Here is a 57,671-nt window from a genome sequence, read left to right on the forward strand (position 1 = left end):
TGCGTTGAAATACAGAACCCCCGATGCGGTACATAGGGGGTTCTGAGTAGAGAAATGCTAGTTGAAAATGTGTAAACCTATTTCAGGACTAGACAGCGAATGGCGGGTTTACTCCACCAGGCTCATGCCGGGGATCTGGCGCCAGTAGCCGTTGCAATCGCGATTCTGCTGCAGAGCGAGGGGCTGATTGCCCTGCCGGTTGGCTTTGAAGCGGGCCAGCATCTCCAGCGTCTCCATCCCTTGCGGTGAAAGTCTGACCACATCCACCAGACCTTCCATACCAGCCAGCTCGTTACCCAGGTTATAGCAGTAACCGGACTGGGTCTGGATCCCGTTGAGATTGAACACCCGCTGACCCTCGCGGCTGTTGGCCAGTCGTCCGGTGGGGTAGTTGATGCAGGCGAGCTCGCAGTTGTCCTTGGGCTTGTCGAGGGATCGGGCGGTGAAGCAGCGCGCCGAGTAGGCGAGCGGCAGATGGCCGTAGGCAAACACCTCCACCTCAAATTGGTCGCGCAGGGAGCCCAGATCCTGATTGAGCTGGATCAGCCAGTCACGGGAGAGCTCCACCGGCATGACCCAGCGTTTCATCCCCTGTTTGAGCAGCATGCGCAGCACATCGGCGTTATAGGCGTTGATGGCGGGGCCACAGACGAAGGGGATCCCTGCCTCCCAGGCGAGTTGCACCGTACCGAGATCGTTGGCTTCGACCATCAGATCGCCATTGTCGACCAGCCGCTTAACCTCCTTGAGTTCGGAGGGGGCGGAGATAAGGGCGAGGGTCGAGAGCACCACCTGCTTGCCGGAGTTGGCGACCTGACGGGCCAGCGCAATCCAGTCATCGACTTTGAGTTCGCGCCGCTTGCTGCAGACGGTCTCCCCCAGATAGATGATGTCGGCCTGACTGTCGGCAGCGGCATGGTAAAAGGCTTCGGTATCGGCTTTGGGCCAGTAGAAGAGCAGAGGCCCGAGAGAAAATTGCATGGGTGGACTCCTTATTGCCACTGACGATGGTAGGCGCCGAGGGTAGTCTGGCTACCTTCGGAGACGCGGGCGAGCTGGGCATCCCACTCAGCTTTGACCTGATAGGCCTCGGGATTGGCCTGATAGGCATCGATGGCTGCACGCCACACCCGGGTCACTTGCTCCACATAGGCGGGGCTGCGTTGGCGCCCTTCAATCTTGACCGACTGGATCCCGGTCTTGAACAGCTCGGGCAACAGGCCCAGGGTATTGAGACTGGTGGGCTCTTCCAGCGCGTGGTAGGTCTGCCCATCCACGTCGAAACGCCCCTTGCACAGGGTCGGGTAACCGGCATTTTCGCCCGGGCCATAGCGGTCGATCAGCACCTCGTTGAGCCGCGACTCGAGACCATTCGGGGTCTCTTCCCAACGGACGAACTTGGCCGGTGAGCAGGCGCCGACGGTGTTGGGACTCTCGCCAGTCATGTAGGAGGAGAGATAGCAGCGCCCCTCGGCCATGATGCAGAGGCTGCCAAAGGCGAATACCTCGAGGCCAACATCGGTCTCGCGGGCCAGCTGCTTGACCTGATGCATGGAGAGCACCCGGGGCAGCACCACCCGTGTGACATTGAATTGCTGCTGATAGAAGCGAATGGCGGCGGCATTGGTGGCGCTGGCCTGCACCGAGACATGGAGTTCCATCTCGGGGTAGTGGCGGTTTGCATATTCCAGCACGGCGAGATCAGCGATGATTAACGCATCGGCGCCGAGGGCCACCCCGCGATCAACCGCCTGTTTCCAACGCACATCGGCCCCGGGATGGGCAAAGGTATTGATGGCAATATGCAGCTTGCGACCATGTTGATGCACATAATCCACCGCCTTCTCCAGTTTGCTGTCGGTAAAGTTGAGACCGGCAAAGTGGCGGGCATTGGTGTCATCCTTGAAACCGATATAAACGGCATCGGCCCCGTTATCCACGGCGGTTTTCAGTGCCGGCAAACTGCCTGCCGGACAGAGTAATTCCATTGGTACGCTCCGAGAGTGCATATGAAGGGCAAACGAGCCCTGATTGTATGCAGCCATGCACTCCCGCTTTTTGACCTGAGGCAGCTTTGTGTGGCTTTACCCTTCTTGAGGTAACCCTGCACAAGTTTGATTTCCAACAGGATCTTGCCACTCTCCCTGTGTTTGAATGCTAAAAAAAGGGAGTCTATCGTGTTTCAACAACTGCAACGTCGCCTGGTCGAACAGGCTCCGCGCTTCTTGCGCCATCCTCTCAAGCTGGTTCCGTTCAATCTGCAAAAGCAGCTGATGGAGAGTTTACTGGCCCGGGTTTTCAAAGAGGCTATCGAAGATGGGGATTTCGAGTTTCTGGCAGACAAGTGGCTGAAAGTAGAAGTCTCTGATCTGGAGCTGTGCTGGTTTATCAGTGAGCAGAATGGCCAGCTGGTGGTAGCTCGCGAGTGTGACAAGGCCGATGTCTGCTTCAGCGGTACCGCCAATGACCTGATCCTGATTGCCGGTCGCAAAGAGGATCCGGATTCGCTTTTTTTCCAGCGCAAGCTGAAGATAGAAGGGGATACCGAACTGGGCCTTGAGGTGAAAAACTTGATGGACAGTCTGGATCTCGATGGCTTGCCGAGCCTGATGAAGTATCCCCTGATGGATCTGGCGACGTTTATCGAACGCGCCCGCACCGAGTCAGCGCAGGCTCCGGTGCAGACGGCGCCGGGCGGGATCCCGTCTTAAGTGGACAATCACCCCATGGGCATGTCGACGATAATGGTGCCGTGCCCAGAGGCAGCGACAGGCCCACAGACAGGGCACCAAGGCGATGAGTGCCGCAGGGGCGGGCAGCTGTGACATGGCCAGCCCCGCAGCCAGCCAGATAAAGGGTTGCGCTTCATACAGCCACTCCGGCTGTAGCCAGCGTTTGCTCGGAAAGATAATCAGATCGGTACGCCGGTAGCTGGAGCGCATCATCCAGGTCACCGCTCCGGCGATAAACAGCAAGGCGCCAGCAAACCAGAGCAGGGGCTGTTCACTCAACGTAATAATGGCAATGGCTGCCAGCAGGTAGAGGCTGGGCAATCTCTCATAGATAAAGGGAGGAAGCATGGCGCGGTGTCTCCTGTGCCGTTTATCGGATATCCATCAAGTTTAGTCCCCCCCTCTCACTTCCCTCATGCTGGTTTGTTATACAAACGGGTGGTTTTGTTCTGAAATGGCTCGGCTTTTACGGTGCCAACATGGCGTTCTCTTATGTTACAATTGCGCGCCATTTTTGACTGAAGATTGACTGGGCATGTTGGATCAGATTCGTATCGTTTTGGTAAACACCTCTCATACCGGCAACATGGGGTCTGCGGCACGAGCCATGAAGACCATGGGGTTGACCCAGCTGGTATTGGTTGATCCGCAAGCCTTGCCGGATGACAATGCCTTCGCCCTGGCTGCTGGTGCCAGCGATGTGCTTGCCAATGCCCGTATCGTCCCGACTCTGGACGACGCGATCGCCGATTGTGGTCTGGTGATTGGCACCAGCGCCCGCTCGCGAACCCTGAGCTGGCCCATGCTCGATCCCCGTGAGGCCGGCGAAAAGTCGGTGGTTGAGGGGATGCAGCACCCGGTTGCGTTGGTGTTTGGTCGCGAGCGCACCGGTCTCACCAACGACGAATTGCAAAAGTGCCACTACCACGTGGCCATTCCGGCCAATCCTGATTACAGCTCCCTCAATCTGGCCATGGCGGTGCAGACTCTCTGTTACGAAGTGCGGATGCGCTGGCTGCAGGGGCAGGCCGCCGAGCCTGAAGATGAGATGGCCTATCCGAGTGCCGCCCAGCTGGAAGGGTTTTATCAGCACCTGGAACAAACCCTGATGAAGACCGGTTTTATTGCCGATGACCATCCGGGTCATGTGATGAGCAAGTTGCGTCGCCTGTTCAATCGGGCTCGGCCGGAAGCAGCTGAGCTCAACATTCTGCGCGGTATTCTGACCTCGGTGCAGAAAGCGCGCGTACCGGATTAATCCGACTGATTTACTCAACCATATACTTGACTGATTTGGTCGGGTATGTGACCATGTGCCCCATTAAATTGCTTCGCAAGACGGTAAGGCACATGAGACTGACTTCAAAAGGACGTTACGCTGTAACCGCCATGCTCGACGTGGCGCTGCATGCAGAGCAGGGGCCCGTCCCCCTTGCCGATATTTCCGAGCGCCAGGGCATCTCGTTGTCCTATCTAGAGCAGCTCTTTGCCCGCCTGCGTAAACATGGTCTGGTGAGCAGCGTGCGTGGCCCGGGTGGTGGTTATCGCCTCGGGTTGGCCCCAGGCGAGATTTCGGTTGGTCAGGTGATCACCGCGGTCGATGAGTCGGTCGATGCAACCAAGTGCCTCGGCAAGGGCGGTTGCCACGGCGGTACCCAGTGCCTGACTCACTCCCTGTGGCGCGACCTGAGTGAGCGGATCTCCAGCTTCCTCGGGGATATCACGCTGGCAGAGCTGGTACGCCAGGCCGATGTGCGCCGCATTGCCGGCAAGCAAGATGAACAAATGAAGACCGTGTTGTCCCTGGTTGATCGGGCAGAACACGGCGATGTGAGCTTGAAAGTCCAACTATAAACGTGCTTTCCACAGCGGGACTCTGTATGACCCTGACTGTGACGGAGAAAAACATGAAACTGCCTATTTACCTTGATTATTCGGCAACCTGTCCGGTGGACCCGCGTGTCGCAGAAAAAATGATGCAGTGTCTCACCATGGATGGCCTGTTCGGCAATCCGGCTTCCCGTTCTCACCGCTTTGGCTGGCAAGCCGAAGAGGCGGTGGATCTGGCCCGTAATCAAGTGGCAGATCTGATCGGTGCCGATCCCCGCGAGATCGTCTTCACTTCCGGTGCGACCGAATCCAATAACCTGGCCATCAAGGGTGTTGCCCACTTCTATGCCAGCAAGGGCAAGCACATCATCACCTCCAAGACCGAACACAAGGCGGTGCTCGATACCTGTCGCCAGCTGGAGCGTGAAGGGTTCGAGGTGACCTATCTTGAGCCGATGCCCAACGGCCTGTTCACTATCGAGATGATCGAGAATGCCATGCGTGATGACACCATCCTGGTCAGCATCATGCATGTGAACAACGAAATCGGTGTGGTTCAGAACATTGCCGCCATTGGCGAGTTGTGCCGTTCCCGCAAGATCCTGCTGCACGTAGATGCCGTTCAGAGTGTGGGCAAGATCCCGGTAGATGTGGAAGCACTGAAAGTGGACCTGCTCTCCGTCTCTGCGCACAAGGTGTATGGTCCGAAAGGGATCGGTGCGCTGTTTGTTCGCCGCAAACCCCGCGTTCGTCTGGAAGCCCAGATGCATGGCGGTGGCCACGAGCGCGGCATGCGTTCCGGTACTCTGCCGACCCACCAGATCGTCGGGATGGGCGAAGCTTTCCGCATCGCCAAAGAAGAGATGGTGAGTGAAGGCGAGCGTATCTTGGCACTGCGCCAGCGTCTGTGGAATGGCATCAAGGATATTGAAGCCGTCTACATCAATGGCGATCTGGATCAGCGTGTTCCGGGCAACCTCAACGTCAGCTTTGCCTATGTGGAAGGGGAATCCCTCATCATGGCGCTGAAAGATTTGGCGGTCTCTTCCGGTTCGGCCTGTACCTCCGCCAGCCTGGAACCTTCCTATGTGCTGCGCGCACTGGGCCTGAACGACGAGCTGGCACACAGCTCCATCCGTTTCAGCATGGGTCGCTTCACCACCGAGGAAGAGATTGACTACGCGGTCAAGCTTATTCGTGACTCCATCGGTCGTCTGCGCGAGATGTCCCCTCTGTGGGAGATGTACAAAGACGGCGTCGATCTGAACACGGTCGAATGGGCTCATCACTGATCTATCTGGTCAGTGAGCAACAGAATTAGCAGGAGTGAGATATGGCTTACAGTGAAAAAGTAATCGACCACTACGAGAATCCTCGCAACGTCGGTGGTTTCGACAAGAATGATCCCAGCGTTGCAACCGGCATGGTCGGTGCGCCCGCTTGTGGCGACGTGATGAAGCTGCAATTGAAGATCAGCGACGAAGGCATCATCGAAGATGCCAAGTTCAAGACCTACGGCTGCGGTTCCGCCATTGCCTCCAGCTCCTTGGTGACCGAATGGGTCAAGGGCAAGACCCTGGACGAAGCGGCTGGCATCAAGAACACAGATATCGCTGAAGAGTTGGCCCTGCCACCGGTGAAGATCCACTGCTCCATTCTGGCTGAGGACGCCATCAAGGCCGCCATCGCCGATTACAAGCAGAAGAAAGGTCTCTAAGCGCCGGAGAGCAGTATGGCTATTACCATGACAGATGCCGCCGCGGCACGGGTTTCCTCTTTTCTGGCTAACCGGGGCAAGGGCATTGGCCTGCGCCTCGGCGTCAAAACCACCGGCTGCTCCGGTCTGGCCTACGTGCTTGAGTTCGTTGATGAACTGACCGATGAGGATCAGGTGTTCGAGCAGCAGGGCGTCAAGATTATTGTCGATGCCAAGAGCCTGATCCATCTGGATGGCACCGAGCTGGATTTCGTCAAGGAGGGCCTCAACGAGGGCTTCCAGTTCAACAATCCCAACGCCAAAGGCGAGTGTGGTTGCGGCGAAAGCTTCAGTGTCTGAGATGTTTGACGTCAATGATCCTTCGTCTGTGGTTGAGCGGGTCGCCGATGACCCGTTCAACCACATCTCATTTGCCAGGGGCGAGTGAGTTAGTGGCGAACGTTTCCAAGAGGTTTGCATGAATCATTTCGAGCTGTTTGGGCTGGTTGAAGGCTTCGAGCTCGATACCCGTCAGTTGGCTGATACCTACCGCCAGCTGCAAACCCAATTCCATCCTGATCGTTTTGCCACCGCCCCCGAACGGGAGCAGCTGATTGCGGTGCAACGTGCCGCCCAGATCAACGAAGCATTCACCACCCTCAAGGCGCCGCTGCGCCGTGCCGAGTATCTGCTCTCCCTGCGTGGCACCGATATCCGCGGTGAACAGCAGACTCTGCAAGATACCGCGTTTCTGATGCAGCAGCTGGAGTGGCGCGAGCGTCTGGCCGAGCTGAAAGATGACGCCGACCCTGAGCGCGCCATCAAGGATTTTCGCAGCGAGATCAGGCATGATCACCAGATGTTGATGCAGCAGCTGACCGAGTCTCTTGCCGCCGGCAGAGATCTCGTTGCCGCTGATTGCGTTCGCAAACTCAAGTTTGTCGACAAGCTCCTCGAAGAGCTGGAACGATTCGAAGACTCGCTTCTCGAGTCTTGATCCTTTAACGCTGGAAGTTTCATTACCCATGGCATTACTGCAAATCGCCGAACCCGGCCAGAGCGCTGTTCCTCATCAGCACAAACGTGCCGTCGGCATCGATCTCGGCACCACCAACTCTCTCGTCGCTGCGGTTCGCAGTGGTCACGCCGATACCCTTTGCGATGAGCAAGGGCGCGACCTGCTCCCGTCAGTGGTGCATTATCAAAGCGACGCCATCCGAGTCGGAATTGATGCCAAGCGCGAAGCGGCGCTCGATCCTCACAACACCATCGTCTCGGTCAAACGGATGATGGGCAAGGCGCTGGCCGATATCGATACCCGCCAGCAGCCTTACCAGTTTGTTGCCGCCGACAATGGCATGCCGCAACTGCATACCCGTCAGGGGCTGGTCAATCCGGTGCAGGTCTCGGCCGAAATTCTCAAAAAGCTGGCCGAGCGTGGCGCCCAGACCCTGGGTGGCGATCTCGACGGCGTGGTCATTACCGTGCCCGCCTATTTCGATGATGCCCAGCGTCAGGGCACCAAGGATGCGGCCCGTCTGGCAGGTCTGCACGTATTGCGCTTGCTCAACGAGCCGACCGCGGCCGCGATTGCCTATGGCCTTGACTCTGGTCAGGAAGGGGTGATTGCGGTTTACGATCTGGGGGGCGGCACCTTCGATATCTCCATCCTGCGGCTGCATCGCGGTGTGTTCGAAGTGATGGCGACCGGCGGTGATTCGGCCCTCGGCGGCGATGATTTCGATCACCTGCTGGCGGACTGGATCAAGGAGCAAGCCGGTTTGACCGGCGAGCTGGATGCCCATCTGCAGCGCGAGCTGCTGGATGTGGCCGCGGCCGTCAAACACGGCTTGACCGATGCCGAGCAGGTGGCGTGCACCGTTGCTGGCTGGCAGGGTTCGGTGAGCCGTAGCCAGTTTGATGAACTCATCACCCCGCTGGTGAAACGGACCTTGCTGGCTTGTCGCCGCGCCCTGCGCGATGCCGGTCTCGAGCAGGTGGAAGTGCTGGAAGTGGTGATGGTCGGTGGCTCCACCCGGGTGCCGCTGGTGCGTGAACTGGTGGGCGAGTTCTTCCAGCGTACGCCGCTGACCAGCATCGATCCGGACAAGGTGGTCGCCATTGGCGCCGCCATCCAGGCCGATATTCTGGTGGGCAACAAGCCCGATGCCGAGATGCTGCTGCTGGACGTTATCCCGCTATCGCTGGGTCTGGAGACCATGGGGGGCCTCGCTGAGAAGGTGATCCCGCGCAACACTACCATTCCGGTTGCCCGTGCCCAGGAGTTCACCACCTTCAAGGATGGTCAGACCGCCATGGCCATTCACGTGGTACAGGGTGAGCGCGAGCTGGTGGCCGATTGCCGCTCCCTGGCCCGCTTTACCCTGACCGGTATTCCGCCGATGGCAGCCGGCGCCGCCCATATTCGCGTCACCTTCCAGGTGGATGCGGATGGTCTGCTCTCGGTCAGCGCCATGGAGAAATCCTCCGGCGTGCAGGCCGAGATCCAGGTCAAGCCCTCTTACGGGCTAGCGGAGCAGGATATCCTCAACATGCTGAGTGCCTCCATCGAGAATGCCCAGCAGGATATGGATGCCCGCATGCTGGCCGAGCAGCAGGTTGAAGCCGACCGGGTGGTCGAGAGTCTCAATGCCGCGCTGGCCGCTGATGGCGATGCCCTGCTCAATGCTGCCGAGCGTGCCGAGATTGATGCCGCCATCGCCCATCTGCTGACCATGCGCAACAGCGGCGCAACCCATCAAATCAAAGAAGCCATTGAGGCAGCCGATGCTGTCAGTGGCGAGTTTGCAGCCCGCCGGATGGACGCCTCCATCCGCAAGGTGCTGACCGGACAAAACGTCAACAAGGTGTAATATGCCAAAACTGATCATTCTTCCTCATCCCGTACTCTGTCCGGATGGCGCCGCCCTCGAGGGGCAAAGCGGCGAGACCATTCTGGATGTGGCGCTGCGCAACGGCATCGAGATTGAGCATGCCTGCGAGAAGTCCTGTGCCTGCACCACCTGCCACTGTGTGGTGCGTGAAGGCTTTGACTCGCTCGAGCCAAGTGACGAGCTGGAAGACGACATGCTGGACAAGGCGTGGGGGTTGGAGCCGGAATCGCGCCTCAGCTGCCAGGCAAAACTGGCGGACGAGGATCTGGTGGTGGAACTGCCCAAGTACACCCTGAACCTTGCCTCTGAACGCCATTAATTACACATGAGTGAATTGCACGTGCAGCATCCTGTGGTGCTTCAGTGATATGGTGGAAGGCCGTGACCCTCGGGGGCACGGCCTTTTTTGTATTCGTTATTCTCTCTTTGCCAATAAGCTCTTTCCCATAAAGAGTGCTTATACATAGTGCCAGTAAAAAGGAAGCAAACACGATGGCTGACATGATGAAGGTAGCGTTATCCACCCAGGCTGCGGCCGCCTATTGGGGCGAGGGCGCCCAGCTCAGTTTCAATGGCGACGAGGCACTGATCCATCTTGGTGCCGCCGGTCAGGAGAAGGATGTTCTGCGCACCGTTCAGCGCGCCGCCCGTCGCCTCGAATCGAGCGGGATCAAGCGGGTGACGCTGGTCGGTGAAGGCTGGGATCTGGAGCGTCGCTACGCGTTCGCCCAAGGGTTCTACGCCGCCAAGGGGGCGCGTGAGCTGGATTTCGGCCAGCAGAGCGACGCGGAAGCCCGTGAACTGGATGCGCTGCTCAAGGCGGCTCGCTGGGTACGTGAGATCACCAATGGCTGTCCGGAAGAGATCTACCCCATGAGTCTGGCGGAATCGGCCCTGTTACTCATTCGTGGTCTGGCCGGGGATCAGGTTACTGCCCGCATCACCGCCGGTGAAGCGCTGCGCGAGTCCGGTCATATCGGGATCTGGTCGGTTGGCCGTGGCAGCGAGCGCGAGCCTGTGCTGCTGGAGCTCGACTACAACCCGACCGGGGATCGCAATGCGCCCGTGGTGGCGGCGCTGGTGGGCAAGGGGATCACTTTTGATTCCGGTGGCTACTCCATGAAGTCCTCTGACAACATGCTGCCGATGAAGTCCGACATGGGCGGCGCGGCCATGGTGACCGGTGCGCTGGCGCTGGCTATCAGCCGCGGTCTGAACCAGCGGGTGAAGCTCATTCTCTGCTGCGCCGAGAACCTGGTCTCCGGCCACGCCTTCAAGCTGGGCGACATCCTCACTTACAAGAATGGGGTTTCGGTCGAGATCCAGAACACCGATGCGGAAGGTCGTCTGGTGCTGGCCGATGGCCTGATGGCGGCCTCCGACAGCGGTGCGGCTTATATCCTTGACGCAGCCACCCTGACCGGCGCCGCCAAGATGGCGCTGGGGCGCGACTACAATGCGGTGTTTGCCCTCGATGAGACCGAGCAGCAGCGCGCGCTGGCCGCCGCCAAGGTGGAAAACGAGCAGGCGTGGGCACTGCCGCTGGAGCCCTGGCATGCCAGCCAGCTCACCTCGGCCTTTGCCGATCTGGGCAACGTCGCCTCGGCAGAGGGCACGGCCGGTGCCACCACAGCTGCTGCGTTTCTCTCCCGCTTCGTGCGCGATGAGGGCAAGGGCTGGGTGCACCTGGATCTGGCAGCCTCTTATCAGAAATCGGGCAATGATCTCTGGGCGACCGGCGCCAAGGGGCACGGTCTGCGTACCATCGCCCGCTGGCTGCAGGAGGTGACCGCATGAATGTCTGGCTGAGTCGTGAATTTGCACCGGCCGAGTGGGGGGAGGGGGCGCTGCTCTCTCACCGCGCCGACGGCATGGTGATCCATCTGGTGACGGCCAATCCGCTGCTCGATATCCAGCAGGCGGCCCGTCGCCTCTGCCAGCAGGGGATCCAGAAAGTGATCCTGGCTGGTCACTGGGAGCGTGAACAGCAGTGGGCTTTTGCCCAAGGGCTGCAAACCCCCAAGGCGGAGGTGCAACTGCAGTGGGCCATGTCCTCGGAAGAGGACAGAGAGGAGCTGGAAGCGCGTTGGCTCTGCGGCCGCTGGGTGCGCGAGATGACCAATGCCACCCCGGAGCAGTTGGGCCCGCTGGAGCTGGCGGTGGAAGCAGCCTCCTTTATTACCGAGCTGGCGCCGGACAAGGTGAGTCATCGCATTTTGAAAGGCGAAGCGCTGCAACAGGCGGGCTGGGTCGGCCTCTATCAGGTGGGCCGCGGCAGTGCGCGCGAACCGGTATTGCTGGAGCTCGACTTCAACCCGGGGCGTGACCCCAAGGCGCCGGTAGCGGCAGCGCTGGTGGGCAAGGGGATCACCTTTGACTCCGGCGGCTACTCCATGAAGAGCTCCGAGGGGATGCTCACCATGAAGTGCGACATGGGTGGTGCGGCGATTGTCACCGGTGCGCTGGCGCTGGCTATGCTGCGCGGGCTCGACAAGCGGGTGAAGCTGATCCTCTGTTGCGCCGAGAACCTGGTCTCCGGCCACGCCTACAAGCTGGGCGACATCCTCACCTACAAGAACGGCACCACGGTCGAGATTGTGAATACCGATGCCGAGGGGCGGTTGGTGCTGGCCGACGGCCTGCAACTGGCGAGCGAGTCCGGCGCACCGCTGATCATCGATGCCGCGACCCTGACCGGCGCAGCCGTGATGGCGCTGGGTGGGCGCTACAATGCTCTGTTCGGCCTCGACAAAGGGTTGGTAAGCCGGGCCATGACCTATGCCGATGCCGAGCATGAGCCTGCCTGGCCGCTGCCGCTGGAGCCCTGGCACCGCCAGCAGTGCCCCTCCCATTACGCCGACACGGCCAACAGCCGTCCAGTGAAGGGGGGCGGGCCGGGTGGCGCCTCCAACGCGGCGGGTTTTCTCTCCCGTTTCGTTGCCAACGAAGGGATGGGGTGGCTGCATATCGATCTGGCAGCTTGCTTCAGTGACAACGGCGATGCCCTCTGGGCGCCGGGGGCCAATACCCTGGGGATGCGCACCATAGCGCGGGCCTTGCTGGCGGAAGCCAAATAGGCGAGACAAGGCACCTTCGGGTGCCTTTTTCATGCTGTTCGAATTGTGAACAAAAGATGGGGTTTTGGCGGCTTAAGGTAACTATCGTGCGCAAGCGCACATATTTTCCGGCTCTGCTCGGTCAAGATGAGTGTGGATGTTGATTGCAAGGGAGTGATGTTTAATAAAAAGTTGCTCGTTTGTGTGTTTTTCCGGTTTTTGTTTACGTATAATCGCCAGCGAACATGGATTCTAACAATAAAACTCTGTAGTTAAGGAAAGATATCAATGGCCATCGAACGTACCTTCTCTATCGTTAAACCGGATGCTGTCAGCAAGAACCTGATCGGTGCCATCTATAGCCGTTTCGAAAGCGCAGGCTTGAAAGTGGTGGCATCCAAAATGCTGCACATGAGCAGTGAACAGGCTGCCGGTTTCTATGCCGAGCATCAGGGCAAGCCTTTTTATGACAATCTGGTCAGCTTCATGACCTCTGGTCCTGTCATGGTGCAGGTGCTGGAAGGGGAAGACGCCATCCGTCGCAATCGCGAGATCATGGGGGCTACCAACCCGAAAGAGGCGCTGGCTGGTACCTTGCGTGCCTGTTATGCCGAGAGCATCGATCGCAACGCAGTGCATGGCTCCGATGCACCGGCATCCGCAGCCCGCGAAATTGCCTACTTCTTCTCTGACAACGAGATCTGCCCGCGCGGCTGATTTACGTGGATGATGACCCAAGGGAGCCTAGGCTCCCTTTGTTGTTTTCGCCGTTTACGCAATATCCCTCTATTCTCCAGGTGGAAAGCCAGACCCATTATTTGTACAATGCCGCCCCCTGACGTCGTCAGCCAATAATTGATGAAGTGTTTGAACTGAGGCCATTGATGAGCGAAACAAAAATCAACCTGCTGGATCTTGATCGGGATGCCATGCGTGCCTTTTTCGTCGAACTGGGCGAGAAGCCATTCCGGGCAGATCAGGTCATGAAGTGGATCTATCACTTTGGGTGTGATGATTTCGATCAGATGACCAACGTCAACAAGGTGCTCAAAGAGCGCCTCAAGGCGATCGCCGAGATCAAGGCGCCCGAGATCAGCCGCGAGCAGCGCTCTGCCGATGGCACCATCAAGTGGGCTCTGCAGGTGGGCGATCAGGAGGTAGAGACCGTCTACATCCCGGAAGATGACCGCGCGACCCTCTGCGTCTCCTCTCAAGTTGGCTGTGCGCTGGAGTGCAAGTTCTGCTCTACCGCCCAACAAGGCTTCAACCGCAACCTGAAAGTCTCCGAGATCATCGGTCAGGTGTGGCGTGCGGCCCGCGTGGTCGGTGGCAAGCGTCCCATCACCAACGTGGTGATGATGGGGATGGGCGAGCCGCTGCTCAACCTCGCCAACGTGGTGCCCGCCATGCGTCTGATGATGGATGACTACGGCTTTGGCATCTCCAAGCGCCGGGTGACCATCTCCACCTCTGGCGTGGTACCTGCGCTGGACAAGCTGGGTGACCAGATCGACGTGGCGCTGGCTATCTCCCTGCACGCCCCGAACGACAAGTTGCGTTCAGAGATCATGCCGATCAACGACAAGTACAACATCGAGGAGTTCCTCGCCGGTGTCCGTCGTTACCTGGCCAAATCCAATGCCAACGGTGGTCGGGTGACCGTCGAGTATGTGCTGCTCGATCATATCAATGACGATATGCAGCATGCTCACGAGCTGGCCAAGGTGCTCAAGGACACTCCGAGCAAGATCAACCTGATCCCGTTCAACCCCTTCCCGGGCAACCCTTACGGCAAGCCGAGCAACAGCCGTATCGATCGCTTCTCCAAGGTGCTGATGGAGTACGGTTTCACCGTGATCGTTCGCAAGACCCGTGGTGATGACATCGATGCCGCCTGTGGTCAGCTGGTGGGTGACGTGATTGACCGTACCAAGCGAACTATCAAAAATCGGATGCAACAGGATGGGATTTCCGTCAAAATGGTTTAAATGCTAAGCCATTGTATAGACAGGGAATGGATACACGTACATTGATCGTAGTGGCAGCGCTCTGCGCGCTGCCAGGCTGTGTGACCGAGACCACTTACGCTGGCCAGAACTCGACCCAGCGTGAAGTGGGTCCTGACCTCAAGGCGGCTGCCCAAACCCGCCTCGACCTGGGTATCCAGTACCTGCGTCAGGGCAATGCCGAGCAGGCCAAGTTCAATCTTGACCGCGCCCTCCAGTATGACCCCTCCAACCCCCAGATCCAGATCGGTTTTGCCTACTTTTACCAGAAGGTAGGAGATTTCAAGGCAGCCGAGACCCATTACAAGAACGCCCTTGCCATGGATCCGTCCAATGCTGACGCAATGAACAACTATGGTGCCTTCCTCTGTGATCGCGGCAGGTATGTAGAGGCAGATCAGGCGTTCAACCAGGCTGTAATTCAGCCAGGCTACGTAAAAATTGCCGATACCTATGAAAATGCGGCACTTTGTGCGCTGCAAAATCGCAGAAATGATAAAGCAGGCGAGTACTATCGCCTGGCCTTGGGGTATAATCCCCGCAATCCAGGGTTATTGCTGGACTTGGCCGAGCTTTCCATGAAAGATGGCAAGCTGCCTGATGTGCAATCCTACCTCGCCCGTTTTGCCGATGTGTCAGACGAGAACGAGGAGAGTCTCTGGTTGAGACTTCGGCTGGCACAGGCGATGGACAAGCCGGCATTACTTCACCAATTCGGGACTGAGCTGGTAAGGCAATATCCCACTTCGCAACAAGCCAAGCGTTATTTAGCCAATGACTATTGAACAGCCACACGATTTCCAAGACGACTCCCAGGCAGTAGGCCCAGGCCAATTGCTGCGCAACGCCCGTGAACAGCTTGGCTGGACACGAGAACAGGTTGCGTCCCGCATTCACCTTCGTCTGACCCTGATCGCCGCTATCGAATCGGATACCTACGACAAGCACACCTCCCATACCTTTATTCGGGGCTATCTGCGTACCTATGCCAAGCTGGTCGGGATCCCCGACGAGACCATTCTGGCTGCTTACGACAAGCTGGGTCTTACTCCTCCCGACAATATCGACATGCAGAGCTTCTCCCGTCGCTCCCGCCAGCAAGCCAACGACAGTCGGCTCAAGGTGGTGACCTGGCTGGTGATCCTGGTGTTGATTGCGCTCTCGGTCGCCTGGTGGTGGCAGAGTACTTCCCGTCGCTCCGCCGGTGATGAAGCGCTGGCAGCCACCGAGATGAGTGCAACCGGTTCGACTCCGGCTGAACCTGCCATCACGCCGCCCGATGCGATCAACACCGCTCCGGTGGAAGGCGCTGCCATCGCACCGGCCGCCACGGACGTGGCTGCCCCTGCGGTGGTCTCCGATGCGACTGCTACCCTGGCGCCTGCTTCTGCGGCTGTTGCCCCGAGCGATGTCAGCGCGGCTGTCGGCACTGCGACCGATGCAGCGGTATCTGGCGCCAATGGCACTGAATCTGAAGAGGCTGTCGTTGATCCGGCGACGGCGCCGCAACTGAAGATGAGCTTCACCGCCGATTGCTGGCTGGATGTGAAGGATGCCAACGGCAAGACCCTGTTCAGTGGTCTGAAGAAGGCCAACGACGAGCTGGTGCTGGAAGGCGCCGAGCCCCTGAAGTTCATCATTGGCGCGCCCATGGCCGTCAAGCTTGACTACAAGGGTCAGTCGTTTGATATGAGCCGTTACAACAACGGTCGTACAGCCCGCTTCTCACTGCCGCAGGAGTAATCTGTTTCCCATGTCTTCTCACGAATCTCCCATCATTCGTCGTAAATCCAGACAGATCATGGTTGGTAATGTACCGGTTGGGGGCGATGCCCCCATTACCGTGCAGACCATGACCAACACCAAGACCACAGATGTTGCTGCGACCATCGAGCAGATCCAGCGGATCGAACGGGTCGGTGCCGATATCGTCCGTGTCTCCGTGCCCACCATGGAAGCGGCGGAAGCCTTCCGGCTGATCAAACAGCAGACCCGCATCCCCATCGTGGCCGATATCCACTTCGACTATCGCATCGCCCTGAAAGTGGCCGAGTACGGTGCCGATTGCCTGCGTATCAACCCGGGCAACATCGGCAACGAGCAGCGGGTGCGCTCGGTGGTCGATTGCGCGCGCGACCTCAATATCCCGATCCGTATCGGGGTCAATGGCGGGTCGCTGGAGAAAGATATTCAGGAGAAGTACGGCGAGCCGACCCCCGAAGCGCTGGTGGAGTCCGCCATGCGTCACGTGGACTACCTCGATCGCCTCGATTTCCAGGACTTCAAGGTGAGCGTCAAGGCCTCTGATGTGTTCCTGGCAGTCGGTGCCTATCGCCTGCTGGCCAAGCAGATCGAGCAGCCGCTGCACCTTGGCATCACCGAAGCGGGCGGTTTCCGTGCCGGCGCGGTGAAGTCTGCCATCGGTCTGGGCATGCTGCTTACCGACGGCATCGGCGATACCCTGCGTATCTCGCTGGCGGCGGATCCGGTGGAGGAGGTAAAGGTCGGTTTCGATATCCTCAAATCCCTGCGTATTCGCTCCCGTGGCATTAACTTTATCGCTTGCCCATCCTGCTCACGGCAGGAGTTCGATGTGATCGCTACCGTCAATGCACTGGAAGAGCGGCTCGAAGACATCATCACCCCGATGGATGTTTCCATCATCGGCTGTGTGGTGAATGGCCCGGGTGAAGCGCTGGTCTCCGACCTTGGTCTGGCGGGGGCCGCCAACAAGAGTGCCTTCTATGAAGGGGGCCAGCGGGTCGATCGGCTCGACAACAAGGATCTCATTCCAACTCTGGAGCGCCGCATTCGCGCCCGCGCCGCCATGCTGGATCCCGCCAACCGGATCCCGATGGACAAGGAGTGAGCGAAACAGGGCCACATTGGGTGGCCCTTTTTCCAGGTGACTGATTTTAAATCCCGCATCCGGATTCCCTGATTTTACCTTGGGGGGAAAAATCCCTATAATGCGGCCAAATTTTACCTCTTTTTCTCGAGTATCAACGTGGCAAAACAGATCCAAGCTATTCGCGGTATGAATGATTGCCTGCCGGAGCAGAGCCCGGTATGGCAGAAGGTTGAACAGATCCTGCGCCAGGTCGTTGCCAGCTATGGCTACAGCGAAGTGCGCATGCCGATTGTCGAGCAGACTCATCTGTTCAAGCGCGCCATCGGTGAAGTGACCGACGTGGTCGAAAAAGAGATGTACACCTTTGAAGATCGCAATGGCGACAGCCTGAGCCTGCGTCCGGAAGGGACCGCCAGCTGCGTCCGTGCCGGTATTGAACACGGTCTGCTCTACAACCAGGAACGCCGGATGTGGTACATGGGCCCCATGTTCCGTCACGAGCGTCCCCAGAAGGGCCGTTACCGCCAGTTCCACCAGTTTGGTGTCGAGCTCTTTGGCATCAACGGGCCGGACATTGACGCTGAACTGATCATGCTGACCCACCGTCTGTGGCGTCTGTTTGGCATCAGCGAGCATGTCACCCTGCAGCTCAATACTCTGGGTCAGAGCGCCGAGCGTGCCGCTTACCGCGATGCGCTGGTGGCCTATCTGGAGCAGTACAAGGATCAGCTGGACGAAGAGAGCCAGCGCCGCATGTACAGCAACCCGCTGCGGGTACTCGACTCCAAGGATGAAAAGGTGCAGGCCATTCTGGCAGATGCCCCGCGTCTGTTCGACCATCTGGGCGAAGAGAGCCTGGCCCACTTCGAGGGACTCAAGCGCCTGCTCGAGTCTGCCGGTATCAAATACGAAGTGAACGAGCGTCTGGTGCGTGGTCTTGACTACTACAACCTGACCGTGTTCGAGTGGGTCACCAGCAGTCTGGGTGCCCAGGGCACCGTCTGTGCCGGTGGCCGCTACGATGGTCTGGTGGAGCAGCTGGGCGGTCAACCGACCCCGGCCGTAGGCTTTGCCATGGGCATGGAGCGTCTGGTGCTGATGCTGGAGACCCTCGAGCTCAACGCCGATATCCGCCCGGCGGTGGATGTCTATCTGGCGATGGTGGGCGAGGGGACCGAACAGGCTGGCTTCCAGCTGGCCGAGCGTCTGCGCGATGCCCTGCCGGACCTGCGCCTGATGAGCCACTGCGGTGGTGGCAACTTCAAGAAACAACTCAAACGTGCCGACAAGAGCGGCGCGGCAATCGCCCTGATCCTTGGTGAGACCGAGGTGCAAAACGGGGAGATCACTATCAAATATCTGCGTGGTCAGGCCGAGCAACAGACCGTCAAGGTTGACGCCGCCATTGCCCTGCTGGCAGCCAAAGGAGAGTAAGCTGTGGAAGTCTATACCACCGAAGAACAACAGGTTGAGGTTATCAAGGAGTGGTGGAAAGAGAACGGAACCTCGGTGATTGCCGGGACCGTGATCGGTCTGGTCGGTCTGTTCGGCTGGCGCTATTACAACCAGCACCAGCAAGAGACCATGGAGGCATCCTCCCACTCTTACAACCAGGTGATTGAGCAGCTGGCCAAGGGCGATACCGCCGGTTTCGAGCAGGCACAGCAGTTTGTCACTGCCAACAAGGGTGACTCCTACGGTGAACTGGCCGCGTTGCAACTGGCTGCCGCTGCCGTCAAGGCGGGCAAGCTGGATCTGGCTGCCGAGCAGCTGGAGCTGGTGGCGACCACGGGTGACGAGAGCATTCGTCCCATCGCGGCGCTGCGTCTGGCCCGTGTGCTGAATGATCAGGACAAGGCAGATGAAGCGCTGGCCAAGCTGGCGACCATCCAGAATGAGGCCTTCAAGGCGCAGGTAGCCGAAGCCCGTGGTGATGTGCTGCAAAAGCAGGGCAAGACCGAAGAGGCTCGTGATGCCTATCAGGCGGCGGCGGATGCCGGCGGCCTGCAGGGTAGCGCCGAGCTCAAGCTGAAAATGGACGATCTGGCCCTGCCGGCCGTTGCGACTGGTGAGGCACCGGATGCGTAATCTATTCAAGATGGTGGCGCTGGGGGCTGCGGTCTCCTTCGCTCTGCAGGGGTGCTCCCTGTTCAGTTCCGAAGAGGATCTCAACCCGATGGCGCCGCTGCCCAAGGTTGAATCTGCCTTCACTGCCGACACCGCATGGTCATCTACTGTGGGTGATGGTATCGGTGACTTCTACTCCCAGCTCAAGCCGGTGGTGGAAGAGGATCGCATCTACGCGGCGGCCCGCGACGGCGATGTCAGCGCCTTTGACCGTGCCAGTGGCGATCGCCTCTGGAGTGTCGATCTGGCCGACCTGCCGGTCAACGCCGACAAGCGCAGCGCCCGCCTTTCCGGCGGCCTGGTCTCCCGTTACGGCAAGCTGTTCCTCGGCTCCGAGAACGGGGTGGTCTACGCCCTGAACGAAGAGAACGGTGAAGTGCTGTGGCAGACCAATGTGCCCGGTGAAGTGGTGGCAAGCCCCGCGGTGGAAGATGGCCGCGTGGTGGTGTTGACCACCTCCGGTCGCCTGATCGCCCTCGACACTGATGAAGGCAAGATGCAGTGGTCGCTCTCCGAAGAGCAGCCGCCGCTGACCCTGCGCAGTGCCGGTGCACCGGTGATCACCAACGGCGCCGTGATTTACGGTCGTGCCGATGGCAAGGTGGGCATCGCCCTGCTGAGCAATGGCCAGCCGGTGCGTCAGTCCAAGGTGGCTGATCCGCGCGGTGCTACCGAGCTGGACCGCATGGTGGACGTCGATGCCAGCCCGCTGATTGCCGGTGATGAGCTCTACGCCATCGCCTACAACGGTCAGTTGATGGCGCGCAAACTGATGACCGGCGATGAAGTGTGGAAGCGCAAGTATTCCGGCTATCGCGATCTGGCGATGACTGGCAATGCCATCGTGCTGACCGACAGTCGCAGCCACCTGTTTGCCATCGACCGTCGCAACGGTCTGGAGCTGTGGTCAAACACCCAGCTGGAAAATCGTACCGTCACTGCACCTGTCATCTTCGGTGACTATGTGGTGGTGGGTGATGTGGAAGGATACCTGTATTGGCTTGATCGTACCGACGGTACCATCAAGGCGATGCAGCAGCTCGATAGCAGTGGTCTCTACGCCGCCCCGCTGGTGGATGGCGAGACCCTGTATGTGCAGAGCCGTGACGGCAAGTTGTACGCCCTCAAGCGTCCTTGATCGTCCGATAATGTGAATATCCGGCTCCTGGTCTTCGGACCCGGAGCCTTTGTCGTCTTGAGAATGAGGCTTTTATGACTCCTGTAGTAGCCCTGGTGGGCCGCCCCAACGTGGGGAAATCCACCCTGTTTAACCGCTTGACCCGTACTCGGGATGCCCTGGTTGCCGATTTTCCCGGTCTGACCCGGGACCGTAAATACGGTCAGGCGAAGTTGGGCGAGCTGGAATTTATCGTGGTCGATACCGGCGGTATCGATGGCACCGAAGAGGGGATCGAGCTGAAGATGGCCGAGCAATCTCTGCTGGCCATCGAAGAAGCGGACGTCGTGCTGTTCATGGTGGATGCCCGTGCCGGTCTGACCGCGGCGGATCAAGCCATCGCCGAGCACTTGCGCAAGGCCCACAAAAAGGTTTTTCTGGTGGCCAACAAGACCGACGGTATCGACGGTGATTCCGCGGTCTCCGAGTTCTACGGTCTGGCGCTGGGCGAGGTCTACCAGATCGCGGCCGCCCACGGTCGTGGCGTGCTGAGCCTGCTGGAACTGGCCCTGGCTCCTCATCTGGAGACCCTGGTCGACTCTGCTACCGATGAAGATGCGCAGGATGAGGAAGAGGAGGACTTCGACGAAGAAGCCCTGCTGCGCATGGTGGCTGCCGGTGAACTCGATACCAAAGAGGACACCAAGGAGACCCCGTTCGCCGACCTGCCCATCAAGTTCGCCATCGTTGGTCGTCCCAACGTCGGCAAATCGACCCTGACCAACCGCATGCTGGGTGAAGATCGGGTCATTGTCTATGACATGCCCGGCACCACCCGTGACTCCGTTTACATTCCGATGGAGCGTGACGAGCAGAAGTATGTGGTTATCGACACCGCCGGTGTGCGTCGTCGTGGCAAGGTGCACGAGACGGTGGAGAAGTTCTCCGTTATCAAGACCCTGAAAGCCATCGAAGATGCCAACGTCTGCCTGCTGGTGATCGACGCCCAAGAGACCATCACCGATCAGGACTTGAGCATCCTTGGCTATGTGCTCCACGCCGGTCGCTCCGTGGTGCTGGTGGTGAACAAGTGGGATGGTCTGGATCAGAAGGTGAAAGAGGATGTGAAGAACGAGCTGGATCGTCGCTTGGGCTTCATCGACTTCGCTCGTGTCCACTTCATCTCCGCCCTGCACGGCAGCGGCGTCGGCCATCTGTTTGAATCCATTCAGGAGGCTTACCAGTCCGCCACCCGTCGTACCAGCACGGCCATGCTGACCCGCATCATGCAGATGGCGCAGGAAGATCACCAGCCGCCGATGGTCAACGGTCGCCGCGTCAAGCTCAAGTATGCTCACGCTGGTGGCTACAACCCGCCGCGCATCGTGATCCACGGCAACCAGCTGAACGACTTGCCGGACTCCTACAAGCGGTATTTGATCAACTACTTCCGCAAGTCCCTCAAGATTATGGGCTCGCCGATCCGGGTCGAGTTCCAGGAGTCGGTCAACCCGTTTGAAGGGAAGAAGAACACCATGACCCTGAGTCAGGAACGTCAGCGCAAACGCCTGCTGAAAATGAAGAAGAAATAAGTCCTTGCGGCTGCCCTCACCGGCAGCCGCTTTGTTATCCTCGCCATGTTAAGGTGAGGAATAAGGGGAGGGGGATCTGCCATGGAACAAGACCATGGCAGATCCACTTTCGAGGAGTTGATTATGGAAGCCCTGCTTTGTCCATCATGCCAGGCTGAACTGGATACCCGCAGCAAGGAGCAAACCTGTGGCCAGTGCCAGGCCCCTGTTTGCGTTACGGCCATCTGCCCCACCTGCCAGCAGGAGCTGGAGCGTCTCAAGGCGTGCGGCGCGGTGGATTACTTCTGCAACCACTGCAACTCGCTGATCTCCAAGCGGACTGTACAGTTCAAGGCGGCGCTGGTGTAAGACGATATTCAGGTGAGAAAGAAGATAAAAAAACCCGGCGAATGCCGGGTTTATGCTGTGTGCTCTGCAATAAGCAGGGTATAGGATCGATTTCTGCGCCACAGATTGCGCTTGATGTCATTAAGCTTGAGTTTGCGTCTGGGGCTCCAGCTGCACTTCGCTTTTCTGACCAGACTGATTTTTCTACGTTTTTGCATCTTGGTCTCCTCCCAACTCAGGTGGCCATCCAGGCCTTGGGTCATTGATGGAGCCCATCCGAAATTGCTGTTATTTAATCTCTCAACATAATGAAAACAATGCGATTTCGGATAGGCTCCGATGTGAATCGATGGTAACAGAGAAGTTTGCGTGAAAACAGCCGAATAATGGCTGGTTAGCGCATGGTGATCTGATTGACCACTTCGGCGATGGCGGTGGGGCGCTCGGCCAGCTCGGGCTCGCTGTCGTTGTCGAGACTCTCCCGCTGATGTGCCTTCTGTTGCTCGTTGTCGAGCCAGAGCAGACTCTGGTAATACTGGCGCACGTTGTTGACATAGTTGCGCGCCTCGCTGCCACGGGCATAGCCGTAACGTACCTTGCGGTGCCAGCGCGCCTGTTGCAGCAGCGGCAGCACCTCTTTCACGTCGCTCCAGGCGTCGGGATTCTTGCCGAGCTCTTTGGTCAGGCGGCGGGCATCCATCATGTGGCCGTAACCGATGTTGTAGGCGGTGAGGGCAAACCACACCTTCTCGTCATCGGGCACCGAATCCGGCACCTTCTCCATCATCTGTTGCAGATAGAGGGAGCCACCCTTGATGCTCTCTTCCGGATGAAGCCGGTCGTTGACTCCCATCGCCTTGGCGGTGGGCTCGGTCAGCATCATCATGCCGCGCACGCCGGTGTAGGAGCGGGCCTGCGGGTCCCAGTGGGACTCCTGATAGCTGATGGCGGCGAGCAGACGCCAGTCGATATTCTTGGCGTGAGTCTGGAACAGCGGCTGGTACTTGGGCAGCAGGCTCTTGGCGCGCTTGAGGAAGGTGCGGGTATCGACAAAGTCGAAGTTCTGCACATGGCCGAAGTACTTCTCGTCCAGCTTGGCGATGGCACCATCCATAAAGCGCTGACCGAAGAAGTCGATCACGCTGGCATAGAGGCTGTCATCGGGCAGCTTGCTCATGGCCCAGGCAACGGTCTGCTTCTGGGCCAGGGTCAGCCCCTCGGTGAGCTCCGGGTAGTAGCGCTGGGTACGTGCCAGCACGGTATCCTGCACCACCGTGTAGTCAATCTTGCCATCCACCACCTGCTTGAGCAGCTCCTCCACATCGGCGTTGTCGCTGGTGCTCCAGGCTAGTTTCGGATTGTCTTTGCTCATCTCTTTGAGCAGATCTTCCCCGGTGGATCCGGCGGCAACGACCAGCTTGCCCTTGATATCGTTTAACGAGGCCGGCTTGGGTTTGCCGTTGCGGTAGACCAATTTGGGAGAGACCTGGTAGAAGCCCGGGCCGAAGCGAAACAGCTCGCGCCGTTCGGGGGTTACCATGATGGCGGCAGCCGCCAGATCGAGTTTGCCCTTTTTCAGCAGGGTGACCAGCTGGTCAGTGGTGTCGACCGGGATGATGGTGAGTTTCACCCCCAACCAGTCGGCATAATTTTGCGCCAGCTCGTAATCGAACCCCTGGGCGAGGTCGTCACGCTGGTAATAGGAGGTGGGACCATAGATGGTGCCAACCCGGATCTCGCCACGCTGGCGGATCTGCTCCAGCTGGCTGGAGGGGGTATAGAAGTCGCAGCCAACCAGCGTCAGCGTCAACAACAGCCCGATAAACAGTCGAAAAATGCAGCGCAAGTAGGTGAGTACCTTTGTTGAAAAAATCGGCATTTGTCAAAAAAGAGGCACCTTTATACCAGAGAGTGTGCGCAGAGTCACACTGCACGAAGTGAGAAAAACGTTTGTCCGCTGTGAGCCAGATCCCTATAATACGCGCGTCTCAATTCCCCCCCACTTTAAAACTTGGTGAGAAAGGTCATATGGATATCTTGCGTGGTGCCCCAGCACTGTCTGATTTTCGTGTCCAAAAACTGCTGCAACGCTTCGCACAGATGAGAAACGAGAGTGGAGTAGAGAGCGGAGTAGAGATAGAGGATGTCTATGCCGAATACGTGCACTTTGCCGAGCTGACAAGCCCCCTCTCTCCCCCCGAGCGAGCGACCTTGGGCCAGCTCTTGCGCTACGGCCCGACCATCCCCGAACACACCCCCAGCGGTCAGCTGTTTCTTGTTACCCCCCGCCCCGGCACTATCTCCCCCTGGTCTTCCAAAGCAACCGACATCGCCCACAACTGCGGCCTGAAACAGGTCAAGCGGCTGGAGCGGGGTATTGCCTATTACCTGACCATCAAGGGGCAGGGTGAGCTGAGTGCCGCCCAGTGCAGCGCCATTGCCGCCGTGCTCCATGATCGAATGATGGAAGTGGTGTTTGCCGAGATGAGCGAAGCTGCCGCCCTGTTTGCTCACCACGAGCCGCGCCCCTTCACCCAAGTGGATGTGCTGGGCGGTGGTCGCGCAGCCCTGGCCGAAGCCAACGTGGCGCTGGGTCTGGCGCTGGCCGACGACGAAATCGACTATCTGGTGGAGAACTTCACCAAGTTGGGTCGCAACCCCAACGACATCGAGCTCTACATGTTCGCCCAGGCGAACTCCGAACACTGCCGTCACAAGATCTTCAATGCCGACTGGACCATCGATGGTGAGCAGCAGCCCAAGTCGCTGTTCAAGATGATCAAGAACACCTTCGAGCAGACGCCGGATCATGTCCTCTCTGCCTATAAAGACAACGCCGCCGTGATGGAAGGGAGCCAGGGTGGCCGCTTCTTCCCGAGCCCGGCCAACGGCGAATACCAGTATCACCAGGAACAGGTCGACATCCTGATGAAGGTGGAGACCCACAACCACCCGACCGCCATCTCCCCGTTCCCGGGCGCAGCCACCGGCTCCGGCGGCGAAATCCGCGACGAGGGAGCCACCGGTCGCGGTGCCAAGCCCAAGGCGGGTCTGGTCGGTTTCTCCGTCTCCAACCTGCGCATTCCCGGCTTCGAGCAGCCCTGGGAGCAGGATTTCGGCAAGCCGAGCCGTATCGTCAGTGCCTTCGACATCATGCAGGAGGGGCCGCTCGGCGGCGCCGCGTTTAACAACGAGTTCGGCCGTCCGGCCATTCTCGGCTACTTCCGTACCTTCGAAGAGGAGGTGCCGAGCCACAACGGCGTCGAGGTGCGTGGCTACCACAAGCCCATCATGCTGGCAGGCGGCATCGGCAACATCCGCACCGAACATGTCCAGAAAGGGGAGATCCCGGTCGGCGCGGCGCTGATCGTGCTGGGCGGCCCGGCGATGAACATCGGTCTGGGCGGTGGTGCCGCATCCTCCATGGCCTCCGGCCAGTCGGCCGAAGATCTCGACTTTGCCTCGGTGCAGCGTGATAACCCCGAGATGGAGCGCCGTTGCCAGGAGGTGATCGATCGCTGCTGGCAGCTGGGTGACGACAACCCTATCGTCTTTATCCACGATGTGGGGGCGGGTGGTCTCTCCAACGCCATGCCGGAGCTGGTCAACGACGGTGAGCGCGGTGGTCGTTTCGATTTGCGCGCCATCCAGAGCGACGAGCCGGGCATGAGCCCGCTGGAGATCTGGTGCAACGAATCCCAGGAGCGTTACGTGCTGGCGGTAGCGCAGGACAAGCTGCCGCTGTTCAAGGCGCTGTGCGAGCGTGAGCGCGCACCCTATGCCGTCATTGGCACCGCGACCGAAGAGAAGCATCTGACCCTCTCTGACAGCCACTTTGACAATCAGCCCATCGATCTGCCGCTGGATGTGTTGCTCGGCAAGGCGCCCAAGATGCACCGTGACGTGGTGACCCTGCCAGCACAGGGCAAAGCGCTCCAGCTCGATGGCATCACTTTGAGTGACGCGGCCGAGCGGGTACTGCGCCTGCCGACCGTGGCGGAGAAGTCCTTCCTTATCACCATCGGCGATCGTAGCGTAACGGGCCTCGTCAACCGCGACCAGATGGTTGGCCCCTGGCAGATCCCGGTGGCCGATTGCGCCGTCACCGCTGCCACCTACGACAGCTATCACGGCGAAGCCATGTCGATGGGCGAGCGTACCCCGGTGGCGCTGCTCTCCCACGCCGCCTCCGCTCGTATGGCGGTGGCGGAAGCGCTCACCAACCTGGCGCCGGCTCATATCGGGTCGCTGAAGCGGGTCAAGCTATCCGCCAACTGGATGGCCGCTGCCGGTCATCCGGGTGAAGATGCCGGGCTCTATGAGGCGGTCAAGGCGGTGGGTGAGGAGCTCTGCCCGGCCTTGGGTATCACCATTCCGGTGGGCAAGGACTCCATGTCCATGAAGACCCGCTGGCAGCAGGATGGCAAGGAGCACAGCGTCACCTCGCCGCTCTCCCTGCTCATCTCCGCCTTTGCCCGGGTCGAGGATGTGCGCAACACAGTCACGCCACAACTGCGTACCGATCTCGGTGAAACCGACCTTATCCTCATCGATCTTGGCAACGGCAAGCAGCGCCTCGGCGCCTCGGCGCTGGCGCAGGTCTATCGCCAGCTGGGTGACAAGGCGCCGGATCTCGACAATCCGGTCCAGCTCAAGGGCTTCTTCAACGCCATTCAGGCGCTGGTAGCCGATCGCAAACTGATCGCCTACCACGACCGCTCCGACGGCGGCCTGTTCGTCACCCTGACCGAAATGGCGTTTGCCGGCCACTGCGGCCTCGACATCCAGCTCGATCGCATCGGCGGCGAGCTGCTGCCGGCGCTGTTCAACGAAGAGCTGGGCGCCGTCATTCAGGTGCGTCGTGAAGATAAAGAGGCGGTGATGACCCTGCTGGCCGGTCACGGTCTGGCGGCCTGCTCCCATGTGCTCGGTACCGTGCGCGAAGGGGATCTCATCACCTTGCAGCGGGGCGGTCAGGAGGTCTATCGTGCCAGCCGTACCTCTCTTCGCACCATCTGGGGCGAGACCAGCTGGCAGATGCAGCGCCTGCGCGACAACCCGGCGTGCGCCGACAGTGAGCACGCGGCCCGTCAGGACGCCACCGATCCGGGTCTGCATGCCAAGCTGACTTACAACCCGTCCGAGGATGTGGCTGCTCCCTATATCGCCCGTGGGGTCTCCCCCCGTCTGGCGGTGCTGCGCGAGCAGGGAGTCAACTCCCATGTGGAGATGGCGGCGGCGTTCGATCGTGCCGGTTTCGCGGCGGTCGATGTCCATATGAGCGACATTCTCTCCGGTCGCATCAAGCTGGAGGAGTTCCAGACCCTGGTGGCCTGTGGCGGTTTCTCCTACGGTGACGTGCTGGGGGCCGGTGAAGGCTGGGCCAAGTCCATCCTGTTCAATGACAACGCCCGCGAGCAGTTCCAGCGCTTCTTCGAGCGTGGCGATACCCTCTCTCTGGGTGTCTGCAACGGTTGCCAGATGATGTCCAACTTGCGGGATCTCATCCCGGGTGCCGATCTGTGGCCGCGCTTTGTGCGCAACCGCTCCGAGCGCTTCGAAGCGCGCTTCAGCCTGGTGCAGGTGCAGGAGTCCCCGTCGGCCTTCTTCGCAGGCATGGCAGGCTCGGTGATGCCCATTGCCGTCTCCCATGGGGAAGGACGGGTGGAGGTGCGCGATGCCGCTCACCTGAGCGCGTTGCAGGCCAGCGGTCTGGTAGGGCTGCGCTTTGTCGATAACCGCGGCAGCGTGACCGAGCAGTACCCGGCCAACCCGAATGGCTCACCGAACGGTATCACCGCCGTGACCACCACCGATGGCCGCGCCACCATCATGATGCCGCACCCGGAGCGGGTGTTCCGTACCGTGGCCAACTCCTGGCACCCGGACAACTGGGGCGAGGATGGGGCTTGGATGCGGATGTTCCGCAACGCCCGGGTTCGTCTGGGTTAATAGAGAGAGCGCCAGCGCATAAAAACAGAAACCGGCCAATTGGCCGGTTTTTTATGAATAGTTCAGTTAGATGCTGACTTTACATATCAGAGCACCATGGCGGCAATCCAGCCGAAGATCACCAGTGGGATGTTGTAGTGAATGAAGGTGGGCACCACGCTGTCCCAGATATGGTCGTGCTGGCCGTCGGCGTTGAGGCCGGAGGTGGGGCCCAGCGTCGAGTCGGAGGCCGGTGAGCCCGCATCCCCCAGCGCGCCTGCGGTACCGACCAGTGCGATGATCGCCATCGGTGAGAAGCCAAGCTGCAGACAGAGCGGCACATAGATGGTGGCGATGATGGGCACGGTGGAGAAGGAAGAGCCGATCCCCATGGTGATGAGCAGACCCACCAGCAGCATCAGGAAGGCGGCGATGCCTTTGTGCTGACCGATGCCGGAGGCGACCACCTGTACCAGAGAGTCGACCCCGTGAGTCGCCTTCATCACGGCGGCAAAACCGGCAGCGGAGATCATGATGAAGCCGATCAGCGACATCATCCGCACCCCCTGGGTGAAGGCATCCTGGCTTTCGCGAAACTTGATGACGCCGCCGCAGGTGAAGATGACAAAACCGGCCAGTGCACCCAGTACGATGCTGTTGGTCATCAGTTGCAGCCCCAGCGCTACGCCAATGGCCAGCAGAGCCACCCAGATGTGGGTGAGGTTGAGCTCGACCGCTTCGGGCTCGGCATCCAGGATCTTGGCCAGATCGTACTGGCGCGGTTTGCGATAGCTGATGAATACCGCAATCAGCAGGCCCAGTACCATACCGGCGACCGGAATGGCCATCGCCAGCGGGATCTGGCTGGTGGTGATGGGCACGCCGTTATCAATCAGGTTCTTGGCCAGAATGTTGTTCAGGAAGATGCCGCCAAAGCCGACCGGTAGCACCATGTAGGTGGCGGTCAGACCAAAAGTGATGACACAGGCCACCTGACGACGGTCGATCTGCATCTGCGCCATCACATGCAGCAGCGGCGGGATCAGGATGGGAATAAAGGCGATGTGAACCGGGATCAGGTTCTGGGAGGAGATCGCTACGGCCAGTACGGAAGAGAGCAGCAGGGTTTTGACCCACATGATACGGGTCGAGCTGGCATCCTTGCCCAGCTGGTTGATCACCTTGCGGGCCAGCAGGTCGGTGATCCCGGAGCGGGAGATGGCAACCGCAAAGGCGCCCAGCATGGCGTAGGAGAGAGCAATCTCGGCGCCACCGCCCAGGCCACCGCTGAAGGTGGTGAGGGTATCGGTCAACGACAGCCCACCGACCAGGCCGCCAGCAATGGCCCCCAGCGCCAGCGAGACCACCACATTGATCCGCAGCAGACTGAGCACCAGCATCAGCCCGACTGCGATAACAACTGGATTCATTTGATTTCCTTATAGTTTGTTATTGCTGTCTGTCATGTGAAGGGGAGTTAGTTTGCGAAAAATGTGACAAATGTCGAGAAAAAAATCAGTCAAACCCCTCATATCGCAGCAGCATGTGGCACAAGGTTGCTCAACATGAGGGTTTGTGACCTGTTTGTCTCCGTGCATCCCGTGCGCAGCGGTGGATAGTGACGTTGATGGCGATTTCCGGTGCGCCGTGCAATCAATCATTTCCCCAAAAAGCGAAGGCTGCCAGTGGCAGCCTTCATCCGTTTATTCTTGCCCCTCATCATCGGCAGGAGCATCGGTTGTGTCATCATCCGGATGCGCTGGCGGCCACCCCCCCATGCTCTTCCAGCGGTTAACGATATGACAGAACAGCTCTGTGGTGCGTTCGGTGTCATAGAGGGCCGAGTGCGCCTCTTTATTGTCAAACGGGATGCGGGCGCTCTGGCACGCCTTGGCCAGCACGGTCTGACCCAGCGCCAATCCGGAGAGAGCTGCGGTGTCGAAGGTCGCAAACGGGTGGAACGGATTACGCTTGAGGCCAGCACGCTCGGCGGCAGCCATCACGAAGCCGTGATCGAAGGTGGCGTTGTGGGCCACTATGATGGCGCGGCCGCAATCCTGCTCCTTCATCCCCTTGCGGATCCCCTTGAAGATCTCGGTCAGTGCCTCTTTTTCCGAGACAGCGCCACGCAACGGGTTGTAGGGGTCGATGCCGGTGAACTCCAGCGCGGCCTTTTCCAAGTTGGCCCCTTCGAAGGGCTCGACATGAAAGTGGAATACCTGATCGGGAACGAGCCAGCCCTGCTCATCCATTTTCAGGGTGTAAGCCGCGATTTCGAGCAGGGCATCGGTCTTGGCGTTGAACCCGGCAGTTTCAACATCGATGACGACGGGGTAAAAACCACGGAAACGGCCCTTGAGGGTATGAACTGCGTCGGTCATGGGATCTCGGTCGGGATAAAATGAGGCGGCATTATGGCAAAAAAGCACAGGCTTGTCCTCCCATCCCACGCAGTCGGCTGCGGCAAGGTGGCGCTGGATTCAATATCTGTGCAGCCACCAGCGGGCGGCAATCAGCGCCGTGAGCGTGCCCAACAGGGCGCTGGCCAGCACATCCACCGGCCAGTGCATCCCCATTACCATGCGCGACAGACCAACCCCTAACGCCCACAACGGCAGCAGCCAGACGCCCGTGGGGGCGCGGGCCAGCCAGATAAGGCCAAAAAATTGGGCCAGGCTGATGGCGGCGATACTGTGGCCAGAGGGGAAGGCGTAGTTCACCTCGGCCTGCCAGTGGTGGCCGAGCCACTCTGGCAGGGCCAGCAACTGGCTGGCGGCGTGAACCTGTTCGCTGCGCACATCGACGCTACTGGCGTAGAAGTGCTTGATGGCCGGGATCAGCGACTGACTCTCAAGCCAGAGCAGATAGGGTCTGGGCTCTTCGGTCAGGTGCTTGATCAGGCTCTTGAGCACCCAGTCGCTGGAGAGCAGGGCTGCCAGCGCGCATCCCAGCGCAATGAAGGGAGCCAGCTCCAGTTTGAGTTTGTAGCGGGTCAGCAACAGCAAGAGGGCGCCACTGACCCCGATCCCGGGAAGATCGACCATGCGGGTGAGGGCGTATGACCACCATAACCAGCCTGATTGCAGGGAGCCGGTCAGAAAAGGCTGCCAGGGCAGGGTGGCGAGCAGTAACAGGGGCAGGATCAACAGGGTAGTGAAGCCAAGCACCTGGCTGCGGGTGAGTGAGGCGGTTGACGTTGGGAGCGACGAAGCGTGTGGCGGCATGGTGGGTATGGGTGATCGCGAAAAAAGAGGGGCATTGTGCCACCGTGACACGCCCGGACAAAGCCGAGCAGCACGTTTGTTACCTCTGCTTACACATTTGTGGCCACATTCTCTGTTTGAGTGGGCGGATGGAGCGGCTGCCGCGCAATGTGGTCCCCTTTCGCGCCGGATTGCATCACAGGCTGAAATCTCGGGCGGCTTTGCGCTAGAATGGCGCCCCCGTGGCGGTTGTGACCAAAGAGAGCCCGATGAAGATAGTCGTTGATGAGAATATGCCCCATGCCGTGGAGCTGTTTGCCGAATTTGGCGAGGTGATCCCCTTGCCCGGACGGCAGATGCAGGCCCGCGATCTGCTGGATGCCGATGTGCTGCTGGTGCGTTCGGTCACCCGCGTCAACGGCGATTTGCTGGCGACCAGCCCCAAACTCGGGTTTGTCGGCACCGCCACCATAGGCACCGACCATGTGGACAAGGCGTTGCTGGCAAGCCGCAATATTCCCTTCTTCAGCGCCCCCGGTTGCAACAAGTATTCGGTGGGGGATTATGTGCTCTCCGCCCTGCTGGTGCTGGCGGAGCGCTACGAACTCGACCTCTCGGCCATGACGTTGGCGGTGATTGGCGCGGGCAATACCGGCGAGTGCGTGGCTGGCAAGGCCCAAGCGCTCGGCATGCGGGTACTGCGCTGCGATCCACCCAAGGCGCGTAATACCCCCGATGCGGGCTTTGTCGATTATCAGACCGCTCTTGGTGCTGATATCGTCAGCTTCCATGTGCCCATTACCCGCGAAGGGCAGGATGCCACCTACCATCTGCTTGATGCCGAACAGATTGCCGCGCGTCCTGCCGGGCAGATCCTGATCAACGCATCCCGTGGCGAGGTGTGGGATAACCGGGCCCTGCTGGCGCGCCAGTTGGGCGATGCGCCTTTGCGACTGGTGATGGATGTGTGGGAGAACGAGCCCGAGCCACTGGCTGCGTTGGTGCCCCATACCGAGATTGCTACCCCCCATATCGCCGGTTACAGCCTGGAGGGGAAGGCTCGCGGTACCTGGATGCTCTACCAGGCGCTCTGCCAGCAGCTGGGACGCCAGCCTCGTCAGGATTTGAGTAAGCTCCTGCCAGCCCCCGATGTGCAGGCGGTGGTGCCGGGCCGTGCGCCGGATCAGGCGCTGATCAAGCAGCTGGTGCATCTGGTTTATGACGTGCGCCGCGATGATGCCCGTTTCCGTGCCCAACTCGGCTTGCCCGGCAGCTTTGACGAGCAGCGCAAACACTATCCCGAGCGCCGTGAACTATCCTCCCTGCAGGTTGAGGGAGTGTTTGCCGACCAGGCGCTGGGCGAGCTGGGATTTGCGCTGTCACGCCCCTGAATCGGGGGCTAAGAGTTGGAAGATAACCGGAAGGGGTGAGCCGTACTGCCTACCTCGCCCCCATTTTTTTACTGAGCTGGCGCAGATGCTACTGCGCCGGCTCAGCCATATCAGGCTGCGTCATCTCGCCGTGCGGGAGCCTGCCGACCATGGCGCCACCCGGCGCCATTGCAGCATTATCAGAGGAGAACAGAATGAGCCAGCAGTTTAACGTAGCGGTATTGGGTGCCAGCGGCGCCGTGGGTCAGGCGATGATCGAGATCCTGGAAGAGCGCGAATTTCCGGTAGCGACCCTCTATCCGCTGGCTTCCAGCCGCAGCGCCGGTGATACCGTGCGCTTTGGCGGCAAGAACCTCGAGATCCTCGATGTGGAGGAGTTTGACTGGAGCCAGGTACAGATCGCACTCTTCTCCGCCGGTGCCGAGGTCTCGGCCAAGTGGGCGCCAATTGCTGCCGAACACGGCTGCATCGTCATCGACAACACCTCCTGCTTCCGTTACGACGAAGATATCCCGCTGGTGATCCCGGAAGTGAACCCGGATGCGCTGGCCGATTTTCGTAATCGCAACATCATCGCCAACCCCAACTGCTCCACCATCCAGATGCTGGTGGCTTTGAAGCCGCTGCACGACGAAGTGGGCATTGCCCGCATCAACGTGGCCACCTATCAATCCGTGTCAGGCTCCGGTAAAGAGGGGGTCAGCGAGCTGGCGGGACAGACTGCTCATCTGCTCAATGGTCGCCCAGTGGAGCCGACCCTCTATCCGCAACAGATCGCCTTTAACCTGATCCCGCAGATCGACAGCTTCACTGACAACGGCTACACCCGTGAAGAGATGAAGATGGTATGGGAAACCCAGAAGATCCTGGGGGATGCCAGCATTGCCGTGAACCCCACCTGCGTGCGGGTGCCGGTCTTCTACGGCCACGCCGAGGCGGTACACGTTGAGCTGCACCAGCCGCTCGATGCCGAACAGGTCAAGGAGCTGCTCCGCAATGCGCCGGGTGTGACCCTGTTTGATGACGAAGGGGACTATCCGACCCCGGTGCGTGACGCAACCGGCAAGGATGAGGTGCTGGTGGGTCGGGTGCGCCAGGATATTTCTCATCCAAGTGGTATCAATATGTGGATCGTGGCCGATAACGTTCGTAAGGGCGCGGCAACCAACAGTGTACAGATTGCCGAGCTGCTGGTTCGCGACTATCTGTAAGGCCGGTCAGATGCCACAGATGCGCAGCAGGGAGTGCTGCGCATCCGGCCTGTGATCAAACCGGGGTGTGACCCATGCCGCACTCCGTCACTTCAAGATTCTGTTGCGATATCAACTGATTAAGTTTTTTCCTACACTCAGGGTCAAGTTGGGTGCTAAATGTGTCGGACTGCTGGCTTGCCAGGCGAGCCTGATTTATATTGAACCGACTGTTTTGGGGTAACTATCCAGATTTTTCAATGTGATAGGGCCGTCATACGAAGGAACGAATATGGGACATTCCCGCATAACATTGGCAACGCTACTCGCATTGGGTCTGCTGGGCACCGTCCAGGCTGAAGACTCGGCGCGGGAGCCTTTTTTTGTCGAGCTAAAAGGCCCTGACGAACCCGCACCTCCCGCCGTCAATTCCCAGCCGCTGGCGCAGCCGGTCGCCAGACCCGTCGCACAACCGGTGCGTGCAACCGCCCAGCCGGTGACGCCTCAGGTCACTGCCAATGCCGGTAGCTATGGCCCTGTTCGTCCGACCGATACCCTCTGGAGCCTGGCGAGCAAATATCGCCCCTCCAATCGGGTCAGCGTCTACCAGACCATGGTGGCGATTTACGAGAAAAACCCCCGCAGTTTTGCCGATGGCAATATCAACCACATTCTGGTGGGCTCCCGCATTCTGCTGCCGACCGCGGCCGAGGCGAGCGTCATCACTGATGCACAGGCCCGCGCCAAGTTCCGCAGCGACAACGCCAGCTGGAAGGGGTTAAGCCCCAAATATCTGGCTGACAAGCAGGCCCATACCGCCAAGCCGGCTGCCGCCAAACCCGCGAAGGTGGAAGCCGCCAAGACCGAGCCGGTGAAGGCTGCGCCTGCGCCGCTGCCAGTGGCGAAAGCCGCCCCCATTCCCGCCCCGGTGGTGGCACCGCAACCGGCTGCTGAAACCAAAGAAGTGGCCAAGGTGAGCGAGCCTTCGCCGAAAGAGGCGGTAGCACCTGCTCCGAGCGCAGCAGAAGGCACCACACCGGTGCCTCTGCCTTCCGATCTGGATAAACCAGTGGGCAAACCGGCCACCGAGATGGCGCTGGCACTGGAAGATGCCAATGCCCAGCTCGGCCAGGTGACCGAGATGAACCACAGGCTCAAGCTGCGTCTGCAATCCCTGACCGAAGAGGTGGAGACCCTCAAGGCCCAGCTGCAGGATCAGACCGCGCTGCAAAAAGAGATTGCCGAGCTCAAGGCTCAACCGGTCCCGCCGGTGGCAGCCGAGCCTGAGCCTGAGAAAAACTGGTTGATGGATCTGCTCTCCTCACCGCTCAACCTCGCCATGATCATTCTGCTGCCGGTGCTGCTGGTCTTGGCGCTGGTGACCCTGTGGCTGCGTGCCCGGGCCCGCCGCGAACTTGAAGAGCAGGAGAAGAGCCTCTCCGAATCCACCGCCATGATGATGGATCAGGAGCAGAGCGAGTTTGATGATCTGCTGAGCGTCGATGTGACCGACAACGAGCCGGTGCGACCGGTGCCGGATCTCAACACCCCGGATGGCTTTATGCCGATGGAGCCTGACGAGCCGGCCGCCAAGCCGGATGTCGATCTGGTGTTCAGCGACGACGGTGAGATGGAGCTGCAGGGCTTCGAGCCCGAGCGGATGGCGGCCCAGCCAGCCAGTCGTGACCCGGATCTTGTGCCGGATCTCGATCTCTCGCTGGATGAGCCCATCGCGCTTGCCAACGAGCCCGCCATGGATCTGGCCAGCGAGTTCAACCCCAAGCCCAAGGCCGCTGACGAGATCATGAGCGAAGAGGAGCTGCAGGCAGCCCTGTTTGCCGAGCTGGATGCGGATCTCTCAGCCGACCTCGAGCCCGATTTGAGCTCCATCGACGAAGTCGGCGCCGCTGACGACGATCTGGCCAGCTTCGATCTCGGCGATTTCGACAGTGCCCTCGACGAGCCTGCTGCTGGCAAAGATGATAACGCCATTGATCTCAGTGCCGCAGAGGACACCGACGAGAGTGCGGATGCCATGCTGGCCGAGCTCGGTCTTGAGCCTGTCAAAGCGAAGGAAGCCGAGCTGGATCTGGAGTGGGACCCCAACGAGCTGGCGCTCTCCGATTTCGAAGACGCGTTCGCCGAGGTGGAGTCTCATCCGGCAGATCTCCAGCCCCGTGAGCAGGCACAAGAGAGCGGCTACGTCGAGATCGACAAGCTGCTGGCCGAAGCGGATGCCACCGCGCCGGAGCAGGAGCCTTATCAGGGCTTCTCGCTGGATGTAGGGCTCGATGGCTTCCCCGAGGTGCTGCCGGAATCCACCGGGTTTGATGTGGATGCCGACGACGGCGGTGTGGGGGCCAAGCTGGATCTGGCCCGTGCCTACCTCGAGATTGACGACAAGGATAGCGCCCGCGAGCTGCTGCAAGAGGCGGCGGAGCAGGGCAGCGATCACCAGCGTGCCGAAGCCGAGAAGTTGCTCAAGCGGTTGAGCTAAAGCATTTCCCATCACGGGGTCAGCAAAACGGGGGCAGCCAGCAGGCTGCCCCTCATATTTTGGCGATTTGTTATGGGGTGAGCATGGCCGCGCAGGCTGACCATCCAGGCCAATTGCGGCGTGTGGTGGGACTTTTCAGGCTGAGCGCGTATAATCCGCCCCGTTTCTTTCACTGCGTTTTCACAACAAGACAAGTTTATCCATGCGAATTGCCCTAGGTATTGAATATGACGGCAGCCGGTATTTCGGCTGGCAGCGTCAGCGTGAAGTGATCAGCGTGCAGGCTGAACTGGAGACGGCGCTGAGCCGGATTGCCAACCACCCTGTCTCCATCCAGTGTGCCGGGCGCACCGATGCCGGTGTCCATGCGACCGGTCAGGTGATCCACTTCGATACCGAGGCGAACCGTGCCGAAGGGGCCTGGACCCTGGGGCTCAATTCCAACCTGCCGCCGGATATCGCCGTGCGCTGGGTCAAGCAGGTGGACGAGAGCTTCCACGCCCGCTTCAGCGCCACCGCCCGTCGCTACCGCTATGTCATCTACAACCACAACTACCGTCCGGCGATCCTCGGCAGTGGCGTCAGCCACTACCACGAGACCATCGATGCCGAGTTGATGCACCAGGCGGGCCAGAGCCTGCTTGGGGAGCACGACTTCAGCACCTTCCGTGCCGTCGCCTGCCAATCCAACACCCCGTGGCGCAATGTGACCCATCTGTGTGTCAGCCGCTCCGGCCCCTACATCGTGCTCGACATCAAGGCCAACGCCTTCCTGCACCATATGGTGCGCAACATCACCGGCTCCCTGCTGCTGGTGGGGCAGGGGCTCAAACCGGTGGAGTGGATTGCCGAGGTGCTGGCTGCCAAGGATCGCAATCTGGCCGGGCCGACCGCCAAGGCAGGTGGCCTCTATCTGGTCGACGTGGATTACCCGGCCGAGTTTGCTCTGCCGCAGTTGCCGCTAGGCCCGCTGTGGCTGCCAGACTCGGCACCGGGTACGACCAGTTTTTAGTAACTGCGCCCGAAAAATTGTGGTTTAATGACCCGTCATTTGTTGCCATCGAGCTATTAAGTCATTGAACAATCTAGGCTCGATGCGTTTTGTCAGGCACAAAAGCATTAAGGAATTCCATGAGCTGGCTTGAGAAGATTCTTCCCAAGAGCAAGATCACTGCGCCCCGTCGTCACAACATTCCGGAAGGGGTGTGGACCAAGTGCAGTGCTTGTGAACAGGTGCTCTACCGGGCAGAGTTGGAGCGCAACCTCGAAGTGTGCCCCAAGTGTGATCATCATATGCGCATCAGCGCCCGCGCCCGTCTCGAGAGTTTCCTCGATGAGCAGGGTCGTACCGAGATCGGTGCCGAGCTGGAGCCGCAGGATGTACTGAAATTCAAGGATTCCAAGCGCTACAAGGATCGTTTGTCTGCCGCTCAGAAAGAGACGGCGGAGAAAGATGCGCTGGTGGTGATGAAAGGGACCCTCAAAGGGGTACCGGTTGTCGCCTGTTCGTTCGAGTTCTCCTTCATGGGTGGCTCCATGGCCTCCGTGGTCGGTGCCCGCTTCGTGCGCGCCGTCGAGGAGTGCATCAAGGAAGGCCGTGGTCTGGTCTGCTTCTCCGCCTCTGGTGGTGCTCGCATGCAGGAAGCGCTGTTCTCCCTGATGCAGATGGCCAAGACCAGTGCGGCGCTGGACAGACTCACCAAGGCGGGCCTGCCCTATATCTCCGTGCTGACCGACCCAACCATGGGTGGCGTCTCTGCCAGTCTGGCGATGCTGGGCGACATCAACGTGGGCGAGCCCAAGGCGCTGATCGGCTTTGCCGGCCCGCGTGTTATCGAGCAGACCGTGCGCGAGAAACTGCCGGAAGGCTTCCAGCGCTCCGAGTTCCTGCTGGAAAAGGGTGCCATCGATATCATCATCGATCGCCGCGAAATGCGTAACCGTCTGGCCAGCCTGCTCGCCAAAATGCTGAATACTCACGTCATCGAAGAGTGAAGATGAGTTCAAACATGCAACAATCCCAAAGCCGGTCGCTTGTCGACTGGCTTTCTTATTTGGAGCAGCTCCATCCGGTCAATATCGACATGGGGCTGGATCGGGTCGGTGCTGTCGCCCGGCGCATGGGTCTCACCCAGCTGCCGTTCAAGGTGATCACGGTGGCGGGCACCAACGGCAAGGGCTCCAGCTGTGCCATGGCGGCCAGCATTCTGATGGCCGCAGGCTATAAGGTCGGCATCTACTCCTCGCCCCATCTGCTGCGCTTTACCGAGCGGGTGCGGGTCAACGGGCAAGAGCTGCCCGACATCGATCACTGCGCCGCCTTTGCCGAGGTGGAAGCGGCTCGCGGCGAGATTGCCCTTACCTTCTTCGAATTCGCCACCCTGGCCGGCTTGTGGCTCTTCTGCCGCGCCGCACCGGATGTGCTGCTGCTGGAAGTGGGGCTGGGCGGTCGGCTCGACGCCACCAACGTGGTGGAGTCCGATGTGGCGATGATCACCTCCATTGCCCTCGATCACTGCGACTGGCTGGGTGATACCCGCGAAGCTGTGGCGGTGGAGAAGGCTGGGGTCTATCGCGCTGGCAAGCCCGCCATCAGTGGCGAGCCCAATCCGCCTGCGACTATCGCGAGCGAAGCCCAGCGTCTTGGCGCCAACCTGCGTCAGGTCGGTATCGATTTTCGTGGCGATGAGCACGAGAGCGGTTGGGATTATCACGGCCTCAACCAGTGGCGGGATCTGCCAAAACCGGCGCTGCCGCTGATGAACGCGGTGACCGTGCTGGCGGCGCTGGAATCCCTCGGCTTGCCGCTGCCGGAGTCCGCCATTCGTGACGGGCTTGCCAATGCTCGGCTGGCTGGCCGGATGCAGCAGCTGCAAAGTGCGCCGCTGGTGATCGTCGATGTTGCCCATAACCCCCATTCGGCAGCCTATCTGGCAGCGCAATTGCGCAAGATGCCCTGCTCGGGTGTACGCCGCGCCGTGGTCGGCATGCTCAAAGACAAGGACATGGCGGGGTCCCTTGCCGAACTCGATGGTCTGATCGGCGAGTGGTATCTGGCCAGCCTCACCGGCCCGCGCGCCGCCACCGCTGCGCAACTGGCTGCGGCGTTGGGGGAGGGCAAGGGGCCTGCCAGAGAGTTTGATGATGTCAGCGCCGCTTATCAGGCAGCGTTGGCCGCATCGAGTCCGGACGATATGGTCATTGTGTTTGGTTCGTTTTACACTGTCGCCGACATTCTGGCGGGTGTCGCCGTCTAGGCCACACCCCGGCTCCCTGGCCCTCGGGCGGGGAGCCAAATCGCATATTGAGTTACGTAAAGGTAGGATTCAACTTGGCCTCGAAGTTTCAAAACCGTCTGGTGGGCACCGTCATCCTGGTGGCCCTGGTTGTTATTTTCCTGCCGGACTTGCTGGATGGTCACAAGCTGGCACAAAAGGAGGAGGCCTTTGCCAAGATCCCGCTGCGTCCCGAGCTGGAGCCTGCCAAGCCTGCGCTGCAGGTCTCGGCAGCCAGCAGCCTGCCAGCCGATCATCTGGCCAGCCAGCAACAGGCCTCTGCGGCCCAGCAGTGGCAAGTGGAAGAGGTGGCTGACCCCATGACCCTCGCCGGTCAGGGCAACGGTGCGCTGCCGGCGACAACCCCTGCCGCACCGGCACCGGTTCAGCCGCAACAGAATGCCCAACCCAAGCCACAGCCCAAGCCGGAAGTGGTGGCCAAAAAACCGGTCGAACCGCCAAAGCCAGCACCCAAGCCGACGCCAGCCAAACCGGTTGAAGTTGCCAAGGCACCCGCACCGACCAAGCCGCAGGCGGGTCAGATCAAGTCCCTCGACGATCTGATTGAAAGCAAGATGACCCAGCCGACCACTCCCGCGCCTGCTGCGGCACCGGCGCAGGGCAGCTGGATCCTTCAGCTTGGCGCCTTCAAGAACGTCGACAGCGTCAACGCGCTGGTGAGCAAGCTGCGGGCTGCGGGCTACTCTGCCCACACTTCGCCGCGCACACCGGTGCAGGGTCAGCTCAACCGGGTCTTTATCGGGCCGGATGTCTCCAAGGCCAAACTGCAGGGGATGCAGGGGCGGATCTCCCAGATGACCGGCCTCAGTGGCTCGGTGGTCTCTTACAATCCGTGACGGCTTGCCGTTGGCAATGGCCCTCTGAAACAAACACCGCGCCCCGTGCGCGGTGTTTTTTATCTGGCTGTCGTGATTTTTAAGGACGGCGTCGTACAGGTCACCCCCCGGTTGGGATTTTCGGGCAGTTGGGGTAGTCTGAGCCCTTCTGCTACTCAAGGAGTTCAAGATGATCCTCTCGACGACCCCCACGCTGGAAGGCAAAACCATTCGTGAATACCGCGGCATCGTGGTTGGCGAAGCCATTCTCGGCGCCAATATTTTCAAGGATCTCTTTGCCGGGATCCGCGACATCATCGGCGGCCGCTCCGGTGCCTATGAAAAAGAGCTGGCCCGTGCCCGCGAGATCGCCTTCGATGAGCTGAAAGAGCGCGCAGCGGCCCTTGGTGCCAACGCAGTGGTCGGCATCGATATCGACTACGAGGTGGTGGGGCAAAACGGCAGCATGCTGATGGTCAGCATCAGTGGCACCGCCGTGGTGGTCTGATCGGGCACCAGCCTCTGCATGGGCAATGAGCCGATAACCGGGTTATCGGCTTTTTTATTGCCTGTCTGATACGTGGCGGCTGGCAGGGTTATTACTCAACCCATTGATTTTAAATATTTATATTTATTAATAATTCCACTGACCGGTTTTATTTTTTTTAACTGGGTGGCCCGAGAGGGTCAAGCTAGAGTGCCGCCATCAGGAACGACACCGCTCACGGACGAGGTTCTCTTCTCTTGAAGGCGTATCAGTATGAATCAAAAACCTGCTCTGCTGACCCTTGTCATGTTGGCCATGACCGCCCATGCCGGCAGTGCCCTCGCGGCGCTGCCCAACTTCAGCGCCACTTGCCCCACCGATATCCGGGTCAAGTCGCAAGGGGGCAACGTCTTTATCAATGGCAAGAAGGCGACCCTGAAAACGCTGGCGCCCGCCGCCTATTCGGCCACGAGCGGCAAAGTGGTCATCGGGATCACCTTCGATCTGCCCGCCAGCGAACCCACCCTGGATTACGTCATCAAGCATGATCGCCGGGCTCATGGCTTTTGCACCGTGCACGCCTGGTCGGCGGGCAAGGCCGCCGCACTGCCGATGGCCAAGGGAGACTCGCCCTATCAGGGCAAGTGGATCGCCAAGAACCGCGAGACAGGCGCCACGGTGGCCAATATTCAGGTGGATGGCAAGGAGCAGGTGTGGGTCAACGGAGTCAAGGTGAAGGCGAAACGGGCCGATGGCGCGCTGCAGTTTCGTCAGGGCACCATCCTCTATACCTTGCAGGGGGATCCGCGTATTCGCGATGAGAGCGACTGGAATGACAGCGATGTTCAGAACACCGGCCCCATCCGGCTCGAGTAACAGACGCGCCGTGCCACGGCTTGGTCATTGATGCAAAAAGCCGAGAGCGGCATGGCCGTTCTCTGTTTTGTTGTCTCTATTGGATGATAGTCGTGCGGGGTTAGATGCCGTGGATGGCGTTGGCTTCCCCATACCAGTCCAGCTTGTCGGCCAGAGTGACCACGGTGCCGATGATGATGAGGCTCGGGCTCCTCACCTGACGGGCCAGTTCGGCCAGCTGCTGCAGCTCGCCGCGCACCACCCGCTGACTGAGCTGGGTGCCTTGCTCCACCAGCGCCACCGGGGTGTGACCGGGCATGCCGTGGGTTTGCAGCGCATCCTGAATACGGGCGGCGTGGGCCAGCCCCATGTAGAACACCAGGGTCTGGCGTGGGGCGGCCAGCGCCGACCACTCCTGGGCGATATTGCCCTCCTTGTCGTGGCCGGTGATGAACTGCACCCGCTGGGCGTGATCGCGGTGGGTGAGGGGAATGCCGCTGTAGGCAGCGCAGCCTGAGGCTGCCGTAATGCCCGGTACCACCGAGAAGGGGATGCCCGCCTCGGCCAGGGTTTCCAGCTCTTCGCCACCCCGGCCAAAGATAAAGGGATCGCCCCCCTTGAGCCGCACCACCTGTTTGCCCAGCTGTGCTTGTTCCAGCAACAGCTGGTTGATCGCCTGCTGGGGCACGCAGTGGCGGCCCGCCTCCTTGCCAACAAAGATCCGCTCGGCATCCCGGCGAACAAGGGCCAGCACCTCCTGCGAGACCAGCCGGTCATAGACCACCACATCCGCCTGCTGCAACTGCTGCAGACCGCTCAGGGTGAGCAGCCCCGCATCACCGGGGCCCGCTCCCACCAGGGTTACGCTTCCCTTGCTCTGCAGCGGCTCATTCAATAGCTCTGCGACGCTCTGCTCGGCTGCCTGTTGCTGGCCGCGGGCCAGTTGGCGGGCGAGGCGATCGTGGCTAAAGAGCCGCTCCCAGAAGCGGCGGCGGGCCAGCTTGTCCGGTATGGCCTTGACCCGCTCGCGCAGCTTGCCCGCCAGCACCGCGAGCTGGCCGAGGTGTTGCGGCAGCAACGCTTCGAATTTTTCCCGTAGCTGGCGGCTCAGCACCGGTGCCGAACCTGCGCTGGAGATGGCCACCATCAGCGGCGAGCGGTCGATGATGGCGGGCATGATGGCGCTGCAGTGGGCCGGAGAGTCCACCACGTTGCAGAAGATCTGGCGCAGGCTCGCTTCGTTGAAAACCTGCTGGTTGACCTCGGTCTGGTTGGTGGCGGCGATCACCAGCCATTTGCCATCGAGCAGCTCGGGGTGAAAGTCGGCGGCGCAGACGGTCAGCACTCCCTGCTCGGCCCAGCTCATCAGCTGGGGCTCGAGATGGGGGGCATTGATGGTCACCCGGGCTTTGGCATCGAGCAGCAGACGCGCCTTGCGCACCGCGACTTCGCCGCCACCGACGATAAGCACCGGCTTGTGTTGCAGCTGACAGAAGAGAGGGAGAAAGTCCATAACAGGCTCCGGATGCTGGCCCGCTCGCAATGCCGCGCCGGGCGAGATAGCAGGGCGCGCCGTGACGCACCCCGGATGGTCGGGGGAAAGATCCCCCGACGGGAATAAAAAAGGGGAAGGGTGATCTACGCCCGGGCCAACGACAGATCCCCACCGGTGTCGGCCACTTGATCACGCTTCCCCAAACGAGGTTTTTCCTATTGCACCGCTTTGACGTGCATGTTGGCGACGTACTGATCTTCGGCCCAGAAGATACGGTCAGCGACCATGGCTTCCGGATTGAGGGTGACGCCGCGCAGCACCCGCTCCTTGAACTTGTGATAACCGGCCCGGTCGATAAGGTGACCCATGTGCAGGTAGATGGGTTTGCCATCCAGCATCTCGGCCTCGAACTCGAACAGGTTCTTGATCACCGCATGCAGCACCTCTTCGGTCACCCAGTTGAGGAACAGCTTGCCGGTACGAGGCGTCTTCTTGCTGGTGCGTCCCCCCAGCTTGACCATGTAGAGCTGCTTGGGATCCCGCTGCCAGGCCAGGGTCGGGCAGGCCAGCACGCACTCGCCACAGCCGATGCACTTGCTCTCCTCCTTGACCGCCTTGCCATGCTTGATGGCGAGGCAATCGACTGCGTGGTGGCTGCACGCCTTGACGCAGGCGCCGCAGCCGATGCAGCGCTCGGCATTGAAGTGGATCTTGGCGATGCCGAGGATACCGAAGTCGGCCATGTTGGCCTTGGCGCAGTCGTTGGGGCAGCCGGCGATCACCATCTTGAGGTGATAGGGGTTGGGGTAGAGGTGTTTCTCCATCCGCTGGGCCAGCCCGGTGCAGTCGATATTGCCCTTCTGGCAGATGGTATTGCCCTGACAGGCAACGATGTTGCGTCCGCCGATGGTCTGGTAACCGGCTTGGGTATCCTCCACCTCGATGCCGCAGGTCTCCACCTCGATCTCCTTGATAAAGGGTTCGAGGGCGGCGTTGACCTTGTCCATGTCCTGATACTTGATACCGGGCATCGCCAGCTTCTGGCGGGTGGTGAGGTGGATCAGGCCGTTGCCATACTGTTCGGCGATCTGCTGGGCTACCGCCAGCAGGTGGGCGGGCATGATCCCGCCGGGAATGCGTACGCTGATCATCGCTTCGCCACGCACCTTGGAGAGGCGGTATTCGTTCTTGGCGCGGGCTTTGATGATGTCGATATCGAGACTCATGGTGTTCTCCCTCAGTCGATCAGATGCTGGGCCTGGTCAAAACGAAAGACCGGTCCATCCACGCAGATATAGGTGTCGCCCATCCGGCAGTGGCCACACTTGCCCACGGCACAGGCCATGCGGCGTTCGTAGTCGACCCAGATGCGATCCTTGGGGATGCCCCGTTCGAGGAAGGCGAGCACCACGAAGCGGATCATGATGGGGGGGCCGACCACGATCACCTGGATATCCTCCTTGTCAGCGAGATCCAGCTGGTCGATGTAGTCGGTGACCCGGCCGATGCGAAACTGCTCGCTCTCCTTGCCCTCGTCCAGGGTGACGATGAGGTTCTGCTGCTCGGCCCAGAGCGGCATCTCGTGGCGATAGAGCACCGCCTGCTCGTTCTTGAAGCCGAGGATCATGTCGAGGGACTTCACCTCTTCCGGGTGTTTGCTGAAGCGGCGCAGCAGCCCCTTGACCGGGGCGACGCCGGTACCGCCCGCCACCACGATGAGGTGCTGGTTGCGGTAGGTTTCCAGCGGGTAGCCGTTGCCGTGGACGCCGCGCATCCACACCTTGTCGCCCACATCGAGAGCAAACAGCGCATCGGTCACCTTGCCGACCTTGCGGATCAACAGATCCACATAGCCATCGCCATAGTCGGAGACCGAGATGGGCGCTTCGCCGACGGTGGGCAGAGAGATCTCCACAAACTGGCCGTAGTGAACATCAAAGTCGCGTGATACTCGAAAGTTCCACTCAAGCTCGGTGTGGCGCTCGATGGCCAGAATGGTGTAGGCCTTGGGCAGCAGGCGGTTTTCGACTGCTCTCTGCTGCGGTTCTGCTGTTGCGGTTTGCTGGCACTGGCACATATCAGTTCGCCCCCTGCGCGTTGTCGGCTGCGATGGTCTGTTCGACCACATCGGTCATCTTGTTGATGATGTTGCTAAAGGAGATGTAGTGAGGGCAGCGATCGTCGCAGCGGCCACAGCCGACGCACATGTGCTCCTCTCCCTGACGGGCCTTGTAGTCGTTGACCTTGTGCAGGGCGCGATAACGCAGGCGCTCGCCATGTTTGGCGCGAAAACCGTGGCCACCGGCCATGTCGCTGAAGCCATCCACCATACAGCTGGCCCATTGGCGACGGCGCTCGCCCTGCTTGGGGTTCTCCGCATAGGTGAGGTCATGCACGCTGTAGCAGCTGCAGGTCGGGCAGGAGGTGGTACAGCGGCCGCAACCGATGCAGCGGCTGTCGTACTCGGCCCAGACCGGATGGGCGGTGAGGATCTGGCGGATCCGCTGGGGGTCGTCACAGACGCTGTCCGGGGTGCGTACCTTGACCGGGTTGCTCTGGACAAATTCCGGGGTGAAGTCGTCGGATTCACCCAGTTCGGCAAAGTAGCCGAGCAGCTCGGGATCCTTCACCTCAATACGGGCACCCTCATCGCTCAGACGAATGGCGGCGGCGTAGTCCTGGGTCTTGTTGCTGCCCATGGAGACGCAGAAGCAGTTCTCGAAGCTCTCGCGGCACTCCAGCAGTACCAGCTTGAGCTTGCTGCGCAGCCGGGCGTAGTAGACGTCGCTGTTCTGGCCGTTTTTCAGGTAGACCTGATCCAGCCTGCGCAGAGCGTGGATATCACAGCTGCGCAAGAACAGCAGGGTGGGCTTGGCCTCCACCTTTGATTCGCGCAGCTCCAGATTGTCGAAGTGGAACAGGGTCTGGGTGATGGGGAGCACCACCTCTTTCGGGGAGAAGTGGGACTTCTCCTGCCACACCAGATCGGCCGGATGGCGGATGCTGTGGTAGGTGACGTTGTCGGTGTCGGAGAAGCGGCCGCCCCGATATTCGGCCGCGGGCGCCATGATCCGGTAATCGGGCAGCAGCCGCTCGAACAGCTGCGCCAGCGCGGGATGGGTGAGAAGAAACGACATAAATAAACACCTTGTATGAGGGTGAGATGCCCTGGCATAGGGATGAGGAGCTGGCTAGTCAGGGGGTCTGGCACCGGTTCTGGCCGCGCTTGCCTCGCCACGGTCTGTTTTTATGACTCATGTTGCTCAACTGACCCGATTGTTATTGTGTTGGCGGCGCGTGCGTCGCGGCAGGTCGGGTCATGCCTGTAAAATCCTTATCAATTGAGCAGGGCGGCCTGATAGCCTGCGCACTTGCCCATCACGTATCCCATCTCCAGCTTGTTGATATCGCGGGTGAAACGGGAGACGGGGAAGTAGTCGGCCGGGGCGATCACCTCGATCTGGCAGTCCTCCGGCGGATTGGCGATAAAATCGAGCGCCTCGTTGTAGCTGCGATCCCGCTGCTCCAGCGCCTGTGCCAGCGCGGGGCGGGTCTTGAGCAGGGTACGGATCATCCAGGGGAAGGGCATCGGCTTGAGCCGATAGCCGAGCGGCTCGGAGAGGATCACCGTCAGGTGACGGGCACCGCGGCGGTAGGCTTCGATCACCGGGATGGAGTCGGCCACCCCGCCATCTGTCATCGGTACCCCGTGTACCTCCGGGTATTCGTGGGAGGCGAGGGGAATGGCGCAGCTGGCCGGCAGCACCTCGTTCATGTTCTCCGGCTTGACCCGGATGTACTCCGCCTTGCCGGTCAGGGTATTGGTCACCACCGCATAGAAGGGGATGCCGGTCTCCCGGTAGGCGTGAATGTCGAGGGGATACTTGCGACAGCTGGTGTTCCACAGCCAGTGGATATCCACCAGATTGCCCCCCTTGGCAAAGCGCAGGGGATCCATAAACTGCTGGCTGCACGCCAGTTTGGTCAGGATCTCGTGGCTGCGGCCATGCTGGCTGGCGAGATAAGCCAGCAAGTTGGTGGCCCCCGCCGAGACGCCGATGGCGAAGTCAAAGGGGCGATAGTCATGCTCGATAAACGCATCCAGCACGCCGCTGGCAAATATGCCGCGCATGGCACCGCCTTCTACAACCAATGCGCTGGGGGATGCGTTTTTGTTCATGACAGGCACCTCATTGATAAGTCAGAGAAAAAAAGTGGGAAAGAGAACGTCCGGGCTGTCAGGCCGACCATTCTGACAACCAACCGGGGTTGGCCATCGCAATGAGGTCATTCTAGGAAGGGGATGGTGTTTAGAATATCTGTTAATAATGAATCAAGTGTTTTGTATTTCTAAACGACCGTAATAAACCCGTTGTGATAAAAGGGGTTGTGTAGGAGTCTCAACGACTCTGTGATGGCTGGATATTGGCAAGGATGAGTGTGTCATGACGTTATTGGTTCCCCCGCTGCTCCAACGTGGCGATACCATCGCTTTTTTCTCCCCCTCCAGTGCAGCGACCGCCTGGGCCCCCAACCGTTTTGCCCGTGCCAGGGCGTTTCTTGAAGGGCAGGGTTTCAAACTCAAGGCCGGTAGCCTCACCGGCCAGCAGGATCACTGGCGTTCCGGCTCGATTGCTGCTCGGGCCGAAGAGCTCAACGCCCTTATTCGCGACCCCGAGGTGCGTTGCATCATGTCGGTGATTGGCGGCAGCAACTCCAACTCCCTGTTGCCCTACCTCGATTTTGAGGCGCTGAGGCGCGACCCCAAAATCATCGTCGGCTATTCCGACGTGACGGCGCTGCTGCTCGGTATTTATGCCCAAACAGGCTTGGTTACCTTCTATGGCCCGGCGCTGGTGGCTTCTTTTGGCGAGTTGCCGCCGCTGGTGGACGAGACGCTGTCGGGCTTTCGCCAGATCTGCCAGACCGGTGGCGCCGCCGTGCCCCACACAGTGCCGACCCCGGTGCAGTGGAGCGATGAACGGCTGGATTGGGAAAACCAGACTCGGGCCAAGCAGTGCCAGCCCAATCGGCTGCTCTCGGTGGGTTCTGGCCGGGTAGTGGGGCGACTGATTGGCGGTAACCTCAACACCATGGCGGGGATCTGGGGTTCCCCCTATATGCCGCCCATCGAGCGCGGTGACATTTTGCTGCTGGAGGACAGCCTGAAATCAGCCGAGACGGTGGAGCGATCCTTTGCCCATCTCAAACTGTGCGGGGTGTTTGATCTGATCGGCGCGCTTATCCTCGGCAAGCACGAGTTGTTCAACGATCAGGGTAGCGGCAAGCGCCCCCTCGATATCCTGCTGGAGGTGGTGGGGGAGCCGAACTTCCCCATTCTGGCGGAGTTTGACTGCGCCCATACCCACCCCATGCTGACGTTGCCGCTGGGTATCGAGGTGGCGCTTGATCTCGACCGCCAGCAGCTCACCTTGCTGGAGCCCTGGTGGCGAGCAGAATGAGGGCGAAATGAATGTCCAACAACAAGGCCGCTGATGCGGCCTTGTCTATTTTTGTGGGGCTTGATCAGGGCAGGGCATCGGGCCGGAAGCTGGCGCGGATCTGCGGCACCAGGCTTGAAGGGTCGAAGCCTTTCTCCTCCCCCAGCACCGGATGGAGCAGGGGCTTCTCTTCGATGGGGGTGATATCCCCCGCCAGCAGCTGTCGGGTGGCCTGACCCATCTGGTAGAGCTGGCGCACCGGCGCAAACTGGGTCGCCAGATTGAGGGGATCATCGGCGCGGGTGAAGGCCATCATGGGGATCTGGTAGGTGGCATCGCGTGCCGGCTTGTCACCGTGAATGCCCTTGCCGGCAGACATCAAAAACGGCTGGTGATCGCCAAAGGCCACCACCAGATAGCGCTTGCCCGACTGGTCGAGGGTCTTGAGCAGCCGCTCCAGCGAGGCCATGGCATCCACCACCCCTGTGTAGTAGGTGTTGAGCAGCTGGGTGTCACTCTCGCTCTGGTTCGGGCAGGCGCCGCTGCGCTCCTGCCCCTGATAGCGGGGGCCATCGAAGGGGCCGTGCCCCTGCATGGTGACAGCATAGGCAAACAGCGGTTTGTCATCCTGTTCGCTGCGCTTGAGTATGTGGTCGATGAGCGCATCGTCGGAGATATAGAGCCCCTTGTGCTCAAGGGTGGTGAAGCGGGTATCGAACCAGCGCTCCTCATAGCCAAGCGCCGGGATCGCCTTGGCGCGGCCCCAGAATTTTTCCACATAGGGGTGGGCGAACAGGGTCTGGTAGCCGCTCTGTCTGGCGCTCTGGGCCAGCCCCGGCACCTGCTGCGAGAGGTAGTAGTAGGGCACCACCCCCTGCTTGAGCAAGCCCACCGGCAGGCCGGTGTTCATCTCGAACTCCGCCAGCACCGTCATGCCGCCGGTGGTGGGGGAGTGGATGGTTTTTTGCCACTGCTGCACGCTGGCGGGCAGGGAGAGGGTGGGAGCCGGTGCGCAGATCCGCCCCTTCCAGTCGAGCCAGAGCGACTCATATTGCAGCACGATCACCAGATCCCAGCGCGGCGCAATGCCCTGGGGCGGATAACTCAGCTGCGGGGCCAGCTCGTTGATCTGCAAGGGGTAGCGAAACACGCTGCCGCTATGCAGCATCTCGTCCACCAGATTGAACAGATAGAGGCCGGGGCCGGAGCGGATGATGTCCCTGTGGTAGTTGACCGCGCGATCCACGTAGCGAATGTTGGCTCCCAGCAGCTTGTTGCCGGTCTGGGTGGCAAAGACGCACAGGGCAAAGAAGGCGACGGTGGCAGCGGCAGTGCGCAGCACCCAGCGTGACAGGGCAAAGCGCCAGCAGAGAAACAGTGCCAGCAACACGGTGAAGATGGGCAGGATGGGGTGCTGGTCGAGCAGGATCCGCAGCAGCGCCAGCAGGTTGCCAAAATCGTCCCCGCCGAGCGGCACGCCGTAGATGGCGATCTTCATAAAGTTGGCCAGCAGCCCTATGCCTGACAGCGCGGTAAAGACCAGCCCCATATAGAGGTTGAAGCCCGCCAGCGCGCAGAGGCTCCAACCCAGCACCATGCTGCCCCAGGCCAGATAGTAGTGCTCTGGGCGAAAGCCTGACCAGAGCAGAAACTCCCCCAGCTTGAACACCACGAAGCCGTGCAGCAGCACGAAGGTGAGGTTGCCGAGCAGCAGGCTACCGATGATCCGCCAGCGCAGGCTGCGGCGCAGTTTTGGCAGCACCGTCTTGAGCACGGCGGCGCTCAGGGCCAGCACCAGGGTCAGGCTCACCACCAGATAGGTGAGGTTGAAGCCCTGCTCCGGCAGGGTTTGCAGGATCTGGCTGAAATTGCCGCTCTCGGGGCGATCTTTGAGCAGCAGACCGATGCGCAGCTGATAACGGCTGGCCAGCGCGTCATCCGGGGCGCGCAGGGTGCTGTTGAGATCCAGGGTGCAGCGGTTATTGCGGCACACCTGACGTTTATCCACCGCTTGACTGAGCTGGTCAATCCGCTCCCCCTTGTCGTTGAGCAGCTCCACTCGCACCTTGTCCCCCGCTTGCAGCGGCCCTCGCAACTGCCACTGGCTGCGCACCACCAGATAGAGGCCGCGGCTGTCGCTTTTATAGAGCAGTGCGTGGCGGGTGAGGGTGGCCAGTGGATTGTCGGCGGGGCCCAGCACCAGCGGCTGGGCACGGCCCAGCCAGCTACCGGGATTGATCAGCGGCAATAACAGGGTCAGCAGCAGCAATCCGCCCAGCAGGGCAAGCAGCAGAGAGGGCAGACTCAGGACGCGGGGGCGGCCTGAGGAGGGGCGATTCATATAAGCTCATCCTTTGAGCGAGTGAGGGAGAGATCGTTCATCCGCATAGAGTTTGACCCGATGGTGCGGGCCTTGTTTCAGCTTGTCAATTTAATGACCACTTAATGAATATTTGGTTACAGCTCAACCTTGCAAATTGTGATCCCGATCGAGGGGTTGTTCGGAATATGTGATGAAAGCGTCATCATGGGGTTTTGCCACTGGCTTGGGAGGGGTCTGCTGTTTAGTCTCTCGATAGCGACTGGAGGTACATGTATGAATCCCAAAGTGATGGCACGTCAGGCCAGATTGCTGCGCATGCTGGAGAGCAAGGAAGAGATCCGGATCGGACGCGAGCGCGACTGCCCGCTGCCGCTGGCCCAACTGGTCAAGCTGAAGGATAGCCATCCGGCTGTGGTCAAGGTCTATCGCCACGGTCTCACCGCCGAGGTGTTTCACCTCAAGGTGGAGGGGCATCACTGGTGCCTCAAGCGGCGCCGTCAGGATTCACTGGTGGCCAACCTCGATGGCAAGACCGCCTTTCTGACCGAGCTGGAGCGGCGGCGCGAAATCGAGGCGCTGCGCGAGCTGCATCCTACTGTCCTCTCCCACGTGGTCTGCACCAGCTTTGGCTCGGCGCGGGCCGGTGTGCTGGTCTCCCCCTGGTTGCGGGGTGTGCCGGTCCATCAGCTCAACGAGCGCAATCTGGCCCAGATGCTGGAGGTGCAGGGTGAGCTGGCCCGCTGGGGCTGGTTTGACTGGGACCCGAGTCCGGGCAACCTGCTCGATGACGGCGAGCAGATCTGCGTGTTCGACTTTGGCTATATGTGGACCTTCGATCCCCGCTTTGAATACAACTCCAATGGTCTGGTCGACCCGCAGTTCCATGTACCGGAGCGGTTGGAGACCCGCACCCTCTCGGGGCTTTGGCTCGATGAGGCCGATCCTCTGCCGCAATTTCGCTACTGGCGCGAGCTTTGTCTGAAATGGGTGAAACGGGAGATCCACCACCTGATCCGCGAAGGAGCCAGCGCGCCAGTGCTGGCCCGCCTGCACGCCCTGCAAGGGGAGTGGAGCGCCGCGCTGGCGAGCGACGAGGCGCTGGTCGCCAACTGGTGGCGGGACATGTATCGCAGCCACCGGCTCGATGTGGCCGATGATCTGAGCGGCCAGAGCTGCGGCCCGCTCACCCTGCGTCGCCTCGACTGGTTGATGCAGGCAGTGACGGATCACTATCCGCTGCTGGTGGACAATCTCTCGCCTCAGGAGACGGAGCTCGGCCAGACCGGGCTGCTGGCCCGCTTGCAGCAGCTGCGCCGCGAAGCCATCGCCTGTCAGTTGCCAGCCACCAGCCTTGCCTGAGCCAATACCTTTGCGGAGTACAAATGAACAGGGCGCCTTGCGGGCGCCCTGTTGCGTGTTCGAAATTGCCTCGGGTGAGGATCAGTCCAGCAGCTCCTGATGGAGGCGGTTGACGATATTGCCCGCCTCGCTCTCCTTGACCAGGAAGCAGAGGTTGTGGGCGCTGGCGCCATAGCAGATCATCCGGATGTTGTGCTCGCGCAGGGCGTCAAAGACCTGACTGCCCACCCCGTTCACTTCGCTCATCCGGTTGCCGATGAGCGCCACCAGTGCCAGACCGGTTTCCACCTCCACCTTGCAGAGCTGCCCCAGCTCGGCCAGTACCTTGTCGCTCAGGATCGGCTCGCCGTTGCTCTGGCTGCCGGTGTGATCCAGCGTCAGCGATACGCTCACTTCCGAGGTGGTGATGAGGTCGACCGAGATGCGGTGACGGGCCAGAATGCCGAACACTTCCGCCAAAAAGCCGTAGGCGTGGAACATGTTGAGGCTGTGCAGGGTTACCAGCACCTGCTGGCGGCGCAGGGCGACGGCGCGAAACAGCGGGCTTGAATCTGTGCTGGCGCGGATCCAGGTACCACCGGCGGCAGGATCCTTGGCGGAGCCGACAAACACCGGAATATTCTGGCGCACCGCCGGTTGCAGGGTGGCGGGGTGGAGCACCTTGGCGCCGAAGGTGGCCATCTCGGCCGCCTCGACAAAGCTGATTTCGGGGATGGGACGGGCGCGGGTGACGAGGCGCGGATCCGTGGTGTAGATGCCGGGCACATCGGTCCAGATCTCGATACTGGCGGCATCGAGTGCTTCGGCGAGCAGGGCTGCGCTGTAGTCAGAGCCGCCGCGCCCCAGCGTGGTGGTGCGGCCATCGCCATCGGCACCGATAAAGCCTTGGGTGATGATGAGGCTGTCGCCAAGCTGCGGGCCCAGCGTCTGCTGGCAGAGAGTGCGGGTGGTAACCAGATCGACGGTGGCCTTGCCAAAGCGGCTGTCGGTGCGCATCAGCTGGCGCACATCCTGCCAGTGGGCCTTGACGCCGCGCTGGCGCAGCAGCTCGGTAAAGAGGCGGGTAGACATCAGCTCGCCGCAGGCGATGAGGCGATCGGCCAGCTCTGCATCGGTATGCTGGTGGGCTTGCTGGGCCATGAGGCGAATTTCGTCCAGCTGGCCATGAATGAGGGCGCTCACATCAACGGGGTTGCCGAGATCGGCCAGAATGGCTTGCTGGATCCCGGCCAGTTTGGCCAGCTGCTCGTCGCGGCCCGCTTCGTCCAGCTCCCCTTGAGCCAGGGCGACCAGCAGGTTGGTGACACCGGCGCTGGCACTCAGTACCACCACCCGGGTGGCGGGATTGGCCAGCACGATATCGGCGCAGTGGTTCATGGCCGGGAAGTTGGCGACACTGGTTCCGCCAAACTTGGCGACATTGATCGGGCTCATTGCTTACTCCTGTCTTATTTTAAGATTCCGGTTCCATCGGGCAAAAAAGAGAGGAGGAGGCTGAAAATGGCAGGAATGAACGAAGCTATCCCGGCCAGAAGCACTCCACCTGCAGAGCCCATCCCGTACCGCCCCTGACAGGGCGCGGTGGGGGATGATCACTACCGATGACAACCCGGGGGATTCAGCCCCCGCAGCCGACGTTGAGGTTACCAGTCTCCTCACTCGTCTCGGCGCTGCTCCCCCTGACCCAAGTTCACCGGACGCTGGCGTCCTCCCTTGGGCTGCCTGGGCAGCGCTCCTCTTCTGGCTCCACCAGGGCGGTGGAGTGCATTTAGAAATAACCTGCGTTGGATTGCACTGTCAATCGAGTTTGTGAAAAAGTTCAAATTGTCGGCTAACTCAACGCAGAATCAATGGCTTAGGCAATGGTCTTTGACAAAACCTTGGAACGGCGCTGCCAGTTGTAGAGACGCTGGCGCGCCACCGGCAGATCTTCCACTTCCAGCGGATCGAAGCCCCGCTCCCGGAACCAGTGGATGGAGCGGGTGGTGAGCACGAACAGGCGGTGGATCCCGAGCCGCTTGGCCCGCTCGGCCACCTTGGCCACCAGCTGATCCCCCCGGTTGGAGTTGCGATAGTCGGGGTGGATGGCGACGCAGGCCATCTCCGCCATCGCCTCTTCCATAAAGCAGTAGAGGGCCGCGCAGCCGATGATCAGGCCATCGCGCTCGATGATGGTGAACTTGTCGATCTCCATCTCCAGCTGTTCGCGGGAGCGGCGCACCAGAATGCCTTCCTCCTCCAGCGGGCGGATCAGATCCAGAATGCCACCGATATCTTCGATGGTGGCGGCGCGGGCCTGCTCGGCACTTTCCCGCACTATCTGGGTACCGAGGCCATCACGGCTGAACAGCTCCTGCAGCATGGCGCCATCATCCTGATAGCTCACCAGATGGGAGCGGGGCACGCCGCCACGGCAGGAGGCAATGGCCGCGCGCAGATAACGGGCGGTGCCGGACATCTCTTCCCCCGCCTGTTCCAGCTCTACCAGCAGCTCTTCGGCCTGCTCGGGGAAGAGCTCGGAGATGGCCTCGCCGCGTCTGTCCATCACCCCCTGGGTGCTGCTAAAGCAGATGAGCTTGTCCGCCTTGAGATCGACCGCTACCCGGCGGGCCACCTCTTCGGAGCTCAGGTTAAAGCTCTCGCCGGTGACCGAGCAGCCGATGGGGGAGATAAGCACCAGACTCTTCTGGTCGAGCTGGCGGGTGATCCCCTCCACGTCGATGCGGCGCACCCGGCCGCTATGGCAAAAGTCGATGCCATCATCCACCCCCAGCGGCTGGGCAGTGACGAAGTTGCCGCTCACCACGCTGATCCGCGCCCCCTGCATGGGTGTGTTCGCGAGCCCCATGGAGAGCTGGGCTGTGATGTCATATTGCAGGCCGCCACACACCTGCTTGATGATGGTGAAACTCTCGTCATCTGTGACCCGGATCCGCTTGTGATACTGGGCCTCGATACCGGCGCGGGCCAGTGCTTCATCGTTTTGCGGACGTGAACCAAACACCAGCACCAGGCGTATGCCCAGTGTCTGCAGCAGGGCGATATCGCTGACGATATTGGCGAAGTTGGGGTGGCAGATGGCTTCTCCCCCCATCATCAGCACAAAGGTGGCACCCCGATGCACATTGACATAGGGGGTGGATTGCCGGAAGGCATTGACCAGACTGGGTTCGCGTTCACGCACTTGATATTTCTTCCATAAAAAAACAGCGATTGGCTCAATATATGAAAATTAATTCACAAATCAAGACTAAATATTGATTTTGACCGTTTCTGGTCTACGAGGGGCGGGTTGGCCGTGCGGATCGGGAAAGAGGGACGGACGGTGCAGACGGCCGCCGGGGCGAGCGGGGAGGGGCCCGCCGGTTGATCCGGCGCGATAAACTGCTATCTTCGATGCTCCTTTTCGTCAGCTGTGTGATTTCACAGGGTTTTATACAAGGACAGAATTCATGGAACAGATTATTTCACCGGCAGATGCCCTGCCGGGACGACGCGAAGCGATGGTGATTGGTCAGCAGCATGCGGTGAATGGCAACCCGACCCAGGGTCCCTGGCCCGAGAACATGGAGATCGCCTGGTTTGGCATGGGTTGTTTCTGGGGCGTGGAGCGCCTGTTCTGGCAGCAGCCGGGCGTCTACTCCACCGCGGCAGGTTATCAGGGCGGCGTGACCCAGAATCCCACCTACAAAGAGGTGTGCAGCGGCCTGACCGGCCATGCCGAGACGGTGCAGGTGGTGTTTGATCCGGCGGTGATCAGCTATGGCGATCTGCTCAGACTGTTCTGGGAACAGCACGACCCGGCGCAGGGGATGCGTCAGGGCGGGGACATTGGCACCCAGTATCGCTCGGTGATCTTCTATGGCGATGAGAGCCAGCAGATCATTGCCCAGCAGAGCATGGCGGCCTACCAGCAGGCGATGGCGGCAAGCGGCGACAGCCGTGCCATTACCACCCGCATTCTGCCGCTGGCGCCCTTCTACTACGCCGAGGATTACCATCAGCAATATCTGGAGAAAAATCCGGATGGCTACTGCGGATTGGGTGGCATTGGAGTCTGTTTGCCGCCCAGCCTGAACCGCTGAACAGGTTTGTAGTCGATTTCTTAATAAAAGTGAAAATAAATGGTCGGAGGAGGGAACTTATTGCGACCAGTCGGGACTAACTAGGTAGCGTCCAGGGATCGGATGCAAAGTCCAGACACATTTCTTGCCTTGATAACCGCCTGATGAATGAACGCACTGGCGGGTTGAAAATGATAGCAAGCAGGGCTGCCCACCAAGGCGGCCCTTTTCCTTATCTGCTGCTTTGAAATCTTGCGTTGGGCGGGAGAACCGGACGGCAGATCAGCCGATGGCGCTGTCGAACAGGTTCTTGATGAGATCGATAAACTCGATGAGGAAGGTTTTCTGTTCCGGGGTCGGGGCGCGCAGCCAGACGGCGGAGAGCACCTCTTCCAGATCGGCGACCACGGCGTCGGCCTCCTGCATGATGGCGAAACGCACCTTGGGATCGAGCTGGGGGTTTTGCTCGCAAATGGCCATCAGGTTGCTGGCAACACGGCCACTGACCAGATCTTCGATGGTCTCTTCCCCATCGTTCTGCTGTTGGGATTCAAACAATCCCAAACTCTCCACCAGATACTCGATCAGCGAGATATAGCCTTCACTTTCTACCACCATGGTTGCTGCCTCAATACAGTAACAATACGAAAATTAAGCGTATTTTAGTGGCTTGCCCTAGCTTGGCAAGCAGCAGTGCAGGCGATGGCGAGTAAAACTGACTCCGCCCCGCTCCACGCACTCCAGCCCGGTCAACGTAAAGCCATGTCGTAAAAATAGCTCATAACTGAAGGCGCTGGCCTCGGTGGTAATGAGGGTCAGACCGAGCCCTCTGGCCCCCGCGAGCGCCGTGGTGAGCAGCAGATTGCCCAATCCCTGGCGCTGATGGTCGGCGCTCACATAGAGCAGACTGAGGTGGCCATCGTGGCTCAGAGTGACAAAACCGAGGGGCACATTTGCCTGCTCCGCCACCCAGCCGTGGTGCTCGCGCAGCTGACTGACAAAGCCCGGATGTTGTGAACCGAGGGCCCACTGCTCCACCTGTTCGGCGCTGTAGTGCTCGGGGCCGCTGCGTCGCACCGCCTGCTCAAACAGGCTC

The 57,671-nt window shown here is 60.3% G+C and carries 51 protein-coding genes and 1 riboswitch (1 of these 52 running past the window's edge); of the genes, 34 read left to right on the forward strand and 17 right to left on the reverse strand.

All coding sequences use genetic code 11. From position 1 onward, the window contains the following. Window positions 1-108: 108 nt before the first annotated feature. Together AB5Y73_RS01915 and AB5Y73_RS01920 are read right to left on the reverse strand one after the other, a co-directional pair. The gene (locus tag AB5Y73_RS01915; protein WP_107684980.1) at window positions 109-981 is read right to left on the reverse strand and encodes a U32 family peptidase; all 873 of its coding nucleotides are present in this window, start codon (window positions 979-981) and stop codon (window positions 109-111) included. An 11-nt stretch (window positions 982-992) separates the two neighbouring features. Next, on the reverse strand, window positions 993-1,988 hold the full coding sequence (locus tag AB5Y73_RS01920) for a peptidase U32 family protein (protein WP_107684979.1): 996 nt from the start codon (window positions 1,986-1,988) through the stop codon (window positions 993-995). A gap of 189 nt (window positions 1,989-2,177) precedes the next feature. Here AB5Y73_RS01920 and AB5Y73_RS01925 point away from each other — a divergent pair, with 189 nt between their 5' ends. Beyond that, a complete protein-coding gene (locus tag AB5Y73_RS01925) occupies window positions 2,178-2,711 on the forward strand; it encodes an SCP2 domain-containing protein (RefSeq protein ID WP_005344837.1) in 534 nt (177 codons plus the stop codon). Here AB5Y73_RS01925 and AB5Y73_RS01930 read toward each other — a convergent pair. Continuing rightward, window positions 2,664-3,080, reverse strand: coding sequence for a hypothetical protein (locus AB5Y73_RS01930; RefSeq protein WP_005351023.1), 417 nt, complete (start codon window positions 3,078-3,080; stop codon window positions 2,664-2,666). The genes AB5Y73_RS01925 and AB5Y73_RS01930 overlap by 48 nt on opposite strands. Window positions 3,081-3,267: 187 nt before the next feature. On the opposite strand from AB5Y73_RS01930, the gene trmJ reads away from it, so the two are divergent. From trmJ to AB5Y73_RS02030, 20 genes are all read left to right on the forward strand, one after another. After that, window positions 3,268-3,990, forward strand: coding sequence for a tRNA (cytosine(32)/uridine(32)-2'-O)-methyltransferase TrmJ (gene trmJ / locus AB5Y73_RS01935; RefSeq protein ID WP_005359790.1), 723 nt, complete (start codon window positions 3,268-3,270; stop codon window positions 3,988-3,990). A gap of 92 nt (window positions 3,991-4,082) precedes the next feature. Continuing rightward, on the forward strand, window positions 4,083-4,586 hold the full coding sequence (gene iscR, locus AB5Y73_RS01940; protein WP_026035025.1) for a Fe-S cluster assembly transcriptional regulator IscR: 504 nt from the start codon (window positions 4,083-4,085) through the stop codon (window positions 4,584-4,586). 53 nt (window positions 4,587-4,639) lie between these two features. Continuing rightward, window positions 4,640-5,854, forward strand: a complete 1,215-nt coding sequence (locus AB5Y73_RS01945) for an IscS subfamily cysteine desulfurase (protein ID WP_021229687.1) — start codon at window positions 4,640-4,642, stop codon at window positions 5,852-5,854. A 41-nt stretch (window positions 5,855-5,895) separates the two neighbouring features. Next, window positions 5,896-6,279, forward strand: a complete 384-nt coding sequence (gene iscU, locus AB5Y73_RS01950) for a Fe-S cluster assembly scaffold IscU (protein ID WP_005333813.1) — start codon at window positions 5,896-5,898, stop codon at window positions 6,277-6,279. 15 nt (window positions 6,280-6,294) lie between these two features. After that, window positions 6,295-6,618: an iron-sulfur cluster assembly protein IscA gene (gene iscA / locus AB5Y73_RS01955; RefSeq protein ID WP_005333812.1), complete on the forward strand. Its 324-nt coding sequence runs from the start codon at window positions 6,295-6,297 to the stop codon at window positions 6,616-6,618. Between the two features lie 118 nt (window positions 6,619-6,736). Beyond that, a complete protein-coding gene (gene hscB, locus AB5Y73_RS01960) occupies window positions 6,737-7,255 on the forward strand; it encodes a co-chaperone HscB (RefSeq protein ID WP_139731268.1) in 519 nt (172 codons plus the stop codon). A gap of 28 nt (window positions 7,256-7,283) precedes the next feature. Next, the gene (gene hscA / locus AB5Y73_RS01965) at window positions 7,284-9,131 is read left to right on the forward strand and encodes a Fe-S protein assembly chaperone HscA (protein WP_139731267.1); all 1,848 of its coding nucleotides are present in this window, start codon (window positions 7,284-7,286) and stop codon (window positions 9,129-9,131) included. A gap of 1 nt (window position 9,132) precedes the next feature. Next, on the forward strand, window positions 9,133-9,471 hold the full coding sequence (fdx, locus tag AB5Y73_RS01970) for an ISC system 2Fe-2S type ferredoxin (protein ID WP_005333808.1): 339 nt from the start codon (window positions 9,133-9,135) through the stop codon (window positions 9,469-9,471). Window positions 9,472-9,644: 173 nt separating this feature from the next. Beyond that, on the forward strand, window positions 9,645-10,949 hold the full coding sequence (pepB, locus tag AB5Y73_RS01975; RefSeq protein ID WP_139731266.1) for an aminopeptidase PepB: 1,305 nt from the start codon (window positions 9,645-9,647) through the stop codon (window positions 10,947-10,949). Beyond that, window positions 10,946-12,229 (forward strand): aminopeptidase PepB, encoded by a 1,284-nt coding sequence (gene pepB, locus AB5Y73_RS01980; RefSeq protein WP_139731265.1) that lies wholly within the window; start codon window positions 10,946-10,948, stop codon window positions 12,227-12,229. The genes pepB (AB5Y73_RS01975) and pepB (AB5Y73_RS01980) overlap by 4 nt, the downstream gene beginning before the upstream one ends. A gap of 267 nt (window positions 12,230-12,496) precedes the next feature. Then, window positions 12,497-12,925, forward strand: coding sequence for a nucleoside-diphosphate kinase (gene ndk, locus AB5Y73_RS01985; RefSeq protein ID WP_005333805.1), 429 nt, complete (start codon window positions 12,497-12,499; stop codon window positions 12,923-12,925). Window positions 12,926-13,092: 167 nt separating this feature from the next. Further along, window positions 13,093-14,196, forward strand: a complete 1,104-nt coding sequence (locus AB5Y73_RS01990) for a bifunctional tRNA (adenosine(37)-C2)-methyltransferase TrmG/ribosomal RNA large subunit methyltransferase RlmN (protein ID WP_005344856.1) — start codon at window positions 13,093-13,095, stop codon at window positions 14,194-14,196. Between the two features lie 11 nt (window positions 14,197-14,207). Next, complete coding sequence (tapF, locus tag AB5Y73_RS01995) at window positions 14,208-14,999, forward strand: PilW family type IVa pilus biogenesis/stability lipoprotein TapF (protein WP_139474386.1); 792 nt, start codon at window positions 14,208-14,210, stop codon at window positions 14,997-14,999. Beyond that, window positions 14,989-15,957 carry a cytoskeleton protein RodZ gene (gene rodZ / locus AB5Y73_RS02000; RefSeq protein WP_139731264.1) on the forward strand — a complete coding sequence of 323 codons (969 nt, stop codon included), beginning with the start codon at window positions 14,989-14,991 and terminating at the stop codon, window positions 15,955-15,957. Before tapF ends, rodZ begins: the two co-directional genes overlap by 11 nt. Before the next feature lie 10 nt (window positions 15,958-15,967). Then, the gene (ispG, locus tag AB5Y73_RS02005; protein ID WP_005333801.1) at window positions 15,968-17,083 is read left to right on the forward strand and encodes a flavodoxin-dependent (E)-4-hydroxy-3-methylbut-2-enyl-diphosphate synthase; all 1,116 of its coding nucleotides are present in this window, start codon (window positions 15,968-15,970) and stop codon (window positions 17,081-17,083) included. A 138-nt stretch (window positions 17,084-17,221) separates the two neighbouring features. Beyond that, window positions 17,222-18,499, forward strand: coding sequence for a histidine--tRNA ligase (gene hisS, locus AB5Y73_RS02010; RefSeq protein ID WP_042056135.1), 1,278 nt, complete (start codon window positions 17,222-17,224; stop codon window positions 18,497-18,499). Between the two features lie 3 nt (window positions 18,500-18,502). Beyond that, window positions 18,503-19,153 (forward strand): tetratricopeptide repeat protein, encoded by a 651-nt coding sequence (locus tag AB5Y73_RS02015; protein ID WP_181497236.1) that lies wholly within the window; start codon window positions 18,503-18,505, stop codon window positions 19,151-19,153. After that, window positions 19,146-20,330 (forward strand): outer membrane protein assembly factor BamB, encoded by a 1,185-nt coding sequence (gene bamB, locus AB5Y73_RS02020; protein WP_040066510.1) that lies wholly within the window; start codon window positions 19,146-19,148, stop codon window positions 20,328-20,330. The genes AB5Y73_RS02015 and bamB overlap by 8 nt, the downstream gene beginning before the upstream one ends. 74 nt (window positions 20,331-20,404) lie before the next feature. Further along, window positions 20,405-21,901 carry a ribosome biogenesis GTPase Der gene (gene der / locus AB5Y73_RS02025; RefSeq protein ID WP_005333794.1) on the forward strand — a complete coding sequence of 499 codons (1,497 nt, stop codon included), beginning with the start codon at window positions 20,405-20,407 and terminating at the stop codon, window positions 21,899-21,901. Window positions 21,902-22,024: 123 nt separating this feature from the next. After that, window positions 22,025-22,249 carry a zinc ribbon domain-containing protein gene (locus AB5Y73_RS02030; RefSeq protein ID WP_181497237.1) on the forward strand — a complete coding sequence of 75 codons (225 nt, stop codon included), beginning with the start codon at window positions 22,025-22,027 and terminating at the stop codon, window positions 22,247-22,249. A 373-nt stretch (window positions 22,250-22,622) separates the two neighbouring features. Here AB5Y73_RS02030 and mltF read toward each other — a convergent pair whose 3' ends face one another. Then, on the reverse strand, window positions 22,623-24,107 hold the full coding sequence (gene mltF, locus AB5Y73_RS02035) for a membrane-bound lytic murein transglycosylase MltF (RefSeq protein WP_236316793.1): 1,485 nt from the start codon (window positions 24,105-24,107) through the stop codon (window positions 22,623-22,625). Between the two features lie 149 nt (window positions 24,108-24,256). Here mltF and purL point away from each other — a divergent pair, with 149 nt between their 5' ends. Further along, complete coding sequence (gene purL / locus AB5Y73_RS02040) at window positions 24,257-28,180, forward strand: phosphoribosylformylglycinamidine synthase (RefSeq protein ID WP_181497239.1); 3,924 nt, start codon at window positions 24,257-24,259, stop codon at window positions 28,178-28,180. Between the two features lie 86 nt (window positions 28,181-28,266). Here the strand turns inward: purL and AB5Y73_RS02045 are convergent, their stop codons facing one another. From AB5Y73_RS02045 to AB5Y73_RS02055, 3 genes are all read right to left on the reverse strand, one after another. Then, window positions 28,267-29,589: a Na+/H+ antiporter family protein gene (locus tag AB5Y73_RS02045; RefSeq protein WP_005361308.1), complete on the reverse strand. Its 1,323-nt coding sequence runs from the start codon at window positions 29,587-29,589 to the stop codon at window positions 28,267-28,269. Between the two features lie 273 nt (window positions 29,590-29,862). Beyond that, the gene (rnt, locus tag AB5Y73_RS02050) at window positions 29,863-30,540 is read right to left on the reverse strand and encodes a ribonuclease T (RefSeq protein WP_005333780.1); all 678 of its coding nucleotides are present in this window, start codon (window positions 30,538-30,540) and stop codon (window positions 29,863-29,865) included. A gap of 99 nt (window positions 30,541-30,639) precedes the next feature. Further along, window positions 30,640-31,383, reverse strand: coding sequence for a phosphatase PAP2 family protein (locus tag AB5Y73_RS02055; protein ID WP_181497240.1), 744 nt, complete (start codon window positions 31,381-31,383; stop codon window positions 30,640-30,642). 248 nt (window positions 31,384-31,631) lie between these two features. Between AB5Y73_RS02055 and AB5Y73_RS02060 the strand changes: the two genes are divergently transcribed. From AB5Y73_RS02060 to AB5Y73_RS02100, 9 genes are all read left to right on the forward strand, one after another. Beyond that, window positions 31,632-32,753 (forward strand): 4-phosphoerythronate dehydrogenase, encoded by a 1,122-nt coding sequence (locus AB5Y73_RS02060; protein WP_107684969.1) that lies wholly within the window; start codon window positions 31,632-31,634, stop codon window positions 32,751-32,753. A 194-nt stretch (window positions 32,754-32,947) separates the two neighbouring features. After that, on the forward strand, window positions 32,948-33,964 hold the full coding sequence (locus AB5Y73_RS02065) for an aspartate-semialdehyde dehydrogenase (RefSeq protein WP_107684968.1): 1,017 nt from the start codon (window positions 32,948-32,950) through the stop codon (window positions 33,962-33,964). Between the two features lie 271 nt (window positions 33,965-34,235). Further along, entirely contained in the window at window positions 34,236-36,440 is a 2,205-nt protein-coding gene (locus AB5Y73_RS02070; protein WP_107684967.1) for a FimV/HubP family polar landmark protein, read from the forward strand. Window positions 36,441-36,642: 202 nt separating this feature from the next. Next, window positions 36,643-37,452, forward strand: a complete 810-nt coding sequence (truA, locus tag AB5Y73_RS02075; RefSeq protein WP_040066446.1) for a tRNA pseudouridine(38-40) synthase TruA — start codon at window positions 36,643-36,645, stop codon at window positions 37,450-37,452. Window positions 37,453-37,571: 119 nt separating this feature from the next. Beyond that, a complete protein-coding gene (gene accD, locus AB5Y73_RS02080) occupies window positions 37,572-38,435 on the forward strand; it encodes an acetyl-CoA carboxylase, carboxyltransferase subunit beta (RefSeq protein WP_005333765.1) in 864 nt (287 codons plus the stop codon). Window positions 38,436-38,437: 2 nt separating this feature from the next. Then, entirely contained in the window at window positions 38,438-39,697 is a 1,260-nt protein-coding gene (gene folC, locus AB5Y73_RS02085) for a bifunctional tetrahydrofolate synthase/dihydrofolate synthase (protein ID WP_162895337.1), read from the forward strand. A gap of 74 nt (window positions 39,698-39,771) precedes the next feature. After that, a complete protein-coding gene (dedD, locus tag AB5Y73_RS02090) occupies window positions 39,772-40,572 on the forward strand; it encodes a cell division protein DedD (RefSeq protein ID WP_107684965.1) in 801 nt (266 codons plus the stop codon). 169 nt (window positions 40,573-40,741) lie between these two features. Beyond that, window positions 40,742-41,059 carry a heavy metal-binding domain-containing protein gene (locus AB5Y73_RS02095; RefSeq protein ID WP_005333757.1) on the forward strand — a complete coding sequence of 106 codons (318 nt, stop codon included), beginning with the start codon at window positions 40,742-40,744 and terminating at the stop codon, window positions 41,057-41,059. A 252-nt stretch (window positions 41,060-41,311) separates the two neighbouring features. Continuing rightward, a complete protein-coding gene (locus AB5Y73_RS02100; RefSeq protein ID WP_064338209.1) occupies window positions 41,312-41,914 on the forward strand; it encodes a hypothetical protein in 603 nt (200 codons plus the stop codon). Between the two features lie 100 nt (window positions 41,915-42,014). On the opposite strand, the gene cysG is transcribed toward AB5Y73_RS02100, so the two are convergent. From cysG to AB5Y73_RS02125, 5 genes are all read right to left on the reverse strand, one after another. Then, window positions 42,015-43,406, reverse strand: a complete 1,392-nt coding sequence (gene cysG / locus AB5Y73_RS02105) for a siroheme synthase CysG (protein ID WP_107684964.1) — start codon at window positions 43,404-43,406, stop codon at window positions 42,015-42,017. A gap of 197 nt (window positions 43,407-43,603) precedes the next feature. Then, window positions 43,604-44,614: a sulfite reductase subunit C gene (gene asrC / locus AB5Y73_RS02110; protein ID WP_058056676.1), complete on the reverse strand. Its 1,011-nt coding sequence runs from the start codon at window positions 44,612-44,614 to the stop codon at window positions 43,604-43,606. Window positions 44,615-44,625: 11 nt separating this feature from the next. Further along, window positions 44,626-45,465, reverse strand: coding sequence for an anaerobic sulfite reductase subunit AsrB (asrB, locus tag AB5Y73_RS02115; RefSeq protein ID WP_107684963.1), 840 nt, complete (start codon window positions 45,463-45,465; stop codon window positions 44,626-44,628). A 1-nt stretch (window position 45,466) separates the two neighbouring features. Then, window positions 45,467-46,525 carry an anaerobic sulfite reductase subunit AsrA gene (gene asrA, locus AB5Y73_RS02120; protein WP_118853692.1) on the reverse strand — a complete coding sequence of 353 codons (1,059 nt, stop codon included), beginning with the start codon at window positions 46,523-46,525 and terminating at the stop codon, window positions 45,467-45,469. 200 nt (window positions 46,526-46,725) lie between these two features. Continuing rightward, window positions 46,726-47,568 (reverse strand): patatin family protein, encoded by an 843-nt coding sequence (locus tag AB5Y73_RS02125; RefSeq protein ID WP_005333746.1) that lies wholly within the window; start codon window positions 47,566-47,568, stop codon window positions 46,726-46,728. 265 nt (window positions 47,569-47,833) lie between these two features. Between AB5Y73_RS02125 and AB5Y73_RS02130 the strand changes: the two genes are divergently transcribed. Continuing rightward, complete coding sequence (locus AB5Y73_RS02130; protein WP_118853693.1) at window positions 47,834-48,850, forward strand: S66 peptidase family protein; 1,017 nt, start codon at window positions 47,834-47,836, stop codon at window positions 48,848-48,850. A 64-nt stretch (window positions 48,851-48,914) separates the two neighbouring features. Here the strand turns inward: AB5Y73_RS02130 and AB5Y73_RS02135 are convergent, their stop codons facing one another. After that, a complete protein-coding gene (locus AB5Y73_RS02135; RefSeq protein ID WP_181497242.1) occupies window positions 48,915-51,170 on the reverse strand; it encodes an LTA synthase family protein in 2,256 nt (751 codons plus the stop codon). Between the two features lie 255 nt (window positions 51,171-51,425). Here AB5Y73_RS02135 and AB5Y73_RS02140 point away from each other — a divergent pair, with 255 nt between their 5' ends. After that, window positions 51,426-52,511: a hypothetical protein gene (locus tag AB5Y73_RS02140; protein ID WP_181497243.1), complete on the forward strand. Its 1,086-nt coding sequence runs from the start codon at window positions 51,426-51,428 to the stop codon at window positions 52,509-52,511. A gap of 81 nt (window positions 52,512-52,592) precedes the next feature. On the opposite strand, the gene lysC is transcribed toward AB5Y73_RS02140, so the two are convergent. Then, complete coding sequence (gene lysC / locus AB5Y73_RS02145) at window positions 52,593-53,945, reverse strand: lysine-sensitive aspartokinase 3 (RefSeq protein WP_181497244.1); 1,353 nt, start codon at window positions 53,943-53,945, stop codon at window positions 52,593-52,595. A gap of 90 nt (window positions 53,946-54,035) precedes the next feature. Continuing rightward, window positions 54,036-54,259: riboswitch (Lysine riboswitch) on the reverse strand. 107 nt (window positions 54,260-54,366) lie between these two features. Beyond that, on the reverse strand, window positions 54,367-55,695 hold the full coding sequence (gene argA / locus AB5Y73_RS02150; RefSeq protein ID WP_181497245.1) for an amino-acid N-acetyltransferase: 1,329 nt from the start codon (window positions 55,693-55,695) through the stop codon (window positions 54,367-54,369). Between the two features lie 268 nt (window positions 55,696-55,963). Here argA and msrA point away from each other — a divergent pair, with 268 nt between their 5' ends. Further along, window positions 55,964-56,596 (forward strand): peptide-methionine (S)-S-oxide reductase MsrA, encoded by a 633-nt coding sequence (msrA, locus tag AB5Y73_RS02155; RefSeq protein ID WP_005352745.1) that lies wholly within the window; start codon window positions 55,964-55,966, stop codon window positions 56,594-56,596. 261 nt (window positions 56,597-56,857) lie between these two features. On the opposite strand, the gene AB5Y73_RS02160 is transcribed toward msrA, so the two are convergent. Next, on the reverse strand, window positions 56,858-57,193 hold the full coding sequence (locus AB5Y73_RS02160) for a DUF3802 family protein (RefSeq protein ID WP_005333735.1): 336 nt from the start codon (window positions 57,191-57,193) through the stop codon (window positions 56,858-56,860). 57 nt (window positions 57,194-57,250) lie between these two features. After that, window positions 57,251-57,671 carry the 3' portion of a GNAT family N-acetyltransferase gene (locus AB5Y73_RS02165; protein WP_159163388.1) on the reverse strand. Its footprint extends 68 nt past the window's final position, so 421 of the gene's 489 nt are visible here — the last part of the coding sequence; its start codon lies off the right edge, out of view; it ends in the stop codon at window positions 57,251-57,253.

Origin of the sequence: Aeromonas sp. s7(2024) (genome assembly GCF_040907825.1) — a bacterium.
Taxonomy (GTDB): Bacteria; Pseudomonadota; Gammaproteobacteria; order Enterobacterales; family Aeromonadaceae; genus Aeromonas; species Aeromonas veronii.

Coding starts and splice junctions, on each gene's coding strand:
- AB5Y73_RS01915 (WP_107684980.1), bottom strand. CDS start 981: ATGCAATTTTCTCTCGGGCCTCTGCTCTTCTACTGGCCCAAAGCCGAT.
- AB5Y73_RS01920 (WP_107684979.1), bottom strand. CDS start 1,988: ATGGAATTACTCTGTCCGGCAGGCAGTTTGCCGGCACTGAAAACCGCC.
- AB5Y73_RS01930 (WP_005351023.1), bottom strand. CDS start 3,080: ATGCTTCCTCCCTTTATCTATGAGAGATTGCCCAGCCTCTACCTGCTG.
- trmJ (WP_005359790.1), top strand. CDS start 3,268: ATGTTGGATCAGATTCGTATCGTTTTGGTAAACACCTCTCATACCGGC.
- iscR (WP_026035025.1), top strand. CDS start 4,083: ATGAGACTGACTTCAAAAGGACGTTACGCTGTAACCGCCATGCTCGAC.
- AB5Y73_RS01945 (WP_021229687.1), top strand. CDS start 4,640: ATGAAACTGCCTATTTACCTTGATTATTCGGCAACCTGTCCGGTGGAC.
- iscU (WP_005333813.1), top strand. CDS start 5,896: ATGGCTTACAGTGAAAAAGTAATCGACCACTACGAGAATCCTCGCAAC.
- iscA (WP_005333812.1), top strand. CDS start 6,295: ATGGCTATTACCATGACAGATGCCGCCGCGGCACGGGTTTCCTCTTTT.
- hscB (WP_139731268.1), top strand. CDS start 6,737: ATGAATCATTTCGAGCTGTTTGGGCTGGTTGAAGGCTTCGAGCTCGAT.
- hscA (WP_139731267.1), top strand. CDS start 7,284: ATGGCATTACTGCAAATCGCCGAACCCGGCCAGAGCGCTGTTCCTCAT.
- fdx (WP_005333808.1), top strand. CDS start 9,133: ATGCCAAAACTGATCATTCTTCCTCATCCCGTACTCTGTCCGGATGGC.
- pepB (WP_139731266.1), top strand. CDS start 9,645: ATGGCTGACATGATGAAGGTAGCGTTATCCACCCAGGCTGCGGCCGCC.
- pepB (WP_139731265.1), top strand. CDS start 10,946: ATGAATGTCTGGCTGAGTCGTGAATTTGCACCGGCCGAGTGGGGGGAG.
- ndk (WP_005333805.1), top strand. CDS start 12,497: ATGGCCATCGAACGTACCTTCTCTATCGTTAAACCGGATGCTGTCAGC.
- AB5Y73_RS01990 (WP_005344856.1), top strand. CDS start 13,093: ATGAGCGAAACAAAAATCAACCTGCTGGATCTTGATCGGGATGCCATG.
- rodZ (WP_139731264.1), top strand. CDS start 14,989: ATGACTATTGAACAGCCACACGATTTCCAAGACGACTCCCAGGCAGTA.
- ispG (WP_005333801.1), top strand. CDS start 15,968: ATGTCTTCTCACGAATCTCCCATCATTCGTCGTAAATCCAGACAGATC.
- bamB (WP_040066510.1), top strand. CDS start 19,146: ATGCGTAATCTATTCAAGATGGTGGCGCTGGGGGCTGCGGTCTCCTTC.
- der (WP_005333794.1), top strand. CDS start 20,405: ATGACTCCTGTAGTAGCCCTGGTGGGCCGCCCCAACGTGGGGAAATCC.
- AB5Y73_RS02030 (WP_181497237.1), top strand. CDS start 22,025: ATGGAAGCCCTGCTTTGTCCATCATGCCAGGCTGAACTGGATACCCGC.
- mltF (WP_236316793.1), bottom strand. CDS start 24,107: ATGCCGATTTTTTCAACAAAGGTACTCACCTACTTGCGCTGCATTTTT.
- purL (WP_181497239.1), top strand. CDS start 24,257: ATGGATATCTTGCGTGGTGCCCCAGCACTGTCTGATTTTCGTGTCCAA.
- AB5Y73_RS02045 (WP_005361308.1), bottom strand. CDS start 29,589: ATGAATCCAGTTGTTATCGCAGTCGGGCTGATGCTGGTGCTCAGTCTG.
- rnt (WP_005333780.1), bottom strand. CDS start 30,540: ATGACCGACGCAGTTCATACCCTCAAGGGCCGTTTCCGTGGTTTTTAC.
- AB5Y73_RS02055 (WP_181497240.1), bottom strand. CDS start 31,383: ATGCCGCCACACGCTTCGTCGCTCCCAACGTCAACCGCCTCACTCACC.
- AB5Y73_RS02060 (WP_107684969.1), top strand. CDS start 31,632: ATGAAGATAGTCGTTGATGAGAATATGCCCCATGCCGTGGAGCTGTTT.
- AB5Y73_RS02065 (WP_107684968.1), top strand. CDS start 32,948: ATGAGCCAGCAGTTTAACGTAGCGGTATTGGGTGCCAGCGGCGCCGTG.
- AB5Y73_RS02070 (WP_107684967.1), top strand. CDS start 34,236: ATGGGACATTCCCGCATAACATTGGCAACGCTACTCGCATTGGGTCTG.
- truA (WP_040066446.1), top strand. CDS start 36,643: ATGCGAATTGCCCTAGGTATTGAATATGACGGCAGCCGGTATTTCGGC.
- accD (WP_005333765.1), top strand. CDS start 37,572: ATGAGCTGGCTTGAGAAGATTCTTCCCAAGAGCAAGATCACTGCGCCC.
- folC (WP_162895337.1), top strand. CDS start 38,438: ATGAGTTCAAACATGCAACAATCCCAAAGCCGGTCGCTTGTCGACTGG.
- AB5Y73_RS02095 (WP_005333757.1), top strand. CDS start 40,742: ATGATCCTCTCGACGACCCCCACGCTGGAAGGCAAAACCATTCGTGAA.
- AB5Y73_RS02100 (WP_064338209.1), top strand. CDS start 41,312: ATGAATCAAAAACCTGCTCTGCTGACCCTTGTCATGTTGGCCATGACC.
- cysG (WP_107684964.1), bottom strand. CDS start 43,406: ATGGACTTTCTCCCTCTCTTCTGTCAGCTGCAACACAAGCCGGTGCTT.
- asrC (WP_058056676.1), bottom strand. CDS start 44,614: ATGAGTCTCGATATCGACATCATCAAAGCCCGCGCCAAGAACGAATAC.
- asrB (WP_107684963.1), bottom strand. CDS start 45,465: ATGTGCCAGTGCCAGCAAACCGCAACAGCAGAACCGCAGCAGAGAGCA.
- asrA (WP_118853692.1), bottom strand. CDS start 46,525: ATGTCGTTTCTTCTCACCCATCCCGCGCTGGCGCAGCTGTTCGAGCGG.
- AB5Y73_RS02125 (WP_005333746.1), bottom strand. CDS start 47,568: ATGAACAAAAACGCATCCCCCAGCGCATTGGTTGTAGAAGGCGGTGCC.
- AB5Y73_RS02130 (WP_118853693.1), top strand. CDS start 47,834: ATGACGTTATTGGTTCCCCCGCTGCTCCAACGTGGCGATACCATCGCT.
- AB5Y73_RS02135 (WP_181497242.1), bottom strand. CDS start 51,170: ATGAATCGCCCCTCCTCAGGCCGCCCCCGCGTCCTGAGTCTGCCCTCT.
- AB5Y73_RS02140 (WP_181497243.1), top strand. CDS start 51,426: ATGAATCCCAAAGTGATGGCACGTCAGGCCAGATTGCTGCGCATGCTG.
- lysC (WP_181497244.1), bottom strand. CDS start 53,945: ATGAGCCCGATCAATGTCGCCAAGTTTGGCGGAACCAGTGTCGCCAAC.
- msrA (WP_005352745.1), top strand. CDS start 55,964: ATGGAACAGATTATTTCACCGGCAGATGCCCTGCCGGGACGACGCGAA.
- AB5Y73_RS02160 (WP_005333735.1), bottom strand. CDS start 57,193: ATGGTGGTAGAAAGTGAAGGCTATATCTCGCTGATCGAGTATCTGGTG.